We start from the raw sequence: 57,671 nt of genomic DNA on the forward strand, positions 1-57,671 counted from the left end.
CACCAGGATGCGCACCAGCCCCTGGCCCCACATCGGCTGATCAAGCAACAGCGCAATCGAGATACCACCGATCACGGTGATCAAAAGCACGCCGACCACGATAACAAGCGTGTTCCAGATCGACTGGAAAAACGCGGGATCCGAATAGAAATACTGGTAGTTGAACAGGCCAGCGAAACTGACATTGCCCGGATTGAGCAGATTGTAGTTCTGGAACGAAAACCACAGCGTCATTGCCAAAGGCACGATCATCCAGATCAGCAAAAGCCCAACCGACGGGGCCATCATCCAGCGCGCAAGCGTTTTGGTCTGTTGTGTTGCCATCCCCCGGCCCTCCCTCACTCAGCCTGCCGGCGCACCGAGGGCGCGCCTTTCCTGATGCTGACCGGAAACAGTCAGCCCCCACTTCATCTGCCGTGCAGCGGCAATCCTCTATCAGACGGCCGTCTGGTTCACGGCGCGGTCGTAAATGGCAAGCACGCGATCGACTGCCGCGATCATGATATCTTCAGCGGAAAGGCTGCGGATGTCCCCGGTATCAAATTGCGGAAGATACTGATGCTGCAGGGTTTCCGGGATCGCCACGTCCGTCAACGCTTTCAGAAGCGTATCGACCGCGCGAACCGCCTGCGGTCTGTTCCAGTAATAGCGGATCCGGTCGCTGTAACTGTAATGGCGCTGCAGCCGCAATGCGCGTTCATCGCCGTGATAATGGCCCTGCCAGTCCTTGGGATGCGCCGTCATCACGTCTTCCATCGCGTGGAACAGCGGACGCTCGCCATAACCGGGCACCAGTTCGGTGGCGATCAGGTCGAGTGCGTACAGGGCTTCGCGGTAGGCGAAGGTGACGCCGGGACCAACCTTCAGGATCGGGAACCCGTCGCGCACGAGCGCTGAGAGTGCCGCCTCCGGCTGATAGTCCGTGGAATGGGCCTCGAAGACGAGCATCTCGTCATTGTCGAGAACCTTCGCCAGGCGCGCCGCTTTAAAAGGATCGTATTGGATGACGTTATCGCTGCCGAATTCGACCCCCGGCTGGACGACGAAGGCGATCGTGCGGGCGAATGCCTCGGTGAGGCCGGCCTTCTCGAAGATGTCACGATGGATCGCGATCGTTGAAACAGCGGCATCCGGCGATGTGGGTTCCACCGTGTCGAGAACATGATCGGCGCCGCCGGGAACGGGAACTTCCGTTCCCAGAATATAGACCGGCATGGGACGATTATGATCACGGGCCGTGTCCTCGGCCACTGCGCACAATGCCGCCGCCCGCGTCGCGATCGTGGCGTCGTTAAGCGCTGCGGGCTCTCCAGCGCAACCCATCGACGCATCCAGGTGGATCTTGCTGAAGCCGGCCGCCACATAGGCCGCAACCATCGCCTTGGCCTTTTCCATCGCGGATGCCGGGTCTTCACTCCGCCAGGGGTTCGGCCCGAGATGATCGCCGCCGAAAATCAAAAGGGCGCGGTCCAGCTTCTCTTCAGCGGCAATGCTCTCGACCAGGCCGACAAAATCGGAGGGCGTCATGCCGGTATAGCCGCCGAGATGGTTGACCTGGTTGCAGGTGGCTTCGATCAACACGGGTTGCTGCGTCTTTGCCGCCAGGCGAAGCGCCGCGCGCAGCACAACGGGATGCGCCGAGCAGACCGAAGTTATGCCGCGCGGCCGCCCATTGCGTCGCGCCTTGGCCAGGTCCAAAAGAGGATTGCTCATGCTGAAACCTTTCCCTGATCGGACAGCACCAGATTGGCCGCTATGAAAGCATCGAGTTCCGCAAGAGAGGACGTGCCCTCCATCGGGCCTTGCCTGGTGACGTTGCGGGCTCCGGCGGCATTGGCGTAGCGCAGTGCCTGCTGCGGCGCGTGCCCCTTGCGGCGGCAAGTGAGATAGGTTGCGCCAAAGCAGTCTCCGGCCCCCGTCGGGTCGATTTCCTCGACCGCGAAAGCCGGACAATCGACCGCCCCGTGGCTGCGGCTGTAATGGGAAGACCCCTGCCGCCCCCGCTTCAGGACGACCTCGGAAATTCCGCATGCAAGCAGGCTCTCGATGGCCAGCACCTCGCCGTCGACACCGGCAGCTATTGAAAGCTCTTCTCCGGATGGCAGCAGCAGGTCGGTGACGTCAAGCACGCTGTCAAACTGTCTCTTTGCCTCGCCGCCACCGCTCATCAATTCCTTCCGGACATTCGGATCGAACGAGACGGTACCGCCCCTCGCCTTCACGACCGACACGGCTTCAAGGATGATGGGCGCGATGCCGGGAATGGCGAAGGCGGAGCCCATGACATGCACATGTCCGGCCCGCGCAATCAAATCACGGGCCTGCCCGGTCATCGCCGTTGCGCCGGAAGCCGACTTGCCGATGTTGAAGACGAAATCGCGGGCGCCGTCCGGCCGGTAGCGGACGAAAGCGCTTCCCGTGGGCAGATCGGGCAAAACAGCGATTGCCGAGACATCGACGCCATCGCGCGCAAGCCGGTCGATATTCAGGTGCCCGAAATCATCGTCGCCGACCGCCGAGACAATGCCGCAGGCGCCACCAAGTTTTGCGACCTGATCGATGAAGATCGCGGGTGCACCGCTGGGAAAAGGTCCAATGAGGGATTGGGCTTCCCGGAAGCCGTTGCCGACGGTTGTCGCCATGATTTCGACGAGGATCTCACCGATCGTGATCGTCGGCCCAAGCGCCTCCGGCGCCAGCGTATAACGCTGATCCATTCCTGTTTCTCCCCACCTTACGATCCGAAACTTGCGCAACCGCACTGGCGACTGATGTACTGACGTCAAACGATGCTGTCAACATTATATTTTACACGCGTAAACAAAGCAGGAATTCGGATTTTGACTACCGTACGCGCAAAACCCCTGCAAATAGCGATTTCAAAATAGCCACTTGCATCATTCCTGCGCATTTACGCGCTCTCCAGCTTGACAAGAGAAATCAATTGCCGGATAAAAACTTTACGCATGTAATTATATGCGGAAACGTTCGTAAAGGAGGAGAATGTCATGGGTAAATACGCACGCATACTCTCGGCTTCCGTCGTCGGCGCCGGCTTGCTGGCCGGCATGGCCAGCGCGGAGGAAATCAATGTCGCCACCGTCAACAACGGCGACATGATCATCATGCAGAAACTGTCGGGCGCCTGGGAGAAGGAAACCGGCAACAAGATCAACTGGATCGTGCTGGAAGAAAACGTATTGCGCGAACGCGTGACCACGGACATCGCCACGAAAGGCGGCCAGTTCGACGTCATGACGATCGGCGGCTACGAGGCCCCGATCTGGGGCAAGCAGGGCTGGCTGACGCCGGTCGATGACCTCGGCGATGATTACGACTATGCCGATCTCCTGGAGCCTATCAAGGCGGGCCTGACCGTCGATGGCAAGCTCTATGCCGTGCCGTTCTACACCGAAAGCTCGTTCACGCTCTATCGCAAGGACCTGTTCGAGGCCGCCGGCCTCACCATGCCGGAAGAGCCATCCTACGACCAGATCAAGGACTTCGCCGCCAAGCTCACAGACAAGGCCAAGCAGCAATATGGCATTTGCCTTCGCGGCAAGCCCGGCTGGGGCGAAAACATGGCGTTTCTCGGCACGATGGTGAACAGCTATGGCGGCCGCTGGTTCGATATGGACTGGAAGCCGCAGCTGAATTCCGAGCCATGGAAGAACGCCGTGACCGACTATGTTCAGCTTTTGAACGAATATGGCCCACCCGGCGCAACGGCAAACGGGTTCAACGAAAACCAGACGCTCTTTGCCAGCGGCAAATGCGCGATGTGGATCGACGCCACCTCGGCTGCCGGCCGCGTCTTCGACCCCAAGCAGAGCCAGGTGGCCGACAAGATCGCCTTCACCCGTTCGCCGGTCGCCGTGACGCCAAACGGTTCCAGCTGGTCGTGGTCATGGGACCTCGCAATACCGGCAACATCGCAGAAGGTTGACGTCGCCAAGTCGTTCCTCAAATGGGCGACTTCGAAGGAATATGTGAAGATGGTCGGCGAATCCGAGGGCTGGGTCGCGGTTCCGCCCGGCACCCGCAAATCGACCTATGCGCTGGCTGAATATCAGAAGGCCGCCCCGTTTGCGGACACCGTTCTGAAAGCCATCATGTCCGCCGATCCGGCAAAGCCCACGAAGGATCCGGTTCCCTATACCGGCGTTCAGTTCGTGGCCATTCCGGAGTTCCAGGCCCTCGGCACATTCGTCGGCCAGCAGATCAGCTCGGCCCTGTCGGGACAGCAGTCCGTCGAGGATGCGCTGAACGCATCGCAAACCCAGGCGGAGCGTGAAATGACACGCGCCGGCTACATCAAGTAAGCCCATAGGCCGCGCTTTACGCGCAGCCCCTCCCGGAGGGGGCCCGGACAATGATTCCGGGCTCCTTTCGCCCTCACGACCTTTAAAGACAACTTATGCGGCGGCGAACGTCTGAACCGCGGAGGAAACCTTCATGAGACTGCTGAACAAGATTGCGCTGATCACGGGTGGTGCGCGCGGTATCGGCCTGGGCTTTGCCGAGGCCTTTGTCGCCGAGGGCGCAAAAGTCATCATTGCCGATATCAATATCGACCGCGCGCTCGAAGCTGCAGCGGCGATCGGCTCCGATGCCACGGCGATCAGGCTGGATGTTACCGATCTTGCCAGCATCGATGCGGCGGTCGCCGACGTCGATCAGCGCTTTGGCGGCATCGATATTCTCGTCAACAATGCCGCGATCTTCGATATGGCGCCGATCCAGGGCATTACCGAGAGCAGTTACGACCGGGTCTTCGACGTCAATCTCAAAGGGCCGCTGTTCATGATGAAAGCGGTTTCCAACGTCATGATCGTCAGGGGCCGCGGTGGCAAGATCATCAATATGGCAAGCCAAGCCGGCCGCCGGGGCGAAGCGCTGGTCACGCTGTACTGCGCCTCCAAGGCCGCCATCATCTCCGCCACACAATCGGCAGCCCTGGCGCTCGTCAAGCATGGCATCAATGTCAATGCGATCGCGCCCGGCGTTGTCGATGGCGAGCACTGGGATGTCGTCGATGCCAAGTTCGCCGAATGGGAGGGCTTGGCACCCGGCGAGAAAAAAGCCCAGGTCGCAAAGTCCGTGCCGATCGGCCGGTTTGCAACGCCTGATGACATCAAGGGATTGGCGGTTTTCCTCGCGTCGGCCGACAGCGATTATATTCTGGCGCAGACCTATAATGTCGACGGCGGAAACTGGATGAGCTGAGGAGCATCACCATGAAGGCGATCCAGTTTGTCGAAAAGGGAAAGGCTGTGTTGGCGGATATCCCAGTCGGCGCAATCCCGCCGGGCCACGCGCTCATTCGCGTCAAGGCGGCCGGGCTTTGCCACACCGATATCGATGTCCTCCACGCGCGTTATGGGGCCGGCGCGTTCCCGCTGGTTCCCGGTCATGAATTTGCCGGAGAGGTGCTTGAGGTCGGAGACGGCGTTACCTGCGTTCGCGCGGGAAGCCGTGTCGCGGTGGACCCCAACCTGCCTTGCGGTACATGCCCGGCTTGCAAGAAAGGCTTGACCAATCTCTGCCGTGATCTGAAGGCCTATGGCGTTTCCCATAATGGCGGCTTCTCCGAATTCAGCATCGTCAACGCCGGCCACCTGCACGATATCGGCGACATGCCGTATGATCTTGCGGCACTGGCCGAACCTTTGGCCTGCGTGCTGAACGGCCTTGGCGCTGCGGGGATCACCGGCAACGCGAGTGCGCCTTCGCAGGCCCTGATTTTTGGCGCAGGCCCGATCGGGCTGCTGCTCGGCCTTGCCCTGAAATCTGCGGGCGCGGATACCGTCACCTTCGCCGATATCAACGAGGATCGCCTGGCGTTCGCCTCAGGTCTGGGTTTCACGCCGATGAGATCCGGTTCCGAGGAATTGCTGTCGCGCCGGCAAAGCTTTGACCTGGTGGCTGACGCGACGGGTATTCCAAGTGTGGTGGAAGGAATGCTGGATCTGGTCGCCGACGGTGGTACCGGCCTGGTGTTCGGCGTCTGCGCTCCGGAAACGCTGGTGTCCGTCTCACCGTTTCAGATTTTCAGGCGGCAGCTGAAGCTGGTTGGGTCCCATTCCCTCAATCGCAATATCCCGCAGGCATTGTCGGTGCTTGCAGGCGACCGAATGAGGATGTCGCAGCTCGTGACCCACCGGCTACCGCTGGCGGAGATGGTTCCCTACTTCCTGACCAAACCGAGCGATCCCGCCACCATGAAAGTGCAGTATGTCGACGGCTGAGGCGACACCGCTCATTCCGGCTTTTCTAAAGGAGACCGAGCGTTTAAGAGCAGGGATCGATGATTGGAGCGGTCCCTTGGCTTCCCATCATCGGCCTTGGTAGAGTGACGTTTGCCTATACCTCGACGGAGTGTGACGATTGGCCAAAGCGATCAAGACAATGGAGGACTTTTCGGAGTTCGTCGGCCTGTCGCGCCCGACCGTGTCGAAATATTTCAACGATCCAACCTCGGTGCGCCGTAAAACCCGCGATACGATCGAAGAGGCGCTGAAAAAATCCGGTTTCCGGCCCAATATGTTCGCCGTCAATCTCAACCGCAGGCGCAGCAACATCATCGGCATCGTCATCCCGAACACGCTCGATCCCTTCTTCATGGCGCTGACCAGGCGCATCGAGATCATGGCCAATGAAGCCGGCTTCCTGGCATTCGTGCTGTCGTCGGACGGAAAGCCAGATATCGAAGAAGAGGCGATCAAGACCTTTCGATCGATGAACGTTGCCGGAGCCATCATCGCGCCGATTGGCCGGCAAACCGGCAGCGCGACGCTGGAACAGCTGGGACGGGACATTCCGCTCGTCTATGTGGACACGCCGCTGGACGACAAGGCGGCATTCGTCGGCACGGACAACCGCCAGAGTTTTGGACTGATCGTCGATTATCTCTGCCGGTCGGGCGAGCCTCCCTGCTATTTCGGCATGCCGGAAGTCAACATCAACGCGATCGAGCGGCGGAACGCCTATGTCGAGGCCATGAAGGGCTTTGGTCTGACGCCGGAACTGATCAAGCTCTCCACGACTGCGACCTGGGACTTCGAACGTTTCGCGCTGGAGGAGGCCTCGATCCTGTTCGATACGCTTACGCGTCTGCCAACCAGGACGATCGTTTGCGCCAATGACCGTCTGGCCTTCGGTGTGCTGGCGGCCGCCTGGCAAAAAGGCCTCAAGGTCGGCCACGGTCCGGGTTGCGACATTCGCGTCGCTGGTCATGACGATCATCCACTGTCGCAATATACCTGCCCGCCGATAACAACGGTTGCCCAGAACTACAAGGAAATCGGCCGCCTTGCCATCGGACTGCTTTTCAAGCAACTCGGCGAGGATGCGCAGGGCGACGACGTGCTGCTCAGCCAGGACCGTATCCTGCTCAAGGCGGAGTTGATGCTGCGGAAATCGGCATAGGCGGCTGGATAGTGCGAAAAGCACCTGCCGCGGTGGCGCCAGGGGCCAATTTTCACCGGCGCCGCAGGTCTCGCCTCAGATCTTCAGATCAGCCGCACCCGTATCGATATGCGGTGCCCAGAACGCGATGCTTTCTGCAATGGCGGGGATGACGTTGCGGTCGTCGGGTTCGCGCTCCTTGAAGGAAAGCTCAAGGCAGATTTCGTTGTCCACCGCACCGCCGTGATGAAAAGCTTCCAGCAGCGGTTCCGGCTGAACCCGCCCCGTGGCGTTGTGTTCGGCGGTGAACGGGCGGTGACCGCCCTTGTCCATCTTGCTCTGCTTGATATGGATGATCGGCGAAACCTTCGGCACGGCCCGCGCCCATGCATAGGGATCGGTATCGTCCGGGTCCGGGGACGTGACGTCGCCATGATCGATATCGGCCATCATCCACATCGGGATGGCCATGTTGGCGGCCGTCAGCCTGTCCTGCAGCGCCATGCATTCGGGAATGGTATGGCCGAATTCGCGGCCGACCGACATCGGTTCCCAGAACACGTAATCCAGCCCGGCCGACTTGCCGTGTTCGGCCACCTCAGCCCAGCAGTCGATGGCAATCTGGATGAGGTCTTCCCGGCGTTGCGGATCATCGAAATCGGCGAATGTGAAGATGGCGAACTGGGTCCCGACGGATTTCGCGCCGAGATCTGCGGAAATATCAGCAAAAGTCTTGAACCAATCGACATAATAGCGCCGCACGTCACGATCGGGATGGCCGAAATGGTTGAGCCGTCCATAGGGGCCGGTCATGCCGGAGGTGACGCGCACGCCGGTTCGATCAAGGGCAGCCCGGAAACTGCGAGTCACCCTGCGGATCACCGGCGCTGGCCATGACGGGTTGATGAACTCATGGGTCAGTTGCAGGTCGCGGATTTTCAGATCGCGCGCGACGGTGTCGATGAGGTCATCGGCGCCGGCAAAACGGTTGACCAGCGGATTGGTGTTCAGCGAGAGGGTCAGGGACATGATGGCTTCTCAAGGTTGATTGCGGACGATAACAAAGTCACAGGCAGCAGGCGATCAGCTTGAGGCCCGCAGGCGCACAGCGCCATCCGCCACGAACCAGGCGGCAAAAGCTGCTTTTTCGTTTGCGCTGAGATGCAGGCCTTGCTTCGTGCGGCGTTGAAGGACGTCTTCAGCCGTCATCGCCCATTCATGCGCCATCAGATAACGCACTTCGGCCTCGTAGAGCTGCGCGCCGAAATGCTGGCCGAGGCCCTCCAGTGACGTGGCGTTGCCGATGATTTTGCCGATGCGCGATCCATAGAGGCGGCCGTAATGATGGACCAGCGCGCGCGGCATCCAGGGGTGGGTGCGGCGCAGGTTTTCCGTGAACTGGATGAAATCGGCATTCTCGATTTCGCCACCGGGCAAGGTTGCCTGCCGCGTCCAGTTTCCGCCCATGGTGGGAAAGAATTTCGCAATTTTCTCGATCGCATGCTCGGACAGCTTGCGGAATGTGGTGATCTTGCCGCCGAACACGCTGAGCAGCGGTGCACCGCCGGTTTCATCGAGATCGAACGTATAGTCGCGCGTGACGGCGGATGGGTTGCCCTGGCCATCGTCAAACAGCGGCCGCACACCGGAGAATGTCTCCAGCACGTCCGTACGCCGCAACGTTTCCTTGAAGTAGCGGTTGACGGCGGCGAGCAGATATTCGACTTCGCTTTCCTCCGCCTTCACCTCTTCAGGCGCGCCCTCATAGGGAATGTCGGTGGTGCCAATCAGAGCCTTGTCACCCTCATAGGGGTTGATGAAGATGACCCGCTTGTCATGGTTCTGCACGAGATAGGCATGCTGGCCCTCCCAGAATTTCGGCACAATGATGTGGCTGCCTTTGACGAGGCGCACGTTGCGGCGGCTGTTGGAGCCCGCGACCCGGCCGACGATATCGTTGACCCACGGCCCGCCGGCATTGACGACGACACGGGCGCGAACCGTGCGGGTTTCCCCTGTTTGTTCGTTCCGCATCTGGATCGTCCACGCGCCGTTTTCGCGCCGTGCACTGGTGCAGGCCGTGCGCGTCAGGATTTCGGCACCCTTTTCGGCAGCACCCACGGCGTTCAGAACGACGAGGCGGGCATCATCCACCCAGCAATCCGAATATTCAAAGCCCTTGACGTATTTGTTCAGGATCGGCGCGCCCTCGGGATCGCGGCGCAGATCGAGCGAGCGGGTGCCCGGCAGCTTCTTGCGGCCGCCGAGATGATCATAGAGAAACAGGCCGAGCCGGACCAGCCAGGCGGGGCGATCGTCAGGACTGTGCGGCAGCACGAAGCGCATCGGCCAGATGATGTGGCTTGCAGAGTTCAAAAGCACTTCGCGTTCGATCAGGGCCTCGCGCACCAGACGGAACTCGTAATATTCCAGATAGCGCAGGCCGCCATGGACGAGCTTGCCCGATCGCGACGACGTCCCTTGCGCCAGATCGTCCTTCTCGCACAGGATCACCGACAGACCCCGGCCCGCCGCATCGCGCGCGATGCCCGCGCCGTTGATGCCGCCCCCGATAATGAACAGGTCGATCATCCGGGAATCATTCATGGCACTCTCCTTTGGCTAAGCCAATTGTGGTGGATGCGCTGCACCGGATCTTGCGTCCGGCAGCACCTTGATGTCGTCATTGCATTGCCCGGCCGAGCATGTCCCAGACCGGCTCAAGCGCACGGCGGGCATGCTGATAGGGCGGAAACAGCCTTGAATAGGTTTCGGCCAATGCCGGATCGGGCGCTTCGGCCGGACCGAGCAAGGGTGTGACCCATTGCGCGATACAGGCATGCATGTCGCCATAGACGCCAATGGCAACGGCGGCGATCATGGCAGCGCCTGCAGCACCCGCTTCCTCACGCGAGGAAACCCGGGCCGGTGACCCGACGGCAGCTGCGATCACCGAACGCAGGGCACGCGAGCGCGCGGCTCCGCCCGTCAGGCGCAGTTCTGCCGGCATCTCGCCCATCGCCGCGTAACAGTCGCGCGTGCCCATTCCCAGTCCCTCGACCACCCCCCGCAGGAGATCGGGAAACCGGTGGCCGCTGCTCAAGCCGATAAAGCCGGCACGGGCATCCGGGTTGACGAACGGTCCGCGCTCTCCGGCCTCGGAAATATAGGGATGATAGAGGATGGCGCCCGGACGGCTTGCCGCAAGCCAGCCTTCGATCTTCCCCACCAGGTCAGCATGCGAAACCGGATGACCCATCTCGCCCATCAGGTCGCCGGCCATTTTCAGCGCCCAGTCGATGTTGAGCGTGGCCGCCATGTTGGATTGCGCCGGTGCCACGATCCCCGGTATCGGCAGGACGACCATGTACCCGGTGCCTTCGGTATTCAGGATGGTGTCATCGACCGCCATCGCGCGCATATGCATGCCGGTCGAGCCGATCGTCGAGCAGGCCGATGCCCTGCCCTCGGTGACGATACCGGCACCCAAAGCCGTGCAGGCAAAATCGACATAACCAAGGCTCACGGGCGTGCCTTCGAGAAGCCCGGTCTGTGCCGCTGCGGCCGCAGAGAGCGGATGCACGATCTGCGTTCCGTCGATGATCTCGGGTAACAACCGGCGCTGCGCACTGAGGCCGAGCATGGCGATGACATCGTCGTCATATTGGCGCGTGCGAAAATTTCCGAATGTAAAACTTGCCTCTGACGGGTCGGTGGCGCGCACGCCGGTCAGGTTCAGGTAAAGCCAATCCTTGCAATGGAGGGCGATATCGGCCTCATCCAGCACGTCAGGACTGTCAGAGAGCATATGCGCGAGCTGCGACCCCTGCTGACAGGTGTTAAGCCCGGTTCCCGTCGCCTCGAAGCGGGCCCAGTTCTCAGGAGAAGCGCAGAGTTTCCGTACGGTCGGGGCGGCGCGCGCATCGAGCCAGAGCCAGGCGTCCGCTGCCGGTGTGCCGTCCTTGCGCACGAGCCAGGTGCCGTCGCCCTGCCCGGTCACGCCGAGTGCTGCCACGCGCTGCGCAAGGCCATCGACCTTCTTGGCAAGATCGCGGATGGTCTGGGCGCAATCGGTCCATGTCTTGTCCAACGACTGGAACGCGGCACCATCTGTGCCTGTCGAATAGGTATTGGGCACGGAGGCTGCGGCAATCTGGCGGCCCGCAAGGTCAAACGCGACGGCCTTGATCACCGAGGTTCCGGCATCGATGCCGATCAGGATATCTTTCCCGGCACCAGACATCAGACCGGCCTCCGGCGCTGGCCAGAGCCAGCCGTAAATCCGGGAGCGTTCAGCTCGATCGAGTGATTGACAGCAGCCATGAAGCCGGCCTCCCATTCCTTAAACCGCGTCAGGACGCGTCGTTGACCAGCGCAGACGCCGTCTGTTCGTCGATGATCAGCCCGCTCAGACAGCCGCTCAGCAGCGCCGAGCGGATTGCCGGTATCTTGCCCGGCCCACCGGCGATGGCGACAATCCGGCGCGCCTTCATGCTTTCAAGGCTCGGCGACAGGGTCCGTTCGCCCAACGTCGTCTCGACCGGCTTTCCGTCCGCATCGAAGAAGTGACCGAGCATTTCGCCAACCCCGCCATGATCGCGCACGTCCTGCATTTCCGGCACTTCGATCATCTGCGACACGACAAGCTGCGAATCCAGTTCTGCCGTTCCGATACCGATCAGCATCAGATCAGCGCGGGCGGCGAGATCAAAGACGTGACGCACACCCCGCTGAGACAGGAGCACTTCCCGGTCCTCAACCGAATTGGCAAAGAACGGCACGGGCATGACATAGGACACCGCGCCGGTTTTTTCGGCGAGACGGTGCATGACGTCATGGGGGTTAGCCGCATAGTTTCGCGTCAATCCGCCCAGCAGCGAAACGAACCGGACGTCGCCCGCATCCATAGTGGGCATGGCAGCGATAGCGGCGGCCAATGTACGGCCGTTGCCGATGCCGATGACCTGGCTTTGCAGGTTCTTGATTTCGCGCTGCAGGAATTCCGCGCCGGCAACGCCCAGCGCGCGCATCAGCAGGCTCTTGTCATAGAGATCAGGCAGGACCTCGCAATAATCGAGGCCGAACAGCTCAGCGATCCTGGTTTCGATCGCGACACATTCGGTCACGTCGCCATGAATGGAAAACTTCACCACGCCATTCTGGTTGGCCCACATGATCAGCCGGTGCGCCTTGACATTGGGGATGCCAAGCCGCGCGGCAACCTCGGCCTGGGTCAGGCCTCCCACATAATGGAGCCATGCGGCGCGGACGGCGAGACTGTCGTCGCGGTCGCGATTTGTCACCGTTCGCACCATCTCTCCTCCCTTGTGGTCCGCAGCAAAACGTAATTAATTTCACCTATTGCATTTTTTTACACAAAGCGTAGTCTCAAGTCAACAAGATCACACGGGATCGCTTGATTATCACACCCGTCATTTCGAAGGATGCAATGGCCAAACTGGCGTCGGCGCTGTCTAACGCCCATGGAAATTCAGCGGAAAACTGCGATACAGCTCGGCATTATCAACGGTTTGATGGCCGAATGCCGTGATCCAAGATTGGGACAAGACCGAGTTTTCCGGTGAAGAACACTCAAATGTATCATCCTCTATCTTTATCTTAACGCTACTAGCGTTGACACGGATGGAAACGTATCACATGATCGAGCTAACAAAGACGACACCCGCACTGTGCGGATGAAATGACACCGGAATGCATTGCGTGGGTGGGGGGATATCGCCGCACGCAGGAGGAAAGGAGGAGTACATCATGCAGATCACGGCTATCCGGCCACGCAAAGCGCAGCATCATGCCGCGCGTCCGGCATTTGGCGCGGCTTGCGCTCGCTCTTTCCTCATCCGGTTTTGCAGCCGCCACGCGCTGCACCAGGCGGGCCGCCCGCTATCGATTCAACACCAAGTACAGGTCGCCACGATATGAGTTCACAGTCATATACCGCAAAGCGCGGACACAAGCAGTCCAACACCGGCCGGATCGCGGCCTCGGCTGCCGTGCTGATCGTCCTTGCCGCCATGGCGTTCGATACCAAAATCATCAGAATTGGCTCCAGCGATGACGTGAAGGCTGGCGTGTTTTCCGCAGCCGACTATGGCGCGACTGAATTTCCGAAAGTGAAAGCGGGCGTTGAAGAGCGCGCGGTCGATGCCGTGACGCTGGCCAACGCGATCGCGCAGGACCGGCCGGCCGCCGAAAAGACCTATGGCGTTTCCGCAGGAACCGGCGCTGTCATGTCGGTCAAGCTGACGGGCGTTTTCGGCGAAGCGAAATCGGGCATCTACGATGTGAAGGTCGAAGGCATTCCCGATACGGTGCGCGTGCGTGTCCAGACCGGGCCAGCCATCAATGGAACGGAACTGCGCGACGCCACCGGCACCATCGCGTTTGGCCAGTTTATCAACCAGATCCAATATCAGGATGCAGGCTCCGCCCTTAACAATCAGCTGAAGAAGGATGTTCTGGCGCAAATCGACACCAGCCAGCTGACCGGCAAGACGGTGTCGCTCACCGGTGCGTTCAAACTCATCAATCCGAAGAACTGGCTGATCACCCCGGTAAGGCTGGACGTGCAATGAAGCCTGTACCCGCACCGGCTCCAGCGTCCAACGACGCCGTCCTGTCCGCACGCAACATTGCCAAGTCCTATGGCAATGTCCATGCGCTGAAGGGCGTCAACTTCGACATCCATCGCGGCAAGGTTACCACCCTGTTCGGAGAAAACGGCGCCGGCAAATCGACGCTGATGAAGATCCTCTCCGGCGTGGTGACGCCGACGTCGGGCGATATCGTGCTGGATGGCGAGGTCGTTCATTTCTCCTCCGCCTCCGATGCCCGTGACTGCGGCATCTCGATCATCCACCAGGAACTGAGCCTCGCGCCCAATCTCAGCGTTCGCGACAATATCTTCATGGGCCGCGAAATCCGCACGCCAACCGGTGTCGATTTTGCCGAAGAGGCGCGGCAGGCGCGGGCGCTGATGGCCGATCTTGAGGAAGACATCGACCCGATGACGCTTGTCGAGGATCTGCGGCTGGGGCAGCAGCAGATCGTCGAGATCGCACGCGCGCTCTCGGTCGATTCCCGCATTCTGATCATGGACGAGCCGACATCGGCGTTGAGCGCAACCGAAGTCGAAGTGCTGTTCAAGGTGATCCGGGACCTGACGAGCCGCGGTGTCTCGATCGTCTACATATCCCATCACCTGGAAGAGGCGCTGCAGATCACCGACTACGCCGTCGTGCTGCGCGACGGCGCCATGACCGCCAATGCCGAGGCCAAGGACATCGATCTGGAATGGATCGTCCGCAACATGGTCGGCGAGAATTTCGATCTGGGCTCACCGCCCACGGGCTACACATTCGGCGAGACCGCCCTGTCGATCGAGAATGTCAGCGTCACCGATGCCTCCGGATCCGGCTATTCGGTGGTCGATCGCCTGTCGCTCGACGTCAAGGCCGGCGAGATCGTCTGCATCTACGGCCTGATGGGGGCCGGACGCACAGAACTGCTAGAAGCCGTTGCCGGACGGATGCCGTTGAGCGGCGGCCGGGTGATCGTCGAAGGCGACGACATTTCGCGCCTGAGCATTGCACAGCGCATTGACAGGGGCCTCGTCCTCGTCCCGGAAGATCGCCAGCGGGATGGCCTGGTGCAGACCATGTCGGTCGGCCAGAACCTGTCGCTCGCCAGCATCGCAAGCTTTACCAAGCGCATGCTGATGTCGCGCTCCGGCGAACAGGCTGTTGTCGAGGACGCAATCGGCAAAGTTCACATCAAGACCGACGGCGGACGGGCCGCAATCGGCTCGTTATCGGGCGGGAACCAGCAGAAAGTCGTCATCGGCAAGATGCTGGCGACCAATCCGCGCGTCATCCTTCTCGACGAGCCAAGCCGCGGTATCGATATCGGCGCCAAGGCCGAGGTGTTCCGCCTGCTGAGCGAACGGGCAGCCAAGGGCCTCGCCGTCGTCTTTTCCACCTCCGAAGTCGCTGAATGCCTCAGCATCGCGCACCGGATCGTGGTGATGCGGCGCGGCAAGATTTCAGCGCAGTTCGGCGCAGATGTTTCAAAAGAAGAGATCATGGCCGCCTCGGGCGAAGCCGTGCATGTCTGATTACCGAGTTTAATGGAGCCCTGACTATGGCCAGTTCAGTCACTACCCCACCGCGCTCAGGTCTTTTCCGCGATGGCTTCGACCTGGGCAGGATGCTGCTTGAAGGGCGGGCATTTTTCGCGCTGATCGCCATCATCGCCGTCTTCTCGTTCCTGTCGCCCTATTATTTCTCGGTCAGCAACTTCCTGATCATGTCGTCGCATGTGGCGATCTACGGGATCCTGGCGATCGGCATGCTGCTCGTTATCCTCAACGGCGGCATCGACCTGTCTGTCGGCTCCACGCTTGGCCTCGCGGGCGTCGTTGCGGGATTTCTGATGCAGGGCGTGACGCTCAATGCCCTGGGTGTGGTGCTCTACCCGCCGGTCTGGGTGGTCGTGGTGCTCGTCTGCGCGCTCGGTGCCTTTGTCGGATTGATCAACGGCATCCTGATCGCGCGCTTCAAGGTACCGGCTTTCGTCGCAACGCTGGGCGTCATGTATGTGGCGCGCGGCTTTGCGCTGTTGATGACCAATGGCCTGACCTACAACAATCTTGGCGGCAAGGCCGAGTTGGGCAATACCGGGTTCGACTGGCTTGGCTTCAATCGTCTTGCCGGTATTCCGATCGGCGTCGTCGTTCTCGTCGTCCTGGCGCTGATCGGCAGCGTGGTGCTCAATCGCTCGGCCTTCGGACGCTGGCTTTATTCGACCGGTGGCAATGAACGGGCCGCTGAACTCAGCGGCGTGCCGGTCAAGAAGGTTCAGGTGGCAGTCTATATGCTGTCGGGTATCTGCGCCGCCATCGCCGGCCTCATCCTGTCCTCGCAGCTGACCTCCGCCGGCCCGACGGCCGGTACCTCTTACGAGCTGACGGCCATCGCCGCCGTGGTGATCGGGGGCGCTGCATTGACCGGCGGCCGCGGCAATATTCGCGGAACGTTGCTCGGCGCCTTCGTCATCGGCTTCCTGTCCGATGGCCTGGTGATCATCGGTATTTCATCCTACTGGCAAACAGTCTTCACCGGCGCGGTCATCGTGCTCGCCGTGCTGCTCAATGCCGTTCAGTATCGCCGCCGCGTCAAGAAGACCACCGAGACCGACGGCCCATCCGCTTCTCTGCAATCGACCGGCAAAGGCCAGACCGCCAATGCCACTCACGGGAAGACCGCCAGCTAACTGGCACAGACCAACCATAAAGGGAGAGAGTACAATGTTGAAACTGACAAAGAGAATGCTGCTGGCCAGCTTCATCCTGGCTGCACCGGTCATGGCGCTGTCGACAACGGCGGCATCGGCCGAAGGCCTGATTTCGATCATCGTCAACGACCCGTCGAACCCCTACTGGTTCACGGAAGGCGAAGTCGCCGCTGCGAAGGCCAAGGAACTCGGCTACACCGCAACGGTTGGCGCGTCCAAGGGCGACACCAACACCGAGAGCAACCTGATCGACACAGCGATCACCAACAAATCGGTGGCGATCATTCTCGATCCGGCCAATGCAGACGGCTCGATCGGCGCGGTGAAGAAGGCGATTGCCGCCAACATCCCGGTGTTCCTCGTCAATGCCGAGATCAACCAGGAAGGCCTTGCCAAGGCACAGCTCGTTTCCAACAACGCGCAGGGCGCAGCCCTCGGTGCCCAGCAGTGGGTCCAGAGCATTGGCGAAAAGGGTAAATATGTCGAGCTCTTCGGCGCGCCCTCCGACAACAATGCGGCAACCCGCTCGAACGGTTACGAGACGGTTCTCAGCCAATATCCTGATCTCGAAAAGGTCGGCTCGCAGGTTGCCAACTGGGATCGTACACAGGGCCATGACAAGATGCAGAGCCTGCTCCAGGCAAACCCTGACGTTATCGGCCTGATCAGCGGCAATGACGAAATGGCGCTGGGCGCGATTGCTGCGCTGAAGGAAGCCGGCAAGCTGGCCAACGTCAAGGTCGGCGGCTTCGATGGCTCCCCGGATGCCGTGGCTGCCATCAAGGCGGGCGAACTGGAATATACCGTGCTTCAGCCGGTCGCAGTCTTTTCGGCCGAAGCCGTCAAGCAGGCCGATTCCTTCATCAAGACGGGCAAGACCGGTGCTGCAACCGAAAAGCAGCTGTTCGATTGCCTGCTGATCACCAAGGACAATGTCGACAAGTACACAGCACCCTTCACACTCTCCGAGTAACAACAGCTGAGGGCGCCTCCGGGCGCCCTCAATGTGCTGACGAAGTCATTGTCCCGGCATTTCGCCGGGACAATTATGCGATTGCCAGGTTGGCGTCATTACTGTGATTGTCACAGGATTCAAGGAAGCTTAAGTCTTTGAGCTGTAAGAGTCTTTTGACCCGACAGGTGCCGGGGAGAGTGGGGTATCGCCCTCGAAAGACAATCTTGTTCGGAGTTTGCCGGCAGCGTCCGGCAGCCTTACTTCCATATCCGGCACTGGGCCTAAGGCCCCTATTTAAAATTTCCGCGAAAATACAACAGTCCTTGACGTTAATTTCACACTCAAATACGATACCAATCAAGAATAGCGTCGTACTGTGTGATGAATCGGCCTATCGGCGCCCAATGACGAGGAACATTATGGCGAGCCTGCTGGGGATCGACAACGGCCTGACTGTGACGAAGGCTGTTATCTTTGATAGGGATGGCACGCAGCTTTCGGTCGCCCGGCGCCGTGTCCCGCAATCCATGCCACAGGCGCGCTTCGTTGAACGCGATATGGCGGTACTTTGGCAGGCAACGGCCGCAGCAATCCGGGAAGCGATCGCGCTGAGCGGCAGGCCGCCATCGGACATCAAGGCCGTTGCCGCGACGGCGCATGGCGACGGGCTCTATCTTCTCGACGATGAAAAGCAGCCCCTGGGGCCGGGGATCTTGTCGCTCGATAGCCGCGCCGGTGGCATCATCGATGCGTGGTCCGGCGGCACTCTGTTCACCGAAGCGCTGGCGCTGACCGGCCAGATCCCGCACGTTTCCGCGCCCTCCGCCCTGCTCGCCTGGATCAAGCAGCATGAGCCGGAGCGGTACCGGCGCATCCGCCATGTGTTGGGTTGCAAGGATTGGCTGCGCTTTTGCCTCACCGGCGCGATCGGAACGGATCGGACGGAAGCCAGCACGTCTTTTACTGATGTTCACACCCAGACTTTTTCTGCCGACGCCATGCGCCTGTTTGGCCTTGAGGATGTGTTCGACGCTTTGCCGCCCATGGCCCATTCCGCCGAAGTCGCGGGAGCTGTGACTGCTGATGCCGCAGCCTTGACAGGACTTGCCGCCGGCACGCCCGTTGCCTTCGGCCTGCATGACGTCACCGCTTCTGCGCTCGGGATCCGCGGCCATGCGGATGGGGTGATCAGCATCGTGGCGGGCACCTATTCGATCAACCAGGTGGTCTCCACGGATGTGCGTGTCGATCCCCGCTGGTTCTGCCGCAATGCGATTGACGCCGGGCGCTGGAACAATATGGCGATTTCACCGGCCTCCGCTGCCAATTACGACTGGTTCCTCGATACGCTGTGCCGGAAAGACCAGGACGCTGCGACTGAAAACGGCGCGTCGATCCATCAGACTTTGGCGCATGAGATCGACGCCGCCTTGCAAAGACCATCGACCATCCTCTTCCATCCCTACCTCTTCGGCTCACCGCACGGAAATAGTGCCAGCGGCAGTTTCCTGGGGCTGCATGGCTGGCACGATCGCGGCGATATGCTGAAAGCTGTTCTGGAAGGCATCGCCTTCAATCATCGCACCCATATCGATGCGCTGCGCGACGGCTTTGCCATCAACGAAGCCCGCCTCACCGGCGGCGCATCGCGCAACCCGGCCTTTGCGCAGATGTTTGCCGATATTCTGGGAATGCCGGTTCTGGTGACAGCGACCGACGAGGCAGCGGCATTCGGTGCGGCCCTGTGCGCCGGTGCAGCCGTCGGCCTTTACGCCTCGGTTCAAGACGACCCGCGCGACCTCGCTGCGACCGGAAGAAAATACCTGCCCGACCCTTCCCGCAGCGCGGAATTTGATCGCCGCTTCTCGCTCTATTGCCGGATTGCTGAAACACTGAAGCCGGTCTGGCCGGATATCGAGCAGCTGGCCGAAACAACCGGGGGAGACGGCGCGTGATCAAGGCAGACGAACGGCGCGAAGAAATTGCCAACTATGTCATCAAGCTCGGCCAGGTGCGGCTTGACGATCTGGCCGAGCATTTCGGCGTGTCGCGCATGACCATTCATCGCCATATCGACCATCTGGCGCAACAGGGCGTTCTGCGCAAGCTGCATGGCGCGGTCACCGCACAGCCATCCGGCGTCTATGAAAGCGCCTTCCGCTACCGCATGACAGTTGGGACGGCCGAAAAGGCAGCGCTGGCGCGCGCGGCTCTCGACTATATCGAAGCCGGCCAGGTCATCATGCTCGATGATTCCACCACGACCTGCGCCATCGCCCCGCTTTTGCAGGATATCAAGCCGCTGACCGTGATCAGCAACAGTCTGTCGGCTGCGGCCTTGCTGACAACTGCCGATGATATCGATTTCATCTGTCTTGGCGGCCAGTATCACCGGACATACAATGCCTATATCGGCATCGTCTGCGAAAACGCTGTGTCGCGGCTGCGCGCCAATGTCCTCTTCTGCTCGGTCTCCGCCATCACCGGCACGACCACCTACATTCAGGACCCGCAGGTGGTGCGCGTCAAGCAGGCGATGATGGCGGCGTCCAACCAGCGCATCCTGCTCGTCGATCACTCCAAGTTCAACAATGTCGCTCTGCATGCGCTGGATGAACTCACCGCGTTCGACACCGTTCTGGTGACTGACGGTATCAGCGACGCGCAAGCGCAAAAACTCGAACAGGCGGGCGTCCGCCTGCGCGTCGTCAGGACAGCCCAAGCATGACCCAATTGCAAAACGAAACATCGCCACACCCGGCCGATCGCCTCACCGCGCTCGGCAAAGAGGCGGATTTTGATGTCGTTATTTTTGGCGCCGGGATCAATGGCGCCGGCCTGTTTCGCGATCTCTGCGCGCAGGGGCTGAAATGCCTGATCGTGGACAAGGGGGATTTCGGCTCCGGCACCAGTGCTGCACCGTCGCGGCTGATCCATGGCGGCCTGAAATATCTGGAGACTGGTGAATTCGGCCTTGTTGCGCAATCGACGCTCGAGCGTAACCTGCTCTTGAAGAACGCCCCCCACTATGTCAGCCCGCTGCCGACGCTGATCCCGATCTTTTCCTGGTTCAACGGCATAAGTGCCGCCTTGCGCACATTGTTCGGCTCGACCAGCGCGCCGCGCAGCCGTGGCGCTGTTCTCGTCAAGATCGGATTAGCGCTCTACGATTTCTACGGTTCGCGCGACCGTGTCATGCCGCGCCACCGGCTGGTCGGGCGTAGCCGCGCGCTGCGGGAAATGCCGGTCCTGACCAAGTCAATCGTGGCCGCAGGAACCTATTACGACGCCAAAATCAGCCATCCCGAGCGGCTCGTTCTTGAGTTAATTGGCGATGGGCTGGCGGCCAGCACACCATCTGCGGCAGCCAATTACGCCACGCTGATATCGGCCTCAACCGGTATCCTGACCTTCCAGACCGAAAAGCACGGTACATTTTCGGTGCGGCCGAAACTGGTTATCAACGGCGCTGGCCCATGGATCGACGATGTGAATGCTGCACTCGGTGCGCCCTCCAAGATGATCGGCGGCACCAAGGGATCGCATATTCTTCTGAAGAACGACGAATTGGTGCGTCATCTCGCCGGCCGCATGGTCTATTTCGAGGCTGATGACGGCCGCATCTGCCTGGTGTTCGACTATCTCGGCCGCGCGCTTGTCGGATCGACCGATACCAAGGCTGATAATCCCGATACGGTTCGCTGCGAGCAGGATGAAGTCGAGTATTTCCTGGCGAGTGTGCGTGCGCTGATGCCGGGCGTCAAAGTCGATCGCGACCAGATCGTCTATGCCTATAGCGGCATACGCCCCCTGCCCGCCTCCGACGCGTCGATCGCCGGCCTCATCAGCCGCGACCATTCGGCGCCGGTGACCGAGCCGGATCCGACACGTCCTTTTGCGATCATATCGCTGATTGGCGGCAAATGGACCACCTTCCGGGGCTTTGCGGAGGAAGTTGCCGATACTGTGCTCAAGCGGCTCGGCCGCACCCGCGCTGTCAGCACCCGCGCAATGCCGATCGGCGGCGGCAGGGATTTTCCAGCGGATGCAAAAGCGCGGTCGCAATGGCTGGCGCTGGCATCGTCCTCTTGCGCAACCGATCTGCCGCGGATCGACACGCTTTTGACCCGCTACGGCACGCGGGCGCTACAGGTCGCACGGCACCAAAGCGACTGGAGCGATGCCGACCGGCTGCCGGATTCGCATGATTATGGCCTGGCGGAAATCGACTATATCGTGCGCCACGAGTGTGTCGAACATCTGGCTGATGTCGTGATGCGCCGCACGACCCTTGCCGTCACCGGCTCCCTGACACGACGGGATCTCCACGCCATCGCCCCCGTTATCGCGAAGGCGCGGGGTTGGAGCAGCGAGCGCACAGATGCGGAACTTGAAGCGACCGTTACGCAGCTCAAGGCCAGAAATCTGATGCGTCTATAGAGGATTGGGATCCTCGCCGTGTCGCCACGGACATAACCAAGGAGTCACAAAAAGGGGCCCGGTTGCCGGACCCCTCCTGATTTCTGCTGCAGGCATTGTCGAAACGAAAATGCGTTACATCATGCCGCCCATGTCAGGCATGCCGCCGCCAGCCGATTCTTTCTTCGGCAGTTCGGCAATCATGGCTTCCGTGGTGATCAAGAGAGAAGCAACCGAAGCCGCGTTCTGCAGGGCTGTGCGGACAACCTTGACCGGATCGACGATACCCATGGCGATCATATCGCCGAATTCGCCGGTCTGGGCATTGTAGCCGTAGTTGTCGGTGTCGCTTTCAAGGATCTTGCCGACGATGATGGAACCTTCGTCGCCTGCATTTTCAGCGATCTGGCGAACCAGCGACTGAAGTGCCTTGCGCACGATATTGATGCCGGCTGTCTGGTCGTCATTTTCGCCCTTGAGATCGAGAACGATCGAGGCGCGCAGGAGTGCCGTACCGCCGCCTGGCACGATGCCCTCTTCGACCGCAGCGCGCGTTGCGTTCAGCGCGTCGTCGATACGATCCTTCTTTTCCTTCACTTCGATCTCGGTCGCACCGCCGACGCGGATGACCGCAACGCCGCCGGAAAGCTTGGCAAGCCGTTCCTGCAGCTTTTCCTTGTCATAGTCGGATGTGGTTTCCTCGATCTGGGCCTTGATCTGCGCCACACGGCCATCAATCTCGGCCTTCTGGCCTGCCCCATCGACCAGGATTGTATTTTCCTTGGTAATGGTGACCTTCTTGACGCGGCCGAGCATGTCGAGCGTGACATTTTCGAGCTTGATGCCGATATCCTCGGACACGACCTGACCCGAGGTCAAAACCGCGATGTCCTCCAGCATGGCCTTGCGGCGATCGCCGAAGCCCGGAGCCTTGACGGCAGCAATCTTCAGGCCACCACGCAGCTTGTTGACGACGAGCGTCGCAAGCGCTTCGCCTTCAACGTCTTCCGAGATGATCAGCAACGGCTTGCCGGTCTGCACGACGGCTTCCAGCACAGGCAAAAGGGCCTGCAGATTGGAAAGCTTCTTTTCATGCAGCAAGACATAGGCATCTTCGAGTTCAGCCACCATCTTTTCAGGATTGGTCACGAAATACGGGCTGAGATAGCCGCGGTCAAACTGCATGCCTTCAACGACTTCGAGCTCGGTTTCGGCGGTCTTGGCTTCTTCAACCGTGATGACGCCTTCATTGCCGACCTTTTGCATGGCATCGGCGATATATTGGCCGATTTCGGTTTCGCCATTGGCGGAGATCGTGCCGACCTGGGCCACTTCCTCGGACGTGCTGATCTTCTTGGCCTTGGCCACCAGCCCCTTGACTACTTCTGTCACGGCCAGGTCGATGCCGCGTTTCAGGTCCATCGGGTTCATGCCGGCGGCAACCGCCTTGGTGCCTTCGCGAACGATGGCCTGGGCGAGCACGGTCGCCGTCGTCGTGCCGTCGCCGGCGATGTCATTGGTTTTCGAGGCCACTTCGCGCACCATCTGGGCGCCCATGTTTTCGAACTTGTCCTCGATCTCGATTTCCTTGGCGACCGTTACACCATCCTTGGTGATGCGCGGCGCGCCATAGGATTTGTCGATGATGACGTTGCGGCCCTTGGGACCGAGCGTGACCTTGACGGCGTCAGCCAGAATATCGACGCCGCGCAGCAGCTTTTCGCGCGCGTCACGGCCGAATTTGATTTGTTTGGCAGCCATAGAAAGAACTCCCGGGCGCATCGCCCAATGGTCTTCATGAAAGGGAAATGGATGGCGAGGCTGAGATCAGCCGATAACACCCATGATGTCGGCTTCCTTCATGATCAGAAGGTCTTCGCCGTTGAGCTTGACTTCGGTGCCCGACCACTTGCCGAACAGGATGCGGTCGCCGGCCTTGACGTCGAGCGCGATGATCTTGCCGGCCTCGTCACGGGTTCCGGTGCCAACGGCGACGATTTCGCCTTCCTGCGGCTTTTCCTTGGCGGTATCTGGAATGATGATGCCGCCCTTGGTCTTTGCTTCGGCTTCGATACGGCGCACGACGACGCGGTCGTGCAGCGGACGGAAATTGGTATCAGCCATGTCTATATTCCTTTTGGGCGCAGCCGGATGGCGTCTCCCCTGCGAGATGAATAGCACTCTCCATCTGGGAGTGCCAGCATTCAATGCTCCCGCTGCCAAGAATTACAATTCCTGTGTGCTCGAATAATTAAAACATAAATCCGGTTTTCTGTGTTAAAGGATCGAATATCCGATTTATCACGGGAGTCCGGCGATGAAATCACTCTTCGATTCCATTTACCAGTTTCAATATGTGCTTTTCTTCATCCGGTGGACGCTGACTTTGTCTTTGGTTCTCTGCGCCTATATCGCGTTTTCCAGTGCGTATTTCTAGCCAGACAGCGCGTTTCAACTTGGTTTTCATCACGAAAACACCAGCTCCCGACCTTCCGGAGCCAAGCCCCGAAAGACCAGAAACATGATCAAATTTCGCCCTAAGACTGAAGCCGAGCTGAAGCAGGAAGACGTTCCAGCGCCAGACAAGCCAGTCACCGTCAAGCCTGCAGATCCGAAGAAGCGCGCGAGCGACTGAAGACCCGGTCTCCCGTCAAAGGGCTGCAATGCTGGGCCGGGAAGCACCGCAGACACTCCACATCTATGACAGGCCCAGCGGCTTGGCATGCACCAAAAAGGAAATTTCATGAACGTTGATTTTGCCATTACCGGACGCTTTGTGCACGAGATCAAAGCGGTCCTCCAATCCGTGGGGATCAACGAAGGGACGGAGTATGATGCGGTGCCCTTCAGCCCCGCAAGCCGCGCAACCGGCCACCACACTTTTGCATTTCACAACAAGCAGTCCGCAACACAGGCTGCGGCGACCTGGGAAGCGCATGTCAAGCAGCGCGTGCTCCTGCAGCGTTGATGGACCGATGCCGCCGGTGAAGACATCGGCAGAATGACGGGGTGTCAGGACAGCTCGGCTGTCACCCCTTGGACTTTGGCGCAACTGCCAGCGACAGGATCATGAACAGCGTTGCCAGCAGCATGAGAATGCCGGCGGCCGCCAGAATAGCCGGGGTCATCTGTTCGCGGATCATCGTGAACATTTCACGCGGCAAGGTGCGCTGACCGGGCCCTGCAACGAACAGCGTGACCACCACCTCATCCAGCGACGTGGCAAAGGCGAAGAGGCCGCCGGACATCATGCCGGGCGCAATGACCGGAAGCGTGATCCTGCGGAACGTCATTGCCGGGGTGGCACCAAGACTTGCGGCAGCCTGAAGCAGCCGCCGGTCGAATGAGGCGAGTGCGGCACCAGTGGACACCACGACGAACGGCACTGCAAGTGTCGTGTGGGCGAGGATCAGCCCGGTCATTGTTCCCGTCAGCCCCATCCTTGCAAAGACGAAATAGATGCCGACGCCGATTACCACGGCAGGCAGGATCATTGGCGCGACCAGCAGGAATTCGATCAGCCTGCGGCAGGCAAGTCCGGGCTGGGAAAGCCCGGTGGCGGCGGCACTGCCGAGAATTACGGACAGGACTGTCGATGCGACGCCGACGATGAGGCTGTTTGTCAGGGCCGTCATCCAGCGGGGAGAGTTGATGAACTCCGCGTACCAGTCCAGCGTCCAGCCGCTCACCAGAACGGTGATGTATTTATCCTGACTGAACGACAACACCAGCACGAGGACAACGGGCGCTGCCAGAAAAACCAGCACCAGCCAGCCGAACATGGCGTTAAGACGATCAATCAGCGGCGTTTTTTTCCTGGACTTGATCATCGGGCACCTCCCTGAAAGCGGCGGCTGAGGCTTGTCTGGAGCAGATAGAGCAGTCCGGTGGCAATGAGCAGAATGACGCTGAGCGCCGCCGCCATGCCCCAGTTCTGCGTGGCGGTGGTGAACTGTGCGATATAGTAACTGATCATCTGGTCGGCCGGCCCGCCGAGCAAAGCGGGGGTGATGTAGAACCCGAGCGTGACGATGAACACCATCAGGCTTCCGGCCATCACGCCGGGCATGATCTGCGGCAGATAGACTTTCAACAATGTCATGACAGGTCCGGCCCCCAGCGACGACGCCGCCATCAGCAGCCGTTGATCGACGGAGCGCATCGATGCCAGCAGCGGAAAGATCATGAAAAGCAGCATGACATGCGCCATGGCGACGATCACCGCGCCGCGATTGTACATGAGCGAGAGCGGGGCTTCGATGATGCCGAGCGACAGCAGAACCTGATTGATCGCGCCCCTGTCCTGAAGAATGATCATCCATGCGGTGTTGCGCACCAGTGCCGCCGTCCAGAAAGGCAGGAGCACGAAAAGCAAGAGGATATTGCGCAGCCGGTCAGATTGCCGCGCAAGGTAAGAGCACAGCGGAAAGGCCAGGAAAAGGCAAGCCACGGTGACGACGATGGCCATGACGAAGGTCCGGGCGATGATGCCGGTGTAAAGGCCGCGGTTGGAACCGTCCTGAAGACCTGTCTGGTAGTCGCGTTTCTTGTCGATGGCAGCCAGCAGAAAGTAATCCGTCACCGGCCCGACGGCGCGCTTCATGGCCTGCCAGGTCTCGCGGTTCTGCCAGAGTGGATCGTTGAAGGCTGTGGCCGGATCTGTCTTCAGCTTTCGCTTGGTGCTGGTCAGCAGGCTGCGAAAACCTGAACCCTCATAGGAAAGCCTGCGGGCCACAGCTGCAAGTTTCTGCGGCTCCACTTGATCGAGGTCTGCGCGGGCCGCATCCAGTAGCGAGGACGGCGGAGCGCTTTTACCATCCCAGGCAGCAAGCGCTCCGCTCAAATTCGGCAGGGTTTCCACCAGTTCCGGATCGGACACGGACCGGGTGAGAATGAAACCGAGCGGTATAGCAAAGGTGAGGAGCAAGAGCAGCGCGAGCGGTGCGATCAGGGCGTAGGCCTTGAGCTGCGCCCGCCGGCGGATATTGGCGTTGCTATCCGTGATCACACTGCCCATTGTCAAATCTCCCCGATCTCTGCGTGACTATCCGATTACTGTCCGGCCCAGGCTGTCCAGCGCTCCGTCAGCGTGTCGATATGATCGATCCAGAAGGACGCATTGAGCGTCAGGACGTTTTTCGAATTGTCCGGGAAGGTGGGCAGATATGGCGCGGTTTCGGGATCGACCTTATCGACTGCGGACTTCACACTGACGCCGATCGGCTGGAAGGAACTGAGCCTTGCCTGCGCATCCGGATTGGTCATGAATTTCAACAGGCCATAAGCCTCTTGCGTGTTCGGCGTCGTTGTCAGGATCACCCAGCTGTCGGTTGTCGTCAGCGATTGGTTCCAGACGATCCCGAAGGGCAGATTGTCCTTGCGGATCGCGTTCACCAGGCCGCTATGGTAGGACGACGACATGGCGACATCGCCTGCCGCCATCATCTGCGCAGGCTGCGAGCCGGTTTTCCAGAAAACCAAATCAGCTTTGATGCTGTCGAGTTTCTGGAAGGCCCGATCCACGCCTTCCGGGGTCGCGAGCAGAGAATAGACATCGGCCGGCGCTACGCCATCCGCCATCAGCGCGATCTCCAGATTGCCCTTCGGGCCCTGGCGCAAAGCGCGTTTGCCGGGGAATTTCTGCAGATCGAAGAAATCGGCCCAGCCGCCGGGTGCTACATTGCCGTCCTTCTTGTCGAAGCCCAAAACGAAATTGTAGGATCCTGCCCCGATACCGCATTCGTGGACATTGCCGGGAAGGAAATCATCGGGATTGGCGATCGCGGCCACGTCCAGCTTCAGGAACAGGCTTTCCTGACATCCAAGTTCCAACTCCTCGGATTCGACCTGCACCACATCCCAGCCGCCGTCGCCATTGGCGGTTTTCGTGCGAAGGAGACCGATGCCGCCATCCCAGCTGTCTTCGAGAACCGGCTTGCCGATCGCCTTGCTGTAGGGATCGAAAAAATTGAGGCGCAGTTGCTCCTGCAAGGCGCCGCCCCATCCGACGACCGTCAGGTCGCGGGCAGAAGCCGTTCCGGACAGCAACAGGATTGCTCCGGCGACGGCTGCGGAATAATGGAAGAATTGATTGACCTTACGCATTCTTTAAATCCCCTTTTATCGTTTTTTTGAAAGGCACCTTTTGAGGTGCGGTAATCCTGTTTTTATGGCGTCTAAATCGCCTCCAGCGCCCTGACTGCCCCTGCAGCGATGTGGACGTGGAGGATATCTCCCTTGGCCGGTGGTTGCGGAAAGTCTGCGGGATTGGCTTTCACATCGATGGCCTGCATTCCCGTCAGCAGACGCACCGAGATATGATCGCCGTGGAAGACCGTGCCTGCGACGACCGCCTGGATCACCGCATTGTCCGGGCCGTTGCTCGCTGTTTTCGCCAGCCGGATATTTTCAGGCCGGATCGCGGCTGTGACGGCGGTACCGATGCCGGCCGGGCAGCCTTTAGGGGCCGTGGCCCAGACCTGTCCGGGACAGGTGGAGAAATCCAGGAGGACGCGATTGCCTGCCGCAGCTTTCACCTTGGCCGGAATGAAGTTCGTCTGCCCGAGAAATCCGGCGACGAAACTGTCGGCGGGCTCGTTGTAGAGATCGAGCGGCGCGCCGAGCTGAGCGATCTTGCCCCTGTCGAAAATGGCGATCCGGTCTGCCATGGTCAGCGCTTCATCCTGATCATGCGTGACGTAAACGAAGGTAATGCCGACGCGGCTGTGCAGCGCCTTGATTTCCTGCTGCATGCTGTGCCGCAGGGATTTGTCCAGCGCACCCAGCGGCTCGTCCATCAAGACAAGGCGCGGCCGATAGACCAGGGCGCGGGCGAGTGCGACGCGCTGCTGCTGCCCGCCCGAAAGCTGCGCCGGTTTGCGATCCGCCGCATGGGAAAGCTGGATCAGGTCAAGCGCTTCGGCAACACGGATCTGGATCTCGCCAGCCGGTATTTTGCGCGCCACCAGCGGAAAGGCGATATTCTGAGCAATCGTCATATGCGGGAAAAGGGCGTAGCTCTGAAACATGACGCCCATGTCGCGCTTATAGGGCGCAAGCGGCACGATGTCCTTGCCATCGACCAGAATACGCCCCGCTTCCGGCGTCTCAAACCCCGCCAGCATCATCAGCGTGGTCGTCTTGCCGGAACCGGACGGGCCCAGCAGCGTCAGGAATTCGCCGGTCTTGATGGTCAGCGACAGATTATCGACAACCCAGCTCTTGCCGTCATAGGTTTTGCTGACCCTATCAAAAGCAACGATATCAGTGCTTTCCATTCCCGTCCTCGTCCTGTTTGTCATGAGGCATTCCCGGTGCATCGCTATCGCCTGCGGACATTTTTTCAGCCCCTTTGCAAAGCCAGCGCATTCACTCGGCTTGATAAACCGGCTGACCGGCAAAATAGGTGGTGAGCACCTTGGTCCCGGCGATATCCCTGGCATCGATCGAAAATATATCGCGATCAAGGACGATGAAATCGGCAGCTTTGCCGGTCTCGATAGACCCGGCACTGTCTCCAAAGCCGATGCTGCGAGCCGCATTGATGGTGTAGAGCGGCAGAGCCTCTTCAAGGCTGATCGCCTGCTCGGGCCGGAAAACACCGGGATGTCCACGCCAGGGGTCTTCCCGCGTGATCAGCGCCGATAGTCCGGGCCAAGGATTTGGAGATGGGACGATCGCTGGCCAATCGGAACCGATGGTTACAGTTGCCCCCGATCGGAGGATATCTCCGACGGGCCAGCAACGATGGCCACGCTCCTCGCCCAAAAGCTGAATATTCCCGCTCAAGATTGAGCTCGGGAACCACATCGGCGGGCAGATATCGGCCAAGACGTTCAGCGATGATAGCCGCTTTATATCCTCGTCATCGATATAGGCGAGGTGCGCGATAGAGTGTTGCGGTCCATCGAAACCATTGGCGGCACGCACCTGCTCTATTGCGTCCAGCGTGGATGTAATGGCCAGATCGCCGATCGCGTGAATCTTGACGCGGATACCCTGGGCATCCAGCGGCAAAATCAGATCGCGCAATTCCTCAACGCTGTAAAACGGTGCGACAGACTGCGCGCCGCCATTCGCCGGTCCATAGGGAGCCTTGAATGCGGCGGTAACCGATCCCGGAACACCATCCATGAAATATTTCACGAAATCGACATTCACATAGTTTGAAGCATAGTCGTGCCGGCGCTCGATGACGGCAGGTCCGATACCATCCCGTTCAGGGGTGATGAGGTTATCGGTCGAGATGAATGTCGCAACCCGCACCGTCAGCTCGCCGCGCCTGTCGGCATCACTGAACGCCTTCATGGTCTGCGCCGACGTTACCGCATGGGCGAACCCTGTGATCCCGCAGGAATTGAAGAGGCCCCCCGCATGCCGGATGACCAAGTCAATTTCACCCTGTGACAAATCGGGCATGGCTTCGAACACCAATGCGCTCGCTGTTTCCAGAAGAAGACCAACGGGGTCGCCGCTATCGTCGAGCACGATACCGCCATGATCTGGAACTTTCGTATTGCGGTCGATCCCGGCGGCGCGCATCGCGGCGGTATTGACGAAAAGCGTATGGCAGCTGATATCCCGAAGCACAGCCGGGCAGTCACCCGTTGCCGCATCAAAGCGCTTCAGGGCATCGGGGTGCGAGAGGACCGGCAGCAGCCTGCGTCCCTCCCAGCCACCACCCTTCAGCCATTGCCCTTCTGGAAGAACGGCCGCTGCGGCGCGTACGCGTTCAATCAGCTGGTCGAAATCGTCGCGCGGGGAAAGGGCGAGTTCGAACAGGGCTGCGCGTGCGCCTTCAAACGCATGGCAATGACCGTCAATCATTCCAGGCAGCACGATGCGTCCGGCGAAATCGAGAACCCGGGTGGCGTCGTCAATCAGGGGCGCAATTTCGGCAAAAGACCCCGTTGCCACGAACTGACCATTTCGGATCGCCACAGCGTCAACCCAGGGCTTGTTGGGCTCGAGGGTATAAATCCGTGCATTCCGGATGACGAGCTCGGCCGTGGCGAGGTTTGACGACATGCACATTCCCTTTTTTGCACTGAGTTCAAAGCTTCGAGGCGCGGATCGCAGCCCCGGCAACGGTCACAACGTGCTTTTCACTGCCGCATCATCAGGATCTCACCTTCCCTCACGCGCCCGGGGATCGCCGCAATCAGGCTCTGCGTATAGGGATGTTCCGGTGCTCCGAAAATGGCCGCACCCGAACCGGTCTCGACCACCTCGCCTCGCCGCATGACCATGACGCGATCACAGATCTGAGCGGCAACGCGCAGGTCATGGGTGATGAAAACAAGCGAAAGATCGAGTTCCTTTTTCAGCGCCGTCAAAAGATCAAGCACCTGCGCCTGAATGGACACATCGAGCGCTGAGACGGCTTCGTCGGCAACAATGATTTCAGGCTTGAGCGCCAGCGCCCTGGCGATACCGATGCGCTGACGCTGGCCACCGGAAAACTCGTGCGGGAAACGGTTCATGCTTTTCGCCTCCAGGCCGACCATCTCCATCAGCTCTGCCGCACGCCTGAGCGCCTCCGTCTCATTCTCGCCATAGGCAATGGGGCCGTCGGCAATGATGCGGCCGACTTTCTGGCGTGGGTTGAGCGAGGAATACGGATCCTGAAAGATCATCTGGATGCGGCGGCGCACGGCGCGCAATTCGGCGCCATCCAACCGCGCCATATCCTTGCCACATAAGAGGACGCGCCCTGCCGACGGCATCTGGAGGCGCACGAGGCAACGGCCAACGGAGGATTTACCGGAGCCGGATTCACCGACGATCCCAAGCGTTTCGCCCCGTCCGAGCGAGAAGGACACATCTTTCACCGCGTGAATATCGCGCTGCCTGTTAAACAAGCCGCCGCCCGTGTGATATGTCTTGCTCAAGCCTTCGACGGTCAGAACGGCCGGCATTGCCACCGTCGTCTCAGCACCTGACTGCAGCGCCGGAATGGCGGCAATCAGCTTTTTCGTATAGGGATGCCGGGGAGAATACAGCACCTTTTCGGCCGGGCCGCTTTCCACGATGCGGCCAAGTTGCATGACCGTGACATAATCGGCGATCTCGGCGACCACTCCAAAATCATGGGTGATGAACATGACCGCCATATTGCGGTCCTTCTGCAATCTGGCGATGAGCTTTAGGATTTGCGCCTGCGTCGTCACATCCAGTGCAGTTGTGGGTTCATCGGCGATCAGGACCTGGGGTTCGAGCGCCAGGGCCATCGCGATCATCACGCGCTGGCGCTGGCCGCCGGAAAGCTGGAACGGATAGGATTGCGCCGCCCGCTCCGGATCAGGCAGGCCCACCTCGGTCAAAAGCTCCAATGCCTTTGTCCGGCGCTCTCTCTGCGTCAGCCTGTTATGCGCTTCAAAGACCTCTTCTATCTGAGCCGAAACCTTCATGAGCGGGTTTAGCGCTGACATCGGCTCCTGGAAAATCATGGCGATGCGGTTGCCGCGCAGATCATAGAGTTTTTCCGGTGGCTGTTTCAAAAGATCCACGTGTTGCAGCAGGATGCGGCCTTGCGCGACCCGCACCGTATCCGGCAAAAGCCCCATCAGTGCGTTGGCCGACATCGACTTGCCCGAACCGGATTCGCCGACGACGCAGAGTATTTCCCCTGGATAGAGCTTGAAATTAACCCGCTCGACAGCAAAGGCACGGTCTGCTCCAGCCGGCAGCGCGATGGAAAGATGCTCGATGCAGACCACCGGGTTGGGACGGCCTTTGGTGTGTTCGACGGTGCGTTCGGGATGGATGATAGGTTCGTGGTTAAAGCCGGTCATCGATCCCTCCTATTTGCCACGCCGGTGCAGACGCGGATTGAGGGCGTCATTCAGCCCCTCCCCGATCAGGTTGAGCGCAAGCGCCGTGAACAAGATTGCAGCGCCGGGGAAGAAGCTCACCCACCAGGCTTGGCGGATAACGGTTCGCCCCGCGCCGATGATGTAGCCCCAAGACATGACATTGCGGTCGCCGAGGCCAAGGAAGGACAGGGAACTCTCGATAAGGATCGCCGCAGCTACCATCATCGAGGCGAGCACGATGATCGGCGAGAGTGTATTGGGCAGGATCTGGCGCCAGATGATCGTCCAGTGCCCCTGACCGGACAGAACGGCAGCCTCGACAAATTCGCGGGACTTCAAGGACATGACCTCCCCCCGCAACAGGCGTGCCACAGGCGGCCAGGACACAAGGGCAATGGCAATGACGATCGATGCGATCGACGGCTGGAATATCGCAACCAGAACGACGGCGAGGGTGAAACTCGGAGCAGACTGGAAAAACTCGGTGAAGCGCATGAGAATATCATCGACCCAACCGCCGAAATAACCGGCGGCAGCACCGATCGGAATGCCGATCAGGAGCGAGACGGCCGTCGAGACGAGACCGACAAGCAGCGAGACGCGTGCGCCGTGGGCAATGGCGGCGGCCAGATCACGGCCCATCGGATCGGTTCCAAGCCAAAATCCATCCATCGTGAACGGCGGGATGAACGGACGCTGCACCATGGCCCAGGGCGATTTGGGAAACACAAAGGGAGCGGCGGCGGACAGGACGATCACAAGGCCGAGAATGACGATGCCAAGCACTGCGCCCTTGTTGCACGAGAAACGTTTCCAGAATTCCTTCATGATGTCACCCGGATTCTCGGATCGACGATGCGATAGAGCACGTCTGTGATCAGATTGAAGAGAAGCACCATCGCCGCAGACATGATGAAGACGCCGAGCAGGAGATTGTAATCGCGCTGCGATAGGGCATCGAACATCAGGCGGCCGATTCCCGGCCAGGCAAAAACGGTTTCGATCAGGACCGCGCCGCCGACGAGCTGACCGGCCTGGAGACCAGCGAGCGTCACGACCGGCAGGATCGCATTGCGAAGGACATGGCGGCGCTGAACCACCGCCGGGCGAAGGCCCTTGGCTTTGGCAGTCTTGACAAAATCCATCGTATTGACCTCCAGCATCGAGGCCCGGGTCATGCGTGCATAGATCGCCATGAAGAACAGCCCGAGCGTCGAGGCCGGCAAGATGAGATGCTGCAAAATGTCCAGCATGCGCCTGACACCGGTATAGCCGGCGCCGACCGTCTCGTAGCCGAACCCTGGAAGCCATCCCAGCTGGACCGAAAACAGCAGCACAGCCATCAATGCCAGCCAGAAGAGCGGCGTTGCATAGAACAGCAGGGCGACTGTCGAAATCAGCGTATCCGACCAACGGCCCTGCCGCGCGGAGGCAAATGCACCCGCCGCAATGCCGAGCACCAGCGAAATCACGAAGGCTGCAACCGACAGCATCAAAGTCGCCGGCAGCCGGTCGATGATCAGGTCGAGGACGGGAACCTGCTGCCGGTAGGAATAACCGAAGTCGAATTTCACCACCGAAGAAAGATAGGCAAAAAGCTGCATGTAGAGCGGTTTGTCGAGACCGAAGCGCTCGCGCAATTGCTGCAGGAAAACTTCATCCGCCGCTCCAGACTCTCCAGCCATAATCGTTGCCGGATCGCCGGGTGCTGCCCGGATCAGGAAGAAGTTGAGGATGGCGATACAGAGGAGGATAAGAGCGGCTTTGAAAAGCCGTTCGGTAATGAACCGTGCCATGGCGTGATCCCGTTGATGTTGCGGCTGGAAAACCGGCAGCTGAAAGGGCGGCCGATAGGACCGGCCGGATCATTTTTCGATATAGACATCGCGCATGGCATCGGAGATGCCATTTGCCGTGGTCACGACATTCTTGAATTTACAATTGGAGAGGATGGGAAAGCCCAGTTCGAGCAACCATGTGACAGGCGCATCTTCGAGGATCTTCGCCTGAACCTGGTCATAGAGTTTCTGCCGCTCGGATGCCGGATAGGCAATGGCTGCCGCATCGAACAATGCATCGGCCTCAGGATTGGAATAGCCCGCGACATTGTTGAAGGGATTGCCCTTCATGATCTGCGATGTCTTGTAGTGACGGTCGCCGCCGATGGCGGGATCGCCATATTGATGGACAAATGTGAAGGCCAGATCGAAATCCCAGTTCGAGACGCGCTGATTGTAGCTCGCGGTATCGCCCGTCTGAATTTCGACGGGGATACCGATCTCTTCGAGGTTTTGTTTCACGGCCTCGGCCCAGCGCTGCCAGGTCTCGCCATAGGGCGTGGGGAGCAGCCGCAACGTTCTGCCATCATAGCCGCTTTCCGCCAGCAGGGCTTTGGCCTTTGCGGGATCGTAGGAATATTGCGGCTCCTGCTTGCTGTAGAACGGCAGCAGCGAGGAAAACGGGCTGGTGGCTATCTTCCCATATCCGTTCCAGAGAACGTCCTTGGCGAAGTCGCGATCGAGCGCAAACTCGACGGCCTGACGGAACTTCAGGTTGTCCATGGGCGCGACGCGGTTGTTCATCCAGATCATGGCGAGCGGCGCGTTATATTCCTGTCCCTTGTCGGTAATGCATGTGTTGGGGAGCTGCGACAGGCGCGGAATGTCAAAGTTCTCGACCGATCCCCCCGGCAGAATATCGACATTGCCGGTTTCATAGGCGATGGCCCGCGAGGCGGCATCCGGGATGATCTGATAGATCAGCTCGTCGAGATAAGGCTTTCCCTTGATGTAATAATCCGTGTTCCGGTCAAGCTTGATATAGGACCCCTTCTTCCACTCAGCCAATTTGAACGGCCCGGTCCCGACAGGCGATTGATTGGCCGGATTTGCCGCATAATCGGTGCCTTCGTAAATGTGTTTGGGAACAATCGGCATGGTGGCGAAGGACAAAGCCCGGATGAAAGGCTCGAAAGGTCCCTTCAACGAAAAGATAACGGTTTTTTCGCCGGGTGCAGTGACGCTCTTGACGCGCGTCATGATGTTGCGATGACGCGGCTGCGTTTTCGTCAGGAAGTCATTGACCGTGAACAGGACGTCGGCGGCCGTCATCGGCTGGCCGTCGTGCCAGCTTATGTTGTCTTGCAGGTGGAACGTATATGTGGTGCCGTCCGGCGAGATGTCCCAAGACTTTGCCAGGGAAGGCATGGGATTAAGCTTCTCGTCGTAGCGCAGCAAGCCTTCGAAGATATTCCCGCCCACGTCGAGCGCCGGCGCATTGGTCGTGATGCCGATCATGATGCCGGGCGGCTCAGGCTGGACAATGAGATTGGCGACACCGCCCGGTGTGGGCTCTGCGAGAGCGGGACCGGTCAACAGCGACACTATAAGCGGTAGAAATATCGTTTGGCGCATGATTTTCCCCTTTTTAATTCATCTCTGCGTTGCCTATCTTCGGGCTGAAAATGCCCGGATGACGGCAACGATACCTTCCCCAATCCATGCATTTGCCGGGCGCGTAACGCCCTCCGGCGCATCCTTATCCGTTAAAGGCCCCCTCTTCGGTCAACTCCGCCTCCAGCAGATCAAGCGCCTTGGCAATGGCTGCGATGATCACGTCGATGTCCTGTTCTTCGATGATCAGCGGCGGGGCGATGCAGAGGGAATCGCCGAGGGACCGCAGGATGACGCCTTGTGCGCGGACCAGATCGGACAGGCGCAATGCTGCCTTCACAGATTTGGCAAAGGGTTCCTTGCTCTCTTTGTCGCAGACGAGTTCGATGGCTGCCATCAGGCCCATGCCGCGCGCCTCGCCCACCAGCGGGTGGTTCTCAAATGCCTTGATTTTCCGTTGGAAGCCCGGCGCGAGCGTGCGGACGTGACCGAGAATATCGTCTTCCTGATAGATGCGCAGCGTCTCGAGCGCGACGGCGGCAGAGACCGGGTGGCCGCCATAGGTATAGCCGTGCCCGAAACCGTTCAGCCGGTGTGTCTCATCGGCAATCACCTGATAGACATCATCGCTGATCAGGAGAGCCGAAATCGGCAGGTAGGCGGAGGACAGGCCTTTTGCGCAGGTCAGCATGTCCGGCTTGATGCCAAAGGCATCAGAGCCCCAATAATGGCCGGTGCGGCCGAAACCGCAGATCACCTCGTCGACCACCAAAAGCACGTCATGCTGTTTCAAAACGGCCTGGATCTTGTCGAAATAGGTTGCCGGCGGCACGACGACCCCGCCCGTGCCCATCACAGGCTCGGCAAAGAAAGCGGCGACCGTATCGGCGCCTTCGCGCGTGATCATGTCGTCCAGTTCCTGCGCCAGGCGCGTGGCGAAGGTCTCTTCGGTTTCGCCGGGCAGGCCATCGCGGTAAAAATGCGGGCAGGATACGTGAAGAAAGCCCGGCAGCGGCAGTCCCCACTGGACATGCATGTTTGTGAGGCCGGTCAGGCTGGCGGAACCGATGGTCGTGCCATGATAGGCGCGCATGCGGCTGATGATCTTGCGCTTTTCCGGCTTGCCGCGTGCGGCGTTGTAGTACCAGGCAAACTTGATGGCCGAATCCGTCGCCTCGGAGCCGGATGCAAAAAATATTGCCTTGGAAAGCGGTTCTGGCGCATTTTTAAGCAGCGCTTCGGCGAGATCGATCACCGGCTCGCTGGTGCGATGGGCGAAATTCTGGATATAGGGCAGTTCCAGCATCTGTTTGTAGGCGGCGTCGGCCAGGCGTTTCTCGCTGAAACCCAGCGATGTGCACCAGAGCCCGGCCATGCCCTCCAGCAGCCGGTTTCCCGCCGTATCGGTCACATAAACGCCGTCGCCCTTGCGGGCAATGGCAGGACCCGTCTGCTCATGCAGCCGCGCATCCGTTTGAGGATGAAGTTGAAACTTGATGTCCCTTGCAAAAGGAGAGTTGATGGCGTCCACGATCGGATACTCCTGCTTTTCACCTTCCCACGGTCTGGCGGGATCTGATGACAGCCATCTAGCGACAGAGGCGGCGTTCAATTCCTTGCAAATCACGACAGATTCATTGCAATACGTGACGCGTGACCGGACGCTTGGCATGCGGCTTGCTTTTTCATAGGCTGGAATACACCTGCCCTGGACCGCCCATGAAAACCGTCCCCACCATCCGCGTGCATCTTCTGAGGCTTTTCGTTGAAACGCTGATGAAGCGGCAGATCGATCATGAGAGCTTTTTGAAGCGCCACGGTCTTCGGCTTGCCGATACCTATGACGCCTATAGGCGCATGCCTTTGCCGCAATACATCCTGTTTCAGGAGGAGATGGCCGACATTCTGGGCGACGCGACCCTTGGCCTGCGGCTTGGGGCAGAAGCCATCGACTACACGCCCGGTTCATTCAGCCTCATCATCAACGCCGCCAGCAGCCTTGGCGATGCGCTGGTGGCGTTTTCCAGCTATGCGCGCGCCATGAACGAAGGCTGGAGCCTGACGCTCATTGCCGGGGAGCGCGGCGCCGAGTTCACCTATGACTATGAAGGCGGCGACTGGTCGGCTTGCGTGCAGGATGTGGACTATTCGGTGGCCAATATCTGCGGGCAGATCCGCCGCCGCATGGGGCCCGGATGGGCGCCGCTGGAAGTGCATTTCCGCCATGCGGGTCAAATGCGCCGCCAATATGAAGCCGTGCTTGGCTGCCCGGTTTATTTCGAGCAGAGAAGCAATTGCATCGTCGTGGCACATGACGATCTGAAGCGCCAGGTCGGTGGCGCCAATCCCGCCATGCGCAGTTTTATCGACAGCCAGATGCGCCATCTGGAAAATGAAATGCCGGCCGATGACCGCACGTCCGACAAGGTGCGCCGCGTCATCATGCAGAAACTCGGCTCGCAAAAGGTCAGCCTTGAACGGGTGTCGAAGGAACTGGGCCTTTCCGCCCGCAGTCTCCAGCGAAGATTGGCGGAGGAAGGCGTCGGTTTCCGCGAATTGATTACCGGCCAGCGCCGCCTGATTGCCGAAAGCCTTTTGACGCGCGCAAGGCGGGGCGCCATCACCGGCATCGCGCTCAGCGCCGGCTATTCCGACGCCGCCGTCCTGTCGCGCGCCTTCAGAGGCTGGACCGGCGAATCCCCACGCGATTTCGTCAAGCGGCGAAAGCGGGACGCAACGGGCGAGACGGTGTCGTAATAGGTTCTGACAGGACAAATGCGGCCGTCACATCAAGACCAGATGGCCCGGCGACACGTCGCGGTAGGATCGCTCCAGTGACACGTAGCCGTTTGGACGGACCGGGCTTTTCAGTTCGTCGGTGGCTGCATTGCGCAACAGGCCCCGGCGTGCGGGATCGGGCACGGGAACTGCCGCCATCAGCCTCTTGGTGTAGGGATGTTGTGGGTTGGAAAAGATCGAGGCGCGGGGGCCGATCTCGACGATCTCGCCGAGATACATCACCGCCACGCGGTGACTGACGCGTTCCACCACCGCCATGTCGTGCGAGATGAACAGGAAGGCGATCTTGAACTGTTCCTGCAGATCGAGCAGCAGATTGCACACCTGCGCCTTGATCGACACATCCAGCGCCGACACGCTTTCGTCGGCGATGATCACCTTGGGATTGAGCGCCAAGGCGCGGGCGATGGCGACGCGCTGGCGTTGACCGCCGGAGAATTCATGCGGATAACGGTCCATCATCGCGGCAGACAGACCAACACGCTCCATGAGATCGGCGGTCTTCTGTTTTGCATCCGCCGATGATGCGATGCCGTGCTTGATCATCGGCTCGGCCACGGCCGAACCCACCGTCATGCGCGGATTGAGGCTTGAGAACGGGTCCTGAAAAATCATCTGGACGCTGCGGCGCATGGTGCGCAGCGCCACCGGATCGAGTTTGAGAACATCATAGCCATCCAGCGTCACCTGGCCGCTGCGCGGTTCCACCAGACGCGCGATGGAGCGGCCGGTCGTCGATTTTCCGCAGCCGGATTCTCCAACAAGAGACAGCGTCTCTCCCTGAAACAGATCAAACGAGATATTTTCAACCGCATGCACCGCGCCGGTCGTGCGGCCAAACAGGCCGGAACGGATATCGAAGCGGGTGACGAGGTTTTTCACCGACAGAACGGGCGTCATTCCCTTCTCCACGGTGTCCGGCACTTCCTTTGACGCAGAAATTACGCCGCTGGCCATGTCGACACGCGGAAAGCGCAGGGGCCAGTCATGCCCCTCCATGGAGCCGAGCTTGGGGACGGCTGCAAGCAGGGCGCGGGTATAGGGATGGTGCCCGCGATAGAAGATATCGGCGGTCTCCCCGGTTTCCACCTGGTCACCACGGAACATCACGATCGTGCGGTCGGCAATTTCGGCCACCACACCATGTCATGGGTGATGAAGAGTACGGCCATGCCATCCTCCTCCTGCAACTGCTTGATCAGGTCGAGGATCTGGCCCTGGATTGTCACATCGAGCGCGGTTGTCGGCTCATCGGCAATCAACAGTTTTGGCTTGGATGCCAGCGCCATGGCGATCATGACGCGCTGACGCATGCCGCCCGAAAACTGATGCGGATATTCATCAAACCGCCCCAGTGCATTGGGAATGCGGACCTTTTCCAGAAGCCTGATGGTCTCTGCCCGCGCCTCGGCCTTGTCCATGCCCTTGTGGCGCGTCAGCACTTCGGAAATCTGCCGGCCGATGGTGAAGACAGGGTTGAGCGACGTCATTGGCTCCTGGAAGATCATCGCGACGTCATTGCCGCGCACGCCGCGCATCTCCTTTTCGCTGAGGCTGAGAATATCGCGGCCGCCGAGCAGCACCTTGCCGTCGATCCGGCTGGAACGCGGATCCAGAAGACGCATGAGGGAGAGCGATGTGACGCTCTTGCCCGATCCGCTTTCGCCGACAATGGCAACCGTTTCGCCTGCCTTCACGTCGAACGAGAGTTTCCGCACGACAGTTTTCCATTCGCCGTCCACCAGAAACGAGGTGGTCAGATTGTGAACGGAAAGGACGGCTTCATGCGACGGTGTCTTCACAGTGTTGCTCATATTATGTTCCCCGGCATCTGACTGATTTTGGCCGCAGGCCAAGGGGAAATGTCCCCTCGCCGCTCGCCCGGTTTCCAGATCATTCGTACGTGCTACCTTCCAACGGCGTAGGCCTGCATCAGGCGTGGCGTGGCGGCCGCTCGGAGAAGACCGTCGGCGTCGCGCCGTGCGGCGGTCAGGCGGCCGACTGTCCAGGGGTCGGCGTCCGAAATGTCATGTCCGCGTGCCCTGAGATTGGAAAGCGCGCTCTCGCCAATACTGCGCTCGATCATCACATTGCCCGGCTGACGCGTTCGTGGATAGAACGAGCCGGGGAAGTGGGTGGTGTGGAACAGCGGCAGGTCGATCGCCTGCTGCAAATTCATGCCGAAATGCGCGTAGCGCAGGAAAAAGGCCAGCTGCCACTGGTCCTGCTGGTCACCACCCGGCGTTCCGAAAGCAAGCGTCGGCCGGCCCTCGAACAGAGCAAGAGCGGGCGTCAGCGTCGTGCGCGGACGTTTTCCCGGCGCAAGCGATGTCGGCAGGCCCGGCTTCATCCAGAACATCTGCGCCCTCGAATTGAGGCAGAACCCCAGGCCGGGCACGATCGGCGACGACTGCAGCCAGCCGCCCGAAGGCGTGACCGACACCATGTTGCCTTCGCGGTCGATGACGTCGATATGCACGGTATCGCCGCGCTTTTCGGTAAGGTGCGACATGGTTGGCTCGTAGACCGGACCGATGCCTGCCATGGAATTGAGCATGTCCATCGTCAGGTCATGCTGCGCTTCAAAACCGGGAATGCGACCGGGGCGCAGGTCCATCGATGCCTTGCCGGTGATCAGCTTGCGCCGCTCGTCATTGTACGCGTCCGAGAGCAGGGTCTGGACCGGAATCTGCGAAAACTCCGGATCGCCATAATAGACTTCGCGGTCGGCATAGGACAGTTTCATCGCTTCCACGACCGTATGCACGAAATCCACGCCAACGGGGTCCATCGAGCCGACATCGATGCCCTTCAACAACGCCAGGGATTGTAGAAGAACCGGTCCCTGCCCCCAGGGTCCTGTCTTCGCAACCGTCCAGCCATGATAGTCATAGGTGGTGGGTTCTTCGATCGTTGCCGTCCAGTTGGCCATGTCTTCGCCCGTCAGTACGCCCTTGTGGCGGCTGCCGCTGGCATCCATGACCTCTGCAGTTTTCAGATAATCGCTGATCGCCTCGGCAACAAAGCCGCGATAAAACGCGTCTCGCGCCGCATCGATGCCGGCCTCACGGCCGGGTTTGCCTTCCGCTTCCGCGATGATGCGTTTCCAGGTCTGCGCCAGGACCGGGTTCTTGAAATTGGAAAGCGGCGCAGGTGCGACGCCGCCCGGCAGCCAGGTCTCAAAGGAGGTCGGCCATTCCTTCTTAAAAAACTCGGCCAGTCCCGCAATGGTCGCCGATACGCGCGCCAGAATGGGATGTCCCTGTTCGAGATAATAGATGGCGGGCTCGAGCACGTCGCGCACGGTCATGGTGCCGTAGTCCCGCAGCATCAGCATCCAGCCATCGAAGGAACCGGGAATGACGGTCGAAAGCAGGCCGTCTCCCGGAATGAGATCGATGCCCTCGGCGGTGTAATGCTCGATCGTGGCGCCAGCAGGGGCCGTCCCCTGCGCACAGATGACCTCGATCTTGTCCTTCTTTTTCGAATAGATCACGGCCGGCATATCGCCGCCCGGTCCATTCAGGTGCGGCTCCAGAACCTGAAGCACGAAGCCCGTGGCAACGGCGGCATCGAAGGCATTGCCGCCTTTTTCGAGAATGCTCATACCCACGGCCGAGCCGATCCAGTGCGTTGATGTCACGACGCCGAACGTACCCAGAATTTCAGGGCGGGTGGTGAATGTGGTCATTGTTGTATCCTTTGGGAATTCTCAGTTTTCGCGGGGATCGAGCGCATCGCGCAGGCCGTCGCCCAAGAGATTGAAGCCGATGACGACGAGGAAGATGGCAGCGCCCGGCCACATCGCCATCCAGGGCGCCTGGGTGAGGAAATTCTTGGCGACGTTCAGCATTGAGCCCCAGCTGGGGGCCGGTGCCTGCTGGCCAAGGCCAAGGAAGGAAAGGCTCGCCTCGGCGATGATCGCAGTTGCGACCGTCAGCGTTGCCTGCACGATGATCGGCGGCACGATGTTCGGCAGGATGTAGCGCAGCATGATATCGCCATGGCCAAGCCCGATCGAGCGTGCGCCTTCGATATAGTCCTCCGTCTTGACGGACAGAACCTGCGACCGCGTCAATCGCACGAAGATCGGCATGGCGGACAGGCCGATGGCGATCATCGCGTTCGTCAGGCTCGGCCCCAGAAACGCAGCCAGCGCAATTGCCATGATCAGAAACGGCATGGCGAGAAACGCCTCGGTTACGCGGGATATCACCTGGTCGACCCAGCCTCCGAAATAGCCGGAAATCAGTCCGAAGGGCACGCCGGCTGCGACCGCGATGGCGACCGAGATGACGCCGGCCATCAACGACGCCTGCGAGCCCCAGATCATGCGGGAGAGGACGTCGCGGCCAATATCGTCGGTGCCCAGCCAGTGCGCAGCCGACGGCGCCTTGCGAATGGCGCCCCAGCTGGTGGCGAGTGGATCGGCCAAGGGCAGAAGCGGTACTGCCATCGCCAGAAGCGTGAAAAAGGCGATGATGACCAGACCGGCAATCGCGCTGCGATTGCGCTTCATCTTTTTCCAGGCGCGGTTTTCGCGGGCCTTCGGTTTTTCGGCTGCAATGGCCGTTGCGGACGCGCTCATATGGCAGCCCTCATGCGGGGATTGAGAAGAACAGTGACGACATCCGCCATCAGGTTCATGAGGATGAACCCGACTGCCGTACACAGCACGACGCCCTGCACCACCGCGTAATCCCGGTTGAACACCGCATCGACAATCAGCTTGCCGAAGCCGGGAATGGTGAAGATCTGTTCGGTGAGGACGGCGCCCGCGAGCAGTTCGCCAAACAACAGCGCCGTCAGCGTGATGATCGGCAAAAGCGCATTGCGGAAGGCGTGGCTGAGCACCACTTCACGGGTTGAAAGGCCCTTTGCCCGGGCCGTGCGGATATAATCGGACTTCATCACCGACAGCATCGATGAGCGTGTATGCCGCATCAGCGTTGCCGCCAGTCCCGTGCCGAGAACGAAGGATGGCATGATCATCGTCTTCAAGGATTGCACGGGATCGACGAGGAACGATTCATAGCCGGACGCCGGAAGCCAGCCGAGTTGAACCGAAACCAGCAGGATGAGCATGATGCCAAGCCAGAAATTCGGGATGGATAGCCCCGAAAGGGCGACGATATTGGCCAGATAATCAATCCACGTGTTCTGCTTTACCGCCGCCAGAATGCCCATGGGCACGCCGATGATGAAGGCAAAGACCATGGACATGGCTGCGAGCTGAATGGTCACGGGCAGTTTCTCGGCCACCAGTTCCAGAACCGGCTGGTTGGCGCGCAGCGACATGCCGAAATCACCTTGGAGCACCGCGCCCAGCCAATAGGCATACTGGTACACGACCGGTTCGTTCATCCGGTATTTTTCGCGCAGGAGTTCGATGACCGCAGGATCGCGTTCTTCGCCCGCCATGGCAAGGATGGGGTCTCCCGGAAGAAGTTTCTGCAGGGAAAAAACGAAAACAGATATGATCAACAGCGTCGGTATCGCTACCAGAAGCCGCTTGGCGATATACAAATACATGAACGCGGGTCCTTATACGGGCATAGGTTCAGGACAGCAGGACGCATCCAAGGATGCATCCTGCCAAGGCACGCGCCTCAATCAGCCGCCGTTCTTGACGCCTGTCAGGCGGATCATGCCGTCGCCGGAGGGTGTGAAGCCCGTGATCTTCTTGGAATAGCCGTAGAGATAGGCCTGATGGCCGAGATAGATGAGCGGCAATTCATCATTGAGAATCGTCACCGCCGCATCGTACTTCGCCTTGCGCACCGCACTGTCCGTCGAGCCGCGGGCCTCGTTCAAGAGCGTATCGACCTGCGGATTGCAATATTTGGTGTCGTTGATGCCGCCCTTGCAGGTGACGAACTGGTGCACATTGCCATCCGGATCGGAGCGGCCGGACCAATCGGAACGGGACAGGACATAGTTGCCGGCCGTCTGCTCGGATATCAGCGTCGCGAATTCGGTTGCCTTGAGCTTGACGTCGAAACCGGCCTCGGCAGCCATGGACTGGATGACCTGCATCATCTGTGTCTGCGTGGTATTGTTGGCGTGCTGCAGCTCGATCTCGAATGTCTCGTAACCGGCTTCCTTCATCAGCTGTTTGGCCTTGACGATGTCGCGGGCAGGAACGGGAATATCCTTGTTGTACCAGGGGCTGGACGGAGACCAGGGCTGGTTGCCGGCCATCGCCGTGCCTTCGAAAACGACCTGATTGATCGCCTCACGGTCGATGGAGAGCGAAAATGCCTGGCGCAGGCGCTTGTCCTTGCCGAACGGAGTGTCGGCCGTCGGACTGTTGGCGATATTGGCATAGAGGGCCATGTAGCCCGGACCGATGGTTTCGCCGTAATTGAGGTTGGGGTCTGCCTTGACCGATGCGGCATCGGACGCCGAGATGCGCTCGGCAAGGTCGAGATCACCGGCGCTGAGGTTGGCGAGACGCACCGTGGTGTCCGGGATCGGCAGGAACGTCACCTTGTCGATGAAGATATTGTCCTTGTTCCAGTAATCGTCAAATTTCTCCAGAACGATCCGATCCTGCTGGATGCGCTCCACGAATTTGAAGGCGCCGGAGCAAGCCGGCTTGGTGCTGAAATTGGCGCCGAGTTCTTTTCCGGCAGCCGGCGAGATCATCATTCCCGCGCGGTCGGAAAGCTGCGCAAGCAGGCTGGCATCAGGCCTCTTCAGCGTGAACTTGATCTGGTAGTCGCCTGTCGCCTCGACCTTTGCCACCGAGGCAAGCTCGCTCTTGCGGCGCGATTCCGGCAACGTCATGTTGCGATCGATATTGTAGACAACGGCATCGGCATTAAACGGCGTGCCATCATGGAAAACGACGCCTTCGCGCAGATCCATGGTCAGCGTGCTGCCATTGTCGCCCCAAGCCCATTCAGTGGCGAGCTGCGGAACGATGGCGAGTTTATTGTCGAGATCGAGCAGCTTGTCGCAAAGGCTGGTATAGACGATACGGCCAGCGAATGTGACGGATTGCGCAGGGTCGAGAATGTCGGGATCATCCATGATGCCGATGCGCAAATCGGCAGAGAGAGCTGGCGTGGCCAATACAGTGCCGGCGAGAAAAAGTGCTGAAATTCCTGTCAGTCGCTTCATTATATCTGTTCCTCTGGTGGTTATCTGAACACGCCGGTTTTCCGGTCTTTGTTCTGGGCTGCGCCCTGGCTCAAATGGTCTTCGTCTCCTTGGTGGGGTCCTGCCGGTCTGGAATGTCCATCGATGTCTGGCGGATCAACCGCTCCTGCAATGTCAGCAGGTGATCGCGCATTGCTTCGCCGGCGCGCGCGGGGTCCCGTGATGCGATGGCCTCGATGATTTCCGTGTGCTGATCGCGCGATTCGCTCAGCTTCTTGTCGAGCTTTCGGGCCTTGTCGCGCACCGACTGCCAAGCCGGATCCTGCCGGATCCGGTTGATGATATCGAAGAGCGACAGAAAAAGCTGATTGCCTGCGGTCTGCGCGATCAGACGATGCAGCGCGCCATCCCAAAGCTCCCGCCAATCGGCATCGGTGCGCTCGTAGATCTTGTCGCGCAACCCCCGCATGCGCTCGATATCGGAGTCCTTGGCCCGCATGGCCGCCAGTTGCGCCAGTTGCGGCTCTATCCGCAGGCGCACTTCCATGATTTCCATGAAATTGGTTCCGGGCACCAGGCTGGCCACCTGATCGCTCCAGTTATCCGGTTTCTGACCCAGGAACGTGCCCGCCCCCTGCTTTCGCCAAATCAGCCCTTCGGCCTCCAAAACCTCAAGCGCACGTCTGATTTCGCGCCTTCCGACGCCAAAACGTTCAGAAAGAGCCCGTTCCGTCGGCAATTTTCCGTCCGTGAACAGCGTCGTGACACGCAAAGCTCCCGCAACCGCTCCAACGCGTAATGGGAATTTTCCCGCATTTTATGATCAGAATTCTGGTCCAATGGTTCACACCAATTTATGATTGGTTCAGTGAAACAAGTTCCAATGTGGCCGTCAAGCCACTTTTTAGGCAGTACCTAAAATTGCCAACAGAAGAGGCAACGGCGTTGCGAGGGCAACTTTGCTGAGGCTTTGTGTTGAATGTCCGGAAGACTGAGTTGGGGCCTCTCAGACAATACCTATCCGCCCGACAGCGAGCAGATTGTGTTGTTAAGCCTTTCGCCGGTGCGGGCTTATGTGACGCCAGCTCGCCCGCCGTTGCAGCAAGCTCTTTAAAGGCCTTGCTGCAACGATATCCAGAAGGACCGTCACGCTGCCTTTGGCAGCGGTCCGACATAGACGGAACGCGGACGGATGAGCCGGCCTTCGAGCGATTGCTCGCGGGCATGGGCGATCCAGCCGATCGTGCGGCCGATGGCAAAGACGCCGGTGAAGGCGTCCCGTGGGAATGTCAGTGCGTCGAGCAGGAGCGCGGTGTAGAACTCCACATTGACGTCGAGAGGACGGCCGGGCTTGCGCTCTTTCAGGATGGCAAGCGCGCTCTGTTCAACGGCTTCCGCCAGACCGATACGGTCACGATCAACCTGACCGGCGGCAATCATCTGCGTCAAAGCGCCTTTCAGAGCATCGGCGCGTGGATCGCGGACGCGGTAGATCCGGTGCCCGAAGCCCATCAGCCGCTCGCCGCGATCCAAAGCCTGCCTAAGCCATTTTGCGGCGTTGTCCTTTGTCCCGACTGCATCCAGCATATCGAGCACAGGGCCAGGCGCGCCTCCGTGCAGCGGTCCCTTCAAGGCGCTGAGTGCGGCCAGAACGGAGGAGGTCAGGCCGGACTTCGTGGAGGCGATCACCCGTGAGGCGAAGGTCGATGCGTTGAGGCCGTGATCGGAAATCGTCACCAGATAGGTATCGAGCGCGGCCACCTGCACTGCGCCCGGCACAGCCGCGCTGAGCATGGTGAGGATATCGGCGGACTGGGAGAGCGACGACGTCGGCGCGACCGGCGTTTCGCCTCTCTTCAGGCGCAGGATTGCAGGCAGAAAAACGGCGGGTGCGGCAAGCAGGCGAAGCGCCGTGTCGAGATCATCTCCGTCCGCAAGCCGGGCAATCAGCGCGCGCATGATATCAACCGGCGGCAGGTGCAGCAGGTCATCATCGATGGCGCCGATATGGGAAAAAACCTCTTTGCGCATCTGCCCAAGCCGCAGGCACAGGCTGTCCCTGTCCAGCCTCTCCTCCAGCAAACCGTCGAGCAGGAGAAGAGCAACATCCTCGTAGCGTGCATATTCGACAAGGCGGTCAAGCGAAACGCCGCGAATAACCAGCTGACCGGCCTCGCCATTGACATCGGACAGCTGCGTTTCGGCGGCGACGACGTCTTCAAGTCCATTTTTCATCTGTATGTCTCCTTTACGCCAGCGATGATCCGGCCTAGCGTCATTGACGTCAATCTTGATGAAATCGATCAATATGAAGACGCTCTGGATCACCACCGACGACGCGCTCGCAAGGCTCGGCACCAAGCCGCAGACGCTCTACGCCAATGTCAGCCGTGGGCGCATCCGCGCCAAGCGCGACCCTACCGATCCCCGCCGCAGCCTTTATCATGCCGATGATGTCCAGCGCTTGGCTGAGCGCCATTCGGGACGGCGGCATACGGCGGCGGTGGCGGCACAGGCGATCCGATGGGGTGATCCGGTTCTGCCGACGACGATATCGAGCATCGCCGGCGGCAGGCTGCTGTACCGCGGCCGCGACGCAGCCGACCTTTCCAGCGCGGCGGCACTGGAGGATATCGCGATATTGCTCTGGGAAACGCCTGGCGTTGTGGTCAAGGCTTTCGGTTGCGAGATGACGGGAAGATCGAGGCTGGCTGCGGCTCTTGGAGATCTCGCCGCGCGCGTTGTAGACGACCTGCCAGCGCTGGGCCGCAATCCGGCGGTTTTGCGGACCGAGGCTGCAGACGTGCTGTCAACCGTGGCAGCGGGACTGGCGCCATGGCCGGACCCCATACCGCTGCATCAACGCCTGGCCTTGGGATGGAAGCGGCCGGACGCGGCAGAGCCCATCCGGAAATCCCTGGTGCTTGCGGCGGAACACGAGTTGAACGTGTCTGCCTTTGCGGCGCGCGTGACGGCGTCTTCGGGTGCCGCGCTTTCAGCTGCGGCGCTTTCAGGGCTTGCAACACTTACCGGCCCCCGGCATGGCGGCGCCTGGCTGAGTGTCACGCGGCTTGCCGGGCAGGCCGGCTCGATCGGGGTGCGTGAGGCGATCCGGGCCATGCTCTCCTCGGAAGGGGCCGTCAGGGCCTTTGGCCACCAGCTTTATCCGCATGGCGATCCGCGCGCCAAGATCATCCTGGAAAGTTTCGAGGTCCCGGCACTCTATGGCATGCTCGCCAAGGCAGGCGAAGACCTTCTCGGCGAACCACCCAATATCGATTTTGCGCTCGCCGCGCTTGCGGCAACCTTCGATCTTCCGCAGGAAGCTCCGCTGGTGATCTTCGCCCTGTCGCGCACGGTCGGCTGGCTGGCCCATGCCATGGAACAGGTGGAGAGCGGCCAGCTCATTCGCCCAAGGGCCAGCTATGCGGGGTCATAGCCCGGCGATAATGGCAGCCACCATCGCGATCCCTCCGGACCTGACAGGCCCGTCAGGCGGCTGGGAGTTCGATCGTCACTTTAAGTCCCTGGCCTTGCGCGCCCTCAACACGCAACGAGCCGCCATAGAGGCTGACGAGATCCTGGCTGACGGAAAGGCCGAAACCGTGTCCGGGGACGGTTTCATCCAGGCGCTGACCGGGCTGCAAAACCCTGCTCATGGCGTGTTGCGGAATTCCTTCGCCATCGTCAGTAATGGTGATCACGGCCTTTCCACTGGCTTTGACCGCAGTGACGGCGACACTGGTGGACGCCCACTTGAACGCATTGTCGATCAGATTTCCCGCCAGTTCGTCAAAATCCTGCTCGTCACATGCCGCCACCAGATCCGGCTCCACGGAAAATGACAGGCTGATGCGGCGTTCGCGGTAGATCTTGTCCATGATGCCGGTGAGATCGCTGAGGTGCGATCCGACATCGGTGCGCGACCGGCCGTGTCCCGCGCCGGCATCAGCGCGGGCGCGGCCGAGATGATGGCGGATGCGGGTGTCGATCTGGCCGGTCAGATTTTGAAGCGCACCCGTCGGATCCCGCCCGGCTTCGCTCAGCGCCAGGGAAAGGCTGGCCAGTGGCGTCTTCAGGCTATGGGCCATATTTGCAAGCGACAGGCGCGCGCTTGCCAGACGCTCCTCGTTTTCGCTAATCAGCGCATTCAATTCGGCAACGACGGGCATCAGTTCGGCCGGTTGCGCTGTTGGCACGCGCGCGCTGGCGCCGGAGCGGACGTCCTGAAGCGACAGGCGCAGTTTCCGAAGCGGGCTAAGACCGACGCGGATTTGCAGAAGCGTGGCAAAGATCAATCCCAGGCCGAGAATGCCGATCGATGGCAAAAGCCAGATCAGTGCCCGCGTCAGGGGTCCGGAGATCGCGGCGGCAGGCGCCGACACATGGACGGTGACCGGCCTGCCCTGCAGTTGCGATGTCACGGTGATGACATGCAGGGAACGCCCGTTGGAATCGCTGGTGTCAGTCGCGGTGGGCCTGTTGGAAAAAAGATGCCGCCAGTCGAACGGTGGCGGTGGAACCTTGAGGCTGCCGCCTGCCAATGAGCGGGATTGCAACGTCTGGTTCGCCGCCTCGATCTGCCAGTACCATCCCGACCCACGGCGATCAAAGGGCGGCCCGTCAAGACCGGGCACAATCGATATCTGGCCACCGGCGTCGATGGACAGTGCCGCAACCAGGGATGACGCCTGCGCTTGCAGCCGCTGATCGACCTGATCGGAAACGACCTGATGCAGGATAAAGGCCAGGACCACGCCCGCGACCACAAGTGCTGCCGTTACAAACAGGACGGCGGACAACAGCAGGCGGCCAGCAATGGTGGTCGGTGCAAGTCTCATGGGTCGCCCCGCAACAGGTATCCCCGGCCCCTCACCGTCTCGATCATGGCTGCACCGATCTTGCGGCGAAGCCGGGTGATGATCACCTCCATCGAATTGGACTCGACCTCGACATCCCCTTCATAAATGCGCTCCATCAGTTCGCGGCGATCAACGACGATGTTTTTGCGCAGGATCAGGCAGGACAGGACCCGCCATTCCAACGCGGTCAGTTTCAACGGCAGGCCATCGAGCTCGAACGTGCCGAGCTGGGCGTCGAATGCGAGACCGTTGCAGGAGATCTTTGCGCTGCCATGGCCGGCCGCGCGCCGCACAAGTGCGCGCAGCCGCATCACCAGTTCCTCGACCTTGAATGGCTTGGTCAGGTAGTCGTCGGCGCCCGCCTTGAAACTTTCCACCTTGTCCGACCAGCCGTCGCGGGCTGTTAAAACCAGAACCGGAATATTGCGTCCCGCGTCGCGCCAGAGCTTGAGCACCGAAACGCCATCCAGTTTGGGCAGGCCGAGGTCAAGCACTGCGGCGTCAAAGGCCTCCGTCGATCCGAGATGCGCGCCGTCCTCGCCATTGACAGCCACATCGACGGCAAAGTTTTCGGCGCGAAGGGCTTTTCCAATCCGCTCGGCCAAATCCCTGTCGTCCTCGACCAGCAATATCCGCATCGATACATTTTCCTTCAGGCGGCTGGAACCGCCGCTCAATATCCCGTTTCAGCTTAACTCAACCTGAACCGCGTGGTTCAGGTTGAGTTTCGGCCGCGATGTTAAAACTGCAAGGGTCAAACAGAAGGAGTTTTAACATGCCTATCGAACATACAAACGAAACAGCCGCCACACCGCTGCCGCAGGACGGCTCTGCTCCACATACAAAGCCGCACAAGGCACCACCACGTGGCCGTCACTTTGCAGCCACCGCGATTGCCGGCATCGCCCTGCTTGGTTTCGGCGCCGTCGCCGGGGCTGGCGCCATTGCGATGGTACGCCCAAACGCCGAAATGGCACCGATGACGCCGGTGGCGATCTCAACGATGCCGGATTGGGGCCTGGTCACGGTCAAAGGCAAGGTCGTCGAGATTTTTGGCAACAAGTTCGTCGTCGAGGATCAGAGCGGACGGGCGCTGGTCGAAACCGGACCATCCGGCGAAGGCGGGAAACTGGTCGCCAAGGACGAGACCGTCAGCGTTCAGGGCCGTTTCGAAAACGGCTTCATCCATGCGACATACCTGACGCGCGCAGATGGAAAGATCGAGGCGCTCGGCCCGGCTGGCGGCCCGCCGCACGGCAAGATGCCAGGCTGGCTGCGCCACGTCGCTGGCTGACCGGCCTATCGGCAACATCATCTCCGGCACGATACGTTGCCGGAGATCTGGCAAGCCAGACGATGTGAGGCCCTAGGTTTCAGCGCGCTCCCAATACCAGGCGACGTACATTTTCCGGTGATCGTGCTTGCGCCCTTTGAGGATCGAGCGAATGGCACGGATGTCCGTCTTTTCGCAGGCCGCCCAGATGAACGTTTCCGCATCGCTCAACGCGATTGCATCTGTGGCTCGTGACAACAGAGCGCGATCGCGGCGATCCGGATAATCGCCTCGGTGCAGCCAGCTGACCTCCAGCGTTCCATCGGTTGGAAGCGGCTGCTCTTCCGCCGCATTCTCGACTTCGATGATCGCGCGCATCTGCGTGCCCGCAGGGATTTCGGCTGCGATACGGGCAATGGCCGGCAGCGCGCTTTCGTCGCCGATCAGAAGGATGGACTGTGCGGATGGCAGACCGCCGCCGCCTGGGCCCAGAAGGGCTGCCCTGTCTCCAATCTGGGCGTCGCGCGCGAAATCGGCGCCTGGCGTGGATATGCCAGGCATTGGATGCTGCAGGAAATCTATCCAGATTTCTCCGCGCTCGATATCGACGGTGCGGATCGTGTAGACCCGAACAAGAAGTTCGTCATCGCCTTCCGGCCATGCGATACGCCCATCCTCGCGAAAGCCCGGCCAAACCGGCGGCCTGCCCTTTGGCGGAACCAGCAGGCGGACATGCATATCGCCACCGGCGAAAGGCGTGATGTCAGCGCAGGAAAAGATGACCCGGCGCATGTGCGGGGTTACATCTTCAGCGGAAACCACTGTTATTTCGTGGAGATTCGGCAGCGCCGGCAAGGACGATAGCGGCGTCCAGGTGAGCTCCAACGGCTCTTCGCCGGCAAAGTAGAAAAGATGTTCCGCGATATCGGTACGGGCCGCCTGAAGCGCTTCCAGCGACGGACAATCCAGCTCGATCAGCAATGTCCCCTTGTCTGCACGAATTCTGACGATGCTGGTCTTGCTTCGCAAAATCGCCCGATCTCTGTTCCGTTCGACGTCGGCATGCTCGATGAAATGCTCGCAGATCTCGTCCAGCATATGATCGGTACTCGCGGGGATGGCGATGCCCGAAAGCTTGAATGATGGAATGGCATTCATAGGCGCGTCTCCTTTTGCGCCATCGCGGGCGCATTGCTGGCCATCCGGTGGCGGCCGATCGGCAACATGATTGGCCGGGCGGAAATGGGATCGATCATGATGCGGCTTTCCAATCCGAAGACCTGCCGGACCATCTCCTGCGTCAGCACATCTTCCGGCGTGCCGAAGGCGTGAACGCGCCCGTCCGCCATGGCGACGAGATAGTCCGCATAGCGTGCCGCCAGATTGAGATCATGCAGAACCATGACCACCGTCGTGCCGCGCGCCTGGTTCAAATCCGTCAGGAGATCGAGCACCTCGATCTGGTGATTGATGTCGAGGAAGGTCGTCGGCTCGTCGAGCAGCAGGATGTCGGTGTCCTGGGCGAGCGCCATGGCGATCCAGACGCGCTGGCGCTGGCCTCCGGAAAGCTCATCGACCGGCCGCTCGGCAAGATCGAAGGTTTTGGTGGCTGCAAGCGCGCTGTCCACGGCTTCATCGTCCTGCCGCGTCCAGCGGGAAAACAGGCTCTGGTGCGGGTGCCGGCCGCGGCTGACGAGATCGGCAACGGCAATTCCTTCCGGCGCCACCGGCGACTGCGGCAAAAGACCCAATGTTTTGGCAAGTTCCCGCGAGGGCGTGTGGTGGATGGACTTGCCATCCAGCAGCACTTGTCCCTGTTTGGGCGAAATGAGGCGCGACATGGTGCGCAGCAGCGTGGACTTGCCGCAGGCATTGGCGCCGACGATCACGGTGATCTTTCCCGCAGGGATCGTCAGGTCGAGATCCCGCAGGATTTCCCGATCGTCATAGCCAGCCGAAAGCCCGCTGGCGGCGAGGGAATGAACAGTCACAAAGAGCCTCCTGTCCGGTTGACGCGGACGATCAGGAAAATCAGGTAGGGCGCACCCAGCGCGCCGGTCACCACGCCGACCGGATAGCGGCTCGGCAAGAGAAGCTGACCGGCATAATCGCCTGAAAGCACGAGAATGGCTCCGACCAGCGCCGATGGCAGAAGCAATGATCCATTGTTGCGGACGATGCGCGCCGCAATCGGCCCGGAGAGAAAAGCCACGAAGGCGATCGGTCCGGTAACCGCCGTTGCAGTCGCGATCATACCGACGGCCGAGACGATGACCAGCATGCGGGTTCTGGCGACCCGGACCCCAAGAGCGGCGGCGGTATCGTCACCCAGTTGCAATGTTTCGAGATCGCGGGTGCGGCTGAGCAGAAGCCCGCCGAACACAGCGAGAGCGAGAAGAAGCGGCAGCGCCTGCGAAAGCTGCGCGCCGTTGACGCTGCCTGTCAGCCAGCGCATCGCCTCCTGCAGGCTCCATGCGGGCGCAGACGACAGGATGTAGGCGATTACGCTTTGCAGCATGGCCGACACGCCGATCCCGACGAGGATGAGGCGCGTGCAGGCAATTCCGTTGCGGAACGAAAGCCCGTAGACAAGCACGGCGACGAAGAGGCCTGCGGCAACGGCGAGGATCGAGACCATCGGCCCGGTCATCGACAGAACGACGATCGCGAATACGGCGGCGGCCCCGGCGCCCGAGGTGATGCCGATAATGTCGGGGCTGGCCAGCGGATTGCGCAGCATGATCTGGAATGCAACGCCGCCCAACCCGAAACACATGCCGGCAAGAATCGACAGGATAGCGCGCGGCAAGCGCAATTGACCGACGGTAAAGGATGTGCCGGGCACGTCTTCTCCAAGCAGCACGCGGATGACGTCCAGGGGCGGCGTGAACGATTGCCCCACCGAAAGGGTGATCCCGAACACGGCGAGGACGAGGGCAAACAGCACGGCGAGCAGGACGGCGTGCGTGCCCGCGCGGCGGCGGCGGTTGGCGATAAGGACGTCGATTGTCGGTGAGAATACGGTCACAGTTCCCTCACCCGCTGGCGCCGGACGATCCAGATGAAGAACGGAGCCCCGATCAGCGCCGTGACGATCCCGACATCGATCTCGCCAGGCCGGGCGGCGATCCGCCCGAGGACATCGGCGCCGAGCAGCAGGCAAGCACCGCCCAAAGTGGAAAACGGCAGCAGCCAGCGATGATCGACGCCGATCAGCGTCCGGCAAAGATGCGGCACCACCAGTCCCAGAAAGCCGATCGGCCCGCAAACGGCGGTCGTTGCGCCGCACAGAAGGATGGCGCCGAGCGAGGCGACCGCGCGCGCTACGGCAACCCGCTCACCGAGACCGGCGGCCAGTTCGTCGCCCAGAGCCAGGGAATTCAACTTTCGTGCAGACAAAAGGCTGATCGCGAAGCCAACCGCAAGAAACGGCAGCACCGGAACAATCCGCCCGTATGTCGCGCCGCCGACGCCGCCGATCTGCCAGGACTGGATACCACCAGCAATATCGCCCCGTGGCAGCACGACGGCGACGGTAAGGGACGCAAAGGCAATCGAGGTGGCGGCACCTGCCAGGGCCAGCTTGAGCGGCGTTGCGCCGCCTCTTCCGAGCGATCCGATCGTATAGACGAAAACAGCGGTGCATCCGGCGCCTGCGATCGCCGTCCAGATATAGGCATGAGCCGAGGACATTCCGAACCAGGCGACCCCGATGACGACAGCGAGCGAAGCGCCCATATTGACGCCGAGAATGCCGGGATCGGCAAGCGGATTGCGGGTGACACCCTGCATGATCGCGCCTGCGAGCCCGAGCGAAGCACCCGCAAGCAAGGCGAGGACGGTGCGCGGGATGCGCAGCGCAATCGCCGCTTGCCCGATATTGTCCTGCGTGCCGCCAAGTGCCGCAGCGATATCGCTCCATTCGACGTTGCGGGTGCCGACCGTGACCGATAGGGCGAGCAGGAGCGCCAGCACCGCGATGAGCCCCGCCAGCCAAAGGCTTCTGACCCGGTTTGACCGGGTTGCGGACACCCAGCGGCGGTCCGATGTCTTGAGGATGCCGGTGGTCATTTCGCTTTCTTGGCCGCCTCGCTGAGAAGCGCCACATAGTCCTTCAGCACCCATCTGATCGAAAGCGGCGTCGGATTTGCCGCGTTTCCGACCGGATTGCTGCCGAGCATGACGAGAGACTGATGCGCGACCGCCGGCATATGCGCGGTCAACGGGTTGGTTCTCAAGGACTCAAACAACGTCTGGTCGCCGTATGTCACCAGAATATCGACATCGTCGAACGCATCGATCTGTTCGGCACTGACCGAGCCCGCGAATTTTCCGGCTTGCGATGCCGCAAGGACGCTCTTTGGAGACGTCAGCCCCAGATCGGCGAAGAACTTCACCCGCGTGTCGTTGGTGGTGTAGAAATTGATGATGCTGAGATCCGATGCGCTCAGATGGGTGATGAACATGGCCGACTTGCCCTTCAGCTCGGGATGGCCGTCCAGCGTGTTCTTGATGTCGGCTTCGATACCGGCGATCAGCGCATCGCCCTCTGCCCGCATGCCCAGTCCAGCGCTGTTGAACCGGATCATCTCGCGCCAATCGGTCGACCATGGTGCCTGTGGATAGGCAATGACCGGGGCGATCTGGCTCAACGTATCGTAATCGGCCTGGCTGAGGCCGGAATAGGAGGCAAGGATCACGTCCGGACGGGTCGCCGCCACAGCCTCGAAATCGATGCCATCGCCCTCGTCGAACAGCACCGGCCTCTCGCCCTTGAGTTCGTCCAGCCGCTCCGCCACCCATGGCAGGATGCCATCTGCGTCATCGTCGCCAAAATTGGCGCGCGCCATGCCGACAGGAATGATACCGAGCGCCAAGGGCACCTCATGGTTCGCCCAGGCAACGGTTGCGACCCGCTCCGGTTTCTTCTGAATGACCGTCGTGCCGAAAGCATGCTTGATGCTGATCGGATAGGACACGCTTTCTGCGGCCAGCGCGGATCCCTGCGTGACAATCCAGACACAGGCTACCAATACCTGTGCGCAGAGACGGAACAGTCTCATCGCCATACTCCATTCGACACTATAAGTTGACCTGAACTCTCAGCTTCAATGCGCGGCGTCAACGGCAAAGCAGCAACGATGTGGAAACCGCGCATAGATTTCTGTGGGATCCTACAAAACCGGGGAATTGTACAATACTGGATAAAGTCACTCCAGTTAATAGATGCATCGGGGATGATGACATTGAGCGGACACGACGCCGGCGGCTTGATTCGCTCGCGACAGCCGGATGCGATGGTTATCGGCGCCCGAAAACCGTGTCGGCCCCGCCGAT

Annotated in this window: 45 protein-coding genes and 3 pseudogenes; 15 read left to right on the plus strand and 33 right to left on the minus strand. The window is 60.3% G+C overall.

Translation table 11 applies throughout. The features are described 5' to 3' along the window. The 3 genes and pseudogenes from ASD32_RS06675 to ASD32_RS06685 all read right to left on the minus strand — a co-directional run. Positions 1-324 (minus strand): annotated as a pseudogene (locus ASD32_RS06675) (sugar ABC transporter permease); the annotation flags it as partial. A 111-nt stretch (positions 325-435) separates the two neighbouring features. Continuing rightward, entirely contained in the window at positions 436-1,713 is a 1,278-nt protein-coding gene (locus ASD32_RS06680; RefSeq protein ID WP_060637249.1) for a D-tagatose-bisphosphate aldolase, class II, non-catalytic subunit, read from the minus strand. Continuing rightward, complete coding sequence (locus tag ASD32_RS06685; protein WP_060637250.1) at positions 1,710-2,717, minus strand: sugar kinase; 1,008 nt, start codon at positions 2,715-2,717, stop codon at positions 1,710-1,712. Before ASD32_RS06685 ends, ASD32_RS06680 begins: the two co-directional genes overlap by 4 nt. Positions 2,718-3,008: 291 nt before the next feature. On the opposite strand from ASD32_RS06685, the gene ASD32_RS06690 reads away from it, so the two are divergent. From ASD32_RS06690 to ASD32_RS06705, 4 genes are all read left to right on the plus strand, one after another. Beyond that, positions 3,009-4,322 (plus strand): sugar ABC transporter substrate-binding protein, encoded by a 1,314-nt coding sequence (locus ASD32_RS06690; protein WP_060637251.1) that lies wholly within the window; start codon positions 3,009-3,011, stop codon positions 4,320-4,322. Positions 4,323-4,455: 133 nt separating this feature from the next. Beyond that, entirely contained in the window at positions 4,456-5,226 is a 771-nt protein-coding gene (locus tag ASD32_RS06695) for an L-iditol 2-dehydrogenase (RefSeq protein ID WP_060637252.1), read from the plus strand. An 11-nt stretch (positions 5,227-5,237) separates the two neighbouring features. Continuing rightward, on the plus strand, positions 5,238-6,248 hold the full coding sequence (locus ASD32_RS06700; protein WP_060637253.1) for a zinc-dependent alcohol dehydrogenase family protein: 1,011 nt from the start codon (positions 5,238-5,240) through the stop codon (positions 6,246-6,248). 160 nt (positions 6,249-6,408) lie between these two features. Beyond that, positions 6,409-7,428 carry a LacI family DNA-binding transcriptional regulator gene (locus tag ASD32_RS06705; RefSeq protein WP_060637609.1) on the plus strand — a complete coding sequence of 340 codons (1,020 nt, stop codon included), beginning with the start codon at positions 6,409-6,411 and terminating at the stop codon, positions 7,426-7,428. Between the two features lie 75 nt (positions 7,429-7,503). Here the strand turns inward: ASD32_RS06705 and ASD32_RS06710 are convergent, their stop codons facing one another. The 4 genes from ASD32_RS06710 to ASD32_RS06725 form a co-directional block, all read right to left on the minus strand. Continuing rightward, entirely contained in the window at positions 7,504-8,436 is a 933-nt protein-coding gene (locus ASD32_RS06710; RefSeq protein ID WP_060637254.1) for a TIM barrel protein, read from the minus strand. Positions 8,437-8,490: 54 nt separating this feature from the next. Next, a complete protein-coding gene (locus ASD32_RS06715) occupies positions 8,491-10,014 on the minus strand; it encodes a glycerol-3-phosphate dehydrogenase (RefSeq protein WP_060637255.1) in 1,524 nt (507 codons plus the stop codon). A 76-nt stretch (positions 10,015-10,090) separates the two neighbouring features. Next, positions 10,091-11,650, minus strand: a complete 1,560-nt coding sequence (locus ASD32_RS06720; protein ID WP_060637256.1) for an FGGY-family carbohydrate kinase — start codon at positions 11,648-11,650, stop codon at positions 10,091-10,093. A gap of 109 nt (positions 11,651-11,759) precedes the next feature. After that, positions 11,760-12,722 (minus strand): sugar-binding transcriptional regulator, encoded by a 963-nt coding sequence (locus tag ASD32_RS06725; RefSeq protein WP_060637257.1) that lies wholly within the window; start codon positions 12,720-12,722, stop codon positions 11,760-11,762. Positions 12,723-13,343: 621 nt separating this feature from the next. Between ASD32_RS06725 and ASD32_RS06735 the strand changes: the two genes are divergently transcribed. From ASD32_RS06735 to ASD32_RS06765, 7 genes are all read left to right on the plus strand, one after another. Then, positions 13,344-14,000 carry a DUF2291 domain-containing protein gene (locus ASD32_RS06735; RefSeq protein WP_060637259.1) on the plus strand — a complete coding sequence of 219 codons (657 nt, stop codon included), beginning with the start codon at positions 13,344-13,346 and terminating at the stop codon, positions 13,998-14,000. Continuing rightward, positions 13,997-15,538, plus strand: coding sequence for a sugar ABC transporter ATP-binding protein (locus ASD32_RS06740; RefSeq protein WP_060637260.1), 1,542 nt, complete (start codon positions 13,997-13,999; stop codon positions 15,536-15,538). The genes ASD32_RS06735 and ASD32_RS06740 overlap by 4 nt, the downstream gene beginning before the upstream one ends. 26 nt (positions 15,539-15,564) lie before the next feature. Next, positions 15,565-16,695 carry an ABC transporter permease gene (locus ASD32_RS06745; RefSeq protein WP_060637261.1) on the plus strand — a complete coding sequence of 377 codons (1,131 nt, stop codon included), beginning with the start codon at positions 15,565-15,567 and terminating at the stop codon, positions 16,693-16,695. A gap of 55 nt (positions 16,696-16,750) precedes the next feature. Beyond that, positions 16,751-17,689 carry a D-ribose ABC transporter substrate-binding protein gene (locus ASD32_RS06750; protein WP_244490135.1) on the plus strand — a complete coding sequence of 313 codons (939 nt, stop codon included), beginning with the start codon at positions 16,751-16,753 and terminating at the stop codon, positions 17,687-17,689. A gap of 401 nt (positions 17,690-18,090) precedes the next feature. After that, entirely contained in the window at positions 18,091-19,626 is a 1,536-nt protein-coding gene (locus tag ASD32_RS06755; protein WP_060637263.1) for an FGGY-family carbohydrate kinase, read from the plus strand. After that, the gene (locus ASD32_RS06760) at positions 19,623-20,399 is read left to right on the plus strand and encodes a DeoR/GlpR family DNA-binding transcription regulator (RefSeq protein ID WP_060637264.1); all 777 of its coding nucleotides are present in this window, start codon (positions 19,623-19,625) and stop codon (positions 20,397-20,399) included. Before ASD32_RS06755 ends, ASD32_RS06760 begins: the two co-directional genes overlap by 4 nt. After that, positions 20,396-22,111: a glycerol-3-phosphate dehydrogenase/oxidase gene (locus ASD32_RS06765; RefSeq protein ID WP_060637265.1), complete on the plus strand. Its 1,716-nt coding sequence runs from the start codon at positions 20,396-20,398 to the stop codon at positions 22,109-22,111. Before ASD32_RS06760 ends, ASD32_RS06765 begins: the two co-directional genes overlap by 4 nt. Positions 22,112-22,225: 114 nt before the next feature. On the opposite strand, the gene groL is transcribed toward ASD32_RS06765, so the two are convergent. Next, positions 22,226-23,851, minus strand: coding sequence for a chaperonin GroEL (gene groL / locus ASD32_RS06770; protein WP_060637266.1), 1,626 nt, complete (start codon positions 23,849-23,851; stop codon positions 22,226-22,228). A 66-nt stretch (positions 23,852-23,917) separates the two neighbouring features. Further along, positions 23,918-24,214, minus strand: a complete 297-nt coding sequence (gene groES / locus ASD32_RS06775) for a co-chaperone GroES (RefSeq protein WP_060637267.1) — start codon at positions 24,212-24,214, stop codon at positions 23,918-23,920. Between the two features lie 619 nt (positions 24,215-24,833). On the opposite strand from groES, the gene ASD32_RS06780 reads away from it, so the two are divergent. Next, a complete protein-coding gene (locus ASD32_RS06780) occupies positions 24,834-25,058 on the plus strand; it encodes a hypothetical protein (RefSeq protein WP_060637268.1) in 225 nt (74 codons plus the stop codon). A gap of 61 nt (positions 25,059-25,119) precedes the next feature. On the opposite strand, the gene ASD32_RS06785 is transcribed toward ASD32_RS06780, so the two are convergent. The 10 genes from ASD32_RS06785 to ASD32_RS06830 form a co-directional block, all read right to left on the minus strand. Next, complete coding sequence (locus tag ASD32_RS06785; RefSeq protein WP_060637269.1) at positions 25,120-25,920, minus strand: ABC transporter permease; 801 nt, start codon at positions 25,918-25,920, stop codon at positions 25,120-25,122. After that, positions 25,917-27,107, minus strand: coding sequence for an ABC transporter permease (locus tag ASD32_RS06790; protein ID WP_060637270.1), 1,191 nt, complete (start codon positions 27,105-27,107; stop codon positions 25,917-25,919). The genes ASD32_RS06785 and ASD32_RS06790 overlap by 4 nt, the downstream gene beginning before the upstream one ends. 35 nt (positions 27,108-27,142) lie before the next feature. Next, positions 27,143-28,195, minus strand: a complete 1,053-nt coding sequence (locus ASD32_RS06795) for an extracellular solute-binding protein (protein WP_060637271.1) — start codon at positions 28,193-28,195, stop codon at positions 27,143-27,145. Positions 28,196-28,266: 71 nt separating this feature from the next. Further along, on the minus strand, positions 28,267-29,367 hold the full coding sequence (locus ASD32_RS06800; RefSeq protein WP_156383083.1) for an ABC transporter ATP-binding protein: 1,101 nt from the start codon (positions 29,365-29,367) through the stop codon (positions 28,267-28,269). Positions 29,368-29,458: 91 nt separating this feature from the next. Next, positions 29,459-31,117, minus strand: coding sequence for an amidohydrolase (locus tag ASD32_RS06805; protein ID WP_162252646.1), 1,659 nt, complete (start codon positions 31,115-31,117; stop codon positions 29,459-29,461). 77 nt (positions 31,118-31,194) lie between these two features. Next, positions 31,195-32,883, minus strand: coding sequence for an ABC transporter ATP-binding protein (locus ASD32_RS06810; protein ID WP_082546668.1), 1,689 nt, complete (start codon positions 32,881-32,883; stop codon positions 31,195-31,197). A 9-nt stretch (positions 32,884-32,892) separates the two neighbouring features. Then, entirely contained in the window at positions 32,893-33,732 is an 840-nt protein-coding gene (locus ASD32_RS06815) for an ABC transporter permease (RefSeq protein WP_060637273.1), read from the minus strand. Further along, complete coding sequence (locus ASD32_RS06820; protein ID WP_060637274.1) at positions 33,729-34,700, minus strand: ABC transporter permease; 972 nt, start codon at positions 34,698-34,700, stop codon at positions 33,729-33,731. The genes ASD32_RS06815 and ASD32_RS06820 overlap by 4 nt, the downstream gene beginning before the upstream one ends. 69 nt (positions 34,701-34,769) lie before the next feature. Continuing rightward, positions 34,770-36,317 carry an ABC transporter substrate-binding protein gene (locus ASD32_RS06825; protein ID WP_060637275.1) on the minus strand — a complete coding sequence of 516 codons (1,548 nt, stop codon included), beginning with the start codon at positions 36,315-36,317 and terminating at the stop codon, positions 34,770-34,772. A gap of 124 nt (positions 36,318-36,441) precedes the next feature. After that, a complete protein-coding gene (locus ASD32_RS06830; RefSeq protein WP_244490115.1) occupies positions 36,442-37,827 on the minus strand; it encodes an aminotransferase in 1,386 nt (461 codons plus the stop codon). Between the two features lie 188 nt (positions 37,828-38,015). On the opposite strand from ASD32_RS06830, the gene ASD32_RS06835 reads away from it, so the two are divergent. Then, positions 38,016-39,053 (plus strand): AraC family transcriptional regulator, encoded by a 1,038-nt coding sequence (locus ASD32_RS06835; protein ID WP_060637276.1) that lies wholly within the window; start codon positions 38,016-38,018, stop codon positions 39,051-39,053. A gap of 27 nt (positions 39,054-39,080) precedes the next feature. Here ASD32_RS06835 and ASD32_RS06840 read toward each other — a convergent pair. The 7 genes and pseudogenes from ASD32_RS06840 to ASD32_RS06870 all read right to left on the minus strand — a co-directional run bounded on the left by ASD32_RS06840 (position 39,081) and on the right by ASD32_RS06870 (position 48,434). Beyond that, positions 39,081-40,909 (minus strand): annotated as a pseudogene (locus ASD32_RS06840) (ABC transporter ATP-binding protein). A gap of 92 nt (positions 40,910-41,001) precedes the next feature. After that, positions 41,002-42,786 (minus strand): gamma-glutamyltransferase family protein, encoded by a 1,785-nt coding sequence (locus tag ASD32_RS06845; protein WP_060637277.1) that lies wholly within the window; start codon positions 42,784-42,786, stop codon positions 41,002-41,004. A 21-nt stretch (positions 42,787-42,807) separates the two neighbouring features. Then, positions 42,808-43,683, minus strand: a complete 876-nt coding sequence (locus ASD32_RS06850) for an ABC transporter permease (RefSeq protein WP_060637278.1) — start codon at positions 43,681-43,683, stop codon at positions 42,808-42,810. Beyond that, positions 43,680-44,627, minus strand: coding sequence for an ABC transporter permease (locus tag ASD32_RS06855; protein WP_060637279.1), 948 nt, complete (start codon positions 44,625-44,627; stop codon positions 43,680-43,682). Before ASD32_RS06855 ends, ASD32_RS06850 begins: the two co-directional genes overlap by 4 nt. Positions 44,628-44,708: 81 nt before the next feature. Continuing rightward, positions 44,709-46,220: an ABC transporter substrate-binding protein gene (locus ASD32_RS06860; protein WP_060637280.1), complete on the minus strand. Its 1,512-nt coding sequence runs from the start codon at positions 46,218-46,220 to the stop codon at positions 44,709-44,711. Between the two features lie 70 nt (positions 46,221-46,290). Next, positions 46,291-47,015 (minus strand): annotated as a pseudogene (locus ASD32_RS06865) (FadR/GntR family transcriptional regulator). Positions 47,016-47,345: 330 nt separating this feature from the next. Then, the gene (locus ASD32_RS06870; RefSeq protein WP_060637281.1) at positions 47,346-48,434 is read right to left on the minus strand and encodes a citrate synthase/methylcitrate synthase; all 1,089 of its coding nucleotides are present in this window, start codon (positions 48,432-48,434) and stop codon (positions 47,346-47,348) included. A gap of 58 nt (positions 48,435-48,492) precedes the next feature. Between ASD32_RS06870 and ASD32_RS06875 the strand changes: the two genes are divergently transcribed. Then, positions 48,493-49,638: a citrate/2-methylcitrate synthase gene (locus ASD32_RS06875; RefSeq protein ID WP_244490116.1), complete on the plus strand. Its 1,146-nt coding sequence runs from the start codon at positions 48,493-48,495 to the stop codon at positions 49,636-49,638. Between the two features lie 52 nt (positions 49,639-49,690). On the opposite strand, the gene ASD32_RS06880 is transcribed toward ASD32_RS06875, so the two are convergent. After that, positions 49,691-51,040, minus strand: coding sequence for a HAMP domain-containing sensor histidine kinase (locus tag ASD32_RS06880; protein WP_060637283.1), 1,350 nt, complete (start codon positions 51,038-51,040; stop codon positions 49,691-49,693). Next, on the minus strand, positions 51,037-51,699 hold the full coding sequence (locus ASD32_RS06885) for a response regulator transcription factor (protein ID WP_060637613.1): 663 nt from the start codon (positions 51,697-51,699) through the stop codon (positions 51,037-51,039). Before ASD32_RS06885 ends, ASD32_RS06880 begins: the two co-directional genes overlap by 4 nt. A gap of 137 nt (positions 51,700-51,836) precedes the next feature. Here ASD32_RS06885 and ASD32_RS06890 point away from each other — a divergent pair, with 137 nt between their 5' ends. After that, entirely contained in the window at positions 51,837-52,355 is a 519-nt protein-coding gene (locus tag ASD32_RS06890) for a hypothetical protein (protein ID WP_060637284.1), read from the plus strand. 72 nt (positions 52,356-52,427) lie between these two features. Here ASD32_RS06890 and ASD32_RS06895 read toward each other — a convergent pair whose 3' ends face one another. From ASD32_RS06895 to ASD32_RS06915, 5 genes are read right to left on the minus strand one after another with little or no spacing between them, the layout of a single operon-like run. Next, a complete protein-coding gene (locus ASD32_RS06895) occupies positions 52,428-53,492 on the minus strand; it encodes a DUF2218 domain-containing protein (protein ID WP_060637285.1) in 1,065 nt (354 codons plus the stop codon). Continuing rightward, the gene (locus ASD32_RS06900; protein WP_060637286.1) at positions 53,489-54,325 is read right to left on the minus strand and encodes an ABC transporter ATP-binding protein; all 837 of its coding nucleotides are present in this window, start codon (positions 54,323-54,325) and stop codon (positions 53,489-53,491) included. The genes ASD32_RS06895 and ASD32_RS06900 overlap by 4 nt, the downstream gene beginning before the upstream one ends. Next, a complete protein-coding gene (locus ASD32_RS06905) occupies positions 54,322-55,362 on the minus strand; it encodes an iron ABC transporter permease (RefSeq protein WP_060637287.1) in 1,041 nt (346 codons plus the stop codon). Before ASD32_RS06905 ends, ASD32_RS06900 begins: the two co-directional genes overlap by 4 nt. Beyond that, entirely contained in the window at positions 55,359-56,405 is a 1,047-nt protein-coding gene (locus tag ASD32_RS06910) for an iron ABC transporter permease (protein ID WP_060637288.1), read from the minus strand. Before ASD32_RS06910 ends, ASD32_RS06905 begins: the two co-directional genes overlap by 4 nt. Then, complete coding sequence (locus tag ASD32_RS06915) at positions 56,402-57,397, minus strand: iron-siderophore ABC transporter substrate-binding protein (RefSeq protein ID WP_060637614.1); 996 nt, start codon at positions 57,395-57,397, stop codon at positions 56,402-56,404. The genes ASD32_RS06910 and ASD32_RS06915 overlap by 4 nt, the downstream gene beginning before the upstream one ends. Positions 57,398-57,671 lie beyond the last annotated feature (274 nt).

It is taken from the genome of Rhizobium sp. Root483D2, from assembly GCF_001426685.1.
Lineage (GTDB): Bacteria > Pseudomonadota > Alphaproteobacteria > Rhizobiales > Rhizobiaceae > Pararhizobium > Pararhizobium qamdonense.

What these genes read in the sequence shown, in the direction of transcription:
- ASD32_RS06680 (WP_060637249.1), bottom strand. Translation starts at nt 1,713, where the DNA reads ATGAGCAATCCTCTTTTGGACCTGGCCAAGGCGCGACGCAATGGGCGG.
- ASD32_RS06685 (WP_060637250.1), bottom strand. Translation starts at nt 2,717, where the DNA reads ATGGATCAGCGTTATACGCTGGCGCCGGAGGCGCTTGGGCCGACGATC.
- ASD32_RS06690 (WP_060637251.1), top strand. Translation starts at nt 3,009, where the DNA reads ATGGGTAAATACGCACGCATACTCTCGGCTTCCGTCGTCGGCGCCGGC.
- ASD32_RS06695 (WP_060637252.1), top strand. Translation starts at nt 4,456, where the DNA reads ATGAGACTGCTGAACAAGATTGCGCTGATCACGGGTGGTGCGCGCGGT.
- ASD32_RS06700 (WP_060637253.1), top strand. Translation starts at nt 5,238, where the DNA reads ATGAAGGCGATCCAGTTTGTCGAAAAGGGAAAGGCTGTGTTGGCGGAT.
- ASD32_RS06705 (WP_060637609.1), top strand. Translation starts at nt 6,409, where the DNA reads ATGGAGGACTTTTCGGAGTTCGTCGGCCTGTCGCGCCCGACCGTGTCG.
- ASD32_RS06710 (WP_060637254.1), bottom strand. Translation starts at nt 8,436, where the DNA reads ATGTCCCTGACCCTCTCGCTGAACACCAATCCGCTGGTCAACCGTTTT.
- ASD32_RS06715 (WP_060637255.1), bottom strand. Translation starts at nt 10,014, where the DNA reads ATGAATGATTCCCGGATGATCGACCTGTTCATTATCGGGGGCGGCATC.
- ASD32_RS06720 (WP_060637256.1), bottom strand. Translation starts at nt 11,650, where the DNA reads ATGTCTGGTGCCGGGAAAGATATCCTGATCGGCATCGATGCCGGAACC.
- ASD32_RS06725 (WP_060637257.1), bottom strand. Translation starts at nt 12,722, where the DNA reads ATGGTGCGAACGGTGACAAATCGCGACCGCGACGACAGTCTCGCCGTC.
- ASD32_RS06735 (WP_060637259.1), top strand. Translation starts at nt 13,344, where the DNA reads ATGAGTTCACAGTCATATACCGCAAAGCGCGGACACAAGCAGTCCAAC.
- ASD32_RS06740 (WP_060637260.1), top strand. Translation starts at nt 13,997, where the DNA reads ATGAAGCCTGTACCCGCACCGGCTCCAGCGTCCAACGACGCCGTCCTG.
- ASD32_RS06745 (WP_060637261.1), top strand. Translation starts at nt 15,565, where the DNA reads ATGGCCAGTTCAGTCACTACCCCACCGCGCTCAGGTCTTTTCCGCGAT.
- ASD32_RS06750 (WP_244490135.1), top strand. Translation starts at nt 16,751, where the DNA reads ATGCTGCTGGCCAGCTTCATCCTGGCTGCACCGGTCATGGCGCTGTCG.
- ASD32_RS06755 (WP_060637263.1), top strand. Translation starts at nt 18,091, where the DNA reads ATGGCGAGCCTGCTGGGGATCGACAACGGCCTGACTGTGACGAAGGCT.
- ASD32_RS06765 (WP_060637265.1), top strand. Translation starts at nt 20,396, where the DNA reads ATGACCCAATTGCAAAACGAAACATCGCCACACCCGGCCGATCGCCTC.
- groL (WP_060637266.1), bottom strand. Translation starts at nt 23,851, where the DNA reads ATGGCTGCCAAACAAATCAAATTCGGCCGTGACGCGCGCGAAAAGCTG.
- groES (WP_060637267.1), bottom strand. Translation starts at nt 24,214, where the DNA reads ATGGCTGATACCAATTTCCGTCCGCTGCACGACCGCGTCGTCGTGCGC.
- ASD32_RS06780 (WP_060637268.1), top strand. Translation starts at nt 24,834, where the DNA reads ATGAACGTTGATTTTGCCATTACCGGACGCTTTGTGCACGAGATCAAA.
- ASD32_RS06785 (WP_060637269.1), bottom strand. Translation starts at nt 25,920, where the DNA reads ATGATCAAGTCCAGGAAAAAAACGCCGCTGATTGATCGTCTTAACGCC.
- ASD32_RS06790 (WP_060637270.1), bottom strand. Translation starts at nt 27,107, where the DNA reads ATGGGCAGTGTGATCACGGATAGCAACGCCAATATCCGCCGGCGGGCG.
- ASD32_RS06795 (WP_060637271.1), bottom strand. Translation starts at nt 28,195, where the DNA reads ATGCGTAAGGTCAATCAATTCTTCCATTATTCCGCAGCCGTCGCCGGA.
- ASD32_RS06800 (WP_156383083.1), bottom strand. Translation starts at nt 29,367, where the DNA reads ATGGAAAGCACTGATATCGTTGCTTTTGATAGGGTCAGCAAAACCTAT.
- ASD32_RS06805 (WP_162252646.1), bottom strand. Translation starts at nt 31,117, where the DNA reads ATGTCGTCAAACCTCGCCACGGCCGAGCTCGTCATCCGGAATGCACGG.
- ASD32_RS06810 (WP_082546668.1), bottom strand. Translation starts at nt 32,883, where the DNA reads ATGACCGGCTTTAACCACGAACCTATCATCCATCCCGAACGCACCGTC.
- ASD32_RS06815 (WP_060637273.1), bottom strand. Translation starts at nt 33,732, where the DNA reads ATGAAGGAATTCTGGAAACGTTTCTCGTGCAACAAGGGCGCAGTGCTT.
- ASD32_RS06820 (WP_060637274.1), bottom strand. Translation starts at nt 34,700, where the DNA reads ATGGCACGGTTCATTACCGAACGGCTTTTCAAAGCCGCTCTTATCCTC.
- ASD32_RS06825 (WP_060637275.1), bottom strand. Translation starts at nt 36,317, where the DNA reads ATGCGCCAAACGATATTTCTACCGCTTATAGTGTCGCTGTTGACCGGT.
- ASD32_RS06835 (WP_060637276.1), top strand. Translation starts at nt 38,016, where the DNA reads ATGAAAACCGTCCCCACCATCCGCGTGCATCTTCTGAGGCTTTTCGTT.
- ASD32_RS06845 (WP_060637277.1), bottom strand. Translation starts at nt 42,786, where the DNA reads ATGACCACATTCACCACCCGCCCTGAAATTCTGGGTACGTTCGGCGTC.
- ASD32_RS06850 (WP_060637278.1), bottom strand. Translation starts at nt 43,683, where the DNA reads ATGAGCGCGTCCGCAACGGCCATTGCAGCCGAAAAACCGAAGGCCCGC.
- ASD32_RS06855 (WP_060637279.1), bottom strand. Translation starts at nt 44,627, where the DNA reads ATGTATTTGTATATCGCCAAGCGGCTTCTGGTAGCGATACCGACGCTG.
- ASD32_RS06860 (WP_060637280.1), bottom strand. Translation starts at nt 46,220, where the DNA reads ATGAAGCGACTGACAGGAATTTCAGCACTTTTTCTCGCCGGCACTGTA.
- ASD32_RS06870 (WP_060637281.1), bottom strand. Translation starts at nt 48,434, where the DNA reads ATGAAAAATGGACTTGAAGACGTCGTCGCCGCCGAAACGCAGCTGTCC.
- ASD32_RS06875 (WP_244490116.1), top strand. Translation starts at nt 48,493, where the DNA reads ATGAAATCGATCAATATGAAGACGCTCTGGATCACCACCGACGACGCG.
- ASD32_RS06880 (WP_060637283.1), bottom strand. Translation starts at nt 51,040, where the DNA reads ATGAGACTTGCACCGACCACCATTGCTGGCCGCCTGCTGTTGTCCGCC.
- ASD32_RS06885 (WP_060637613.1), bottom strand. Translation starts at nt 51,699, where the DNA reads ATGCGGATATTGCTGGTCGAGGACGACAGGGATTTGGCCGAGCGGATT.
- ASD32_RS06890 (WP_060637284.1), top strand. Translation starts at nt 51,837, where the DNA reads ATGCCTATCGAACATACAAACGAAACAGCCGCCACACCGCTGCCGCAG.
- ASD32_RS06895 (WP_060637285.1), bottom strand. Translation starts at nt 53,492, where the DNA reads ATGAATGCCATTCCATCATTCAAGCTTTCGGGCATCGCCATCCCCGCG.
- ASD32_RS06910 (WP_060637288.1), bottom strand. Translation starts at nt 56,405, where the DNA reads ATGACCACCGGCATCCTCAAGACATCGGACCGCCGCTGGGTGTCCGCA.
- ASD32_RS06915 (WP_060637614.1), bottom strand. Translation starts at nt 57,397, where the DNA reads ATGAGACTGTTCCGTCTCTGCGCACAGGTATTGGTAGCCTGTGTCTGG.